Genomic DNA, 44203 nt, shown 5'->3' with positions numbered 1-44203 from the left:
GGTGATAATGCAGACTATCATTTATCTGATGCGATTCTATTAACTCTGGTTGGAATGATAGGTGGAGCAACATCAATGTCAAAAGTGACTACGGTATGGGCGGATCGTGTACTACGGCAAGTAGTAGGCTGGGTCAAGGTTCCTGTTGAAACCACGATTTTACGGATTTTTAAAGAAGTGAGTGATGCGCAGATAAGCCAGTTTGAAGCGCTCACGCATATTTTGCGTGGTCAGCACTGGCGTCGTTTACTTCGCTCCGGAAAATCTAAAGTAGGCGTACAACTCGTTCAATGGGTTGATGTCGATTCAACAGTCGATACAGTTTGTGGTCGTCAAGAAGGAAGTGCTAAAGGCTTCAACCCAAAAAAGAAAGGTGCCCGTTCATACCACCCGCAAATCGCCTTTCTAGCGGAATCAAAAGAAATTTTACAGGCCTGGTTCAGAACAGGCAATGCCTTTACAAGTAATGGTGTTGTTGAATTTACCAAACAGCTACTGGCACATTTACCCAATCGGATGCGCATTATTTTTCGCGGTGACAGTGGTTATTTTGTCGGTGACTTACTTGAATTACTTGATACCAGAGGCCATGGCTATTTGATAAAGGTTAAACTTAAGAATTTGACCGCATTACTGGCCAAACAGAACTGGACAGCCATTAAAGGCCAATCCGGTTGGGAGCAGTGTGCATTTCAATATCGTTGTGGTGGCTGGTCTCGATCTCGTCAGTTTGTCGCAGTCAGGATGAAGCAACCTAAACAAGTGACTGGGCCTCAGTCCGAGCTTTGGGATACGACAGAATATGACTATTTTTGTTATGTAACCACTGAACCTCTAACGCCTTGGAAAGCACATAAGAAATACGGTGAACGAGCTACGTGCGAAACATGGATCGAAGAAGCAAAATCACAAATGGGTTTAGGTAAAATCAGAACGAATCAATTCCTGGCCAATGCGGCATTATTTCATTGCGCCGTTCTCGCCTACAATACGGTGCGGTGGATGGCTCAATTGAGTGGTAACAAAACTTTATGCCAATGGGAGCCGGATACACTTCGTACTTATCTGATTCGGGTAGCCGGAAAATTACTCACAGGCAATAATCAGCTAAGAGTAAGAACGCCAGCGGATCCACTCTACCCACAGGAATGGGATGACTGGGTTAAGGTGGGGTTACTAGCTTAGAGTTAAACCGAAGTTAAATCACTTTGAGTAAAAGGCCGTGGCACGTTGGCAGGGTCCTTATTGCCTTGGGCTCGGAGAATATCCATACTATACAAAAATTTCCTCTATTTATGATTTAAATCTGAATATTTTGATCAGTTGGACATAAGAGGGCTGGCAAAGCGGCAGTAAAAACCTAATAACCATTTGAATAGAGTAAGGTTAATGAGAGTCAAAATAAGGGCTTGCAGGATTTAGGTGTCATTTTAATTCGACCATCTTGCGGTACACGGCGTTCAGCAATATCCATTTTGGACATGACTTTAATGCGTGAAATAATGCGATTGGCAATATTTGACGGTGGGCTCGCTACTTCGGATAGCATGCCATCACTTCTAAAGCGAATACGGAAAGTTTTTTCGTAGGGTTCTAAATGAATATCTGATGCGCCTTTCTTAATGGCATCTAAGAGAATTTTGTTGACAAAGCGCACGATAGGCGCGTCATCAATATCGCTATTAACCTCATCTTTCGCTTCTTCGTCACCACCTGATAATTCAATATTATCTAAGTCCGTATCCAATAAATCTGTCATGGATGTATCAGCGGCTTCTAAGAACGAGTCAATAGCAGCGACTAGCTTATCTTCCTCAACTAAAATAGTTTCGGTGTTTAAGCGAGTATGAAATTTAATATCGTCTAAAGCTTGAAAATTTGTTGGGTCAGATAACGCGATAAAGAGGCGATTACCTCTTTTAAATAGCGGTAAAGCACGGTGTTTACGAATTAATTTTTCGCTAACCAAGCCAGATGGTAAAATTGATTTGTCTACTGCGGATAAGTCAAAAAAAGGCAGGCCAAACTCCGTGGCGGCATGAGTGGCAATCGTTGTAGCACTAATATGTTTATCATTAACTAGGTAACTAATAAGTGGAGTTTTGCTTTTTTTTGCTGCGTCGCTATGGGCTTGCGCATCGGCTTCAGTCAGTAGGCCTTCTTTTATAATGCATTTTAGTAGGCCACTAAATTGCATGTCTGATGAATTTGCTACCATAAATTATTGAGTTTTTATTAGCTATACAAATAAATATAGATGAAACTAGCCTGTTAGCCAAGTAATTCATGCATAATTAATTAAGTAAATTAATGATAAAGTTACGTATCGATGCCGGTTCAAAGGGTTTATCTAAAATAGCCGAAACCCCAGCATGCTGGATAGCCGCTAAACGTTGACTATCCTGCTCACTGGTAATCATAATAATTGGGATGTTTTTTTGTTCACTTTGTTCGCGTATAAACGAAGTTAGCTGTAAACCGTCGATATCAGGCATATTATAGTCGGTAATAATTAAGTCAAAATAACATTCTTGTAATAGAGGTATGGCTTTGCTGCCATCATTTACTTGGGTAATTTTCTCAATGCCGATATCATTAAGAATGTTGCTAATGTATTTTAGAGCAAGAGGGCTATCATCAACGAGTAAAACAGCAATATCTTCAATATCAAAATGATTTAATATTGCTTTTTCTGGGTTGAGGTAATCAACTGTTGCCGATAAGGCGATTTGTAATTCTTCTGCAGTAAAGGGTTTAGGTAAAATTGCAATCGCGCCGGCTTGGCGGATTGGCTCTAAACTGGATAGATTGGTTTCGCTAGATATAAGCATGAAGGCCTTATCATATTCTTCATCTTCACGTAATGTATAAAGGAGTTCACTACCCGTCATATCGGGTAGATACATAGCACTAATAATTAAATCTGGCTGTGTACGGCTAAGGCTTGTAAATAGCTCCGCCCCCGAGTTACAGCAGATAATGTCGTTAATTCCAGCTTGGGTTAGATAGTTCCTAATAATATGCTGTTGAGTTGTTGAGGGTTCGACAAGAATAACGTGCAAATTGGCATATTGTGTCGTCATTTGTTTATACGGTAAAGGTTTAGGCCTAATATGGCTTGTTGGGGAAAGTACTTGGCACTATGGAAATCATCTTGAATCAATGTGTTATAGCTTTGGCTGTGCTCAAAGCTAATGCTACCAATAAGCTTATACTTGTTATACATAAGCAGTAGAAAGCATGCAATATGAACTATTACTTATTTTAACGGTTTAGCAGTCACTACGAACCTTGCATAATAATCAATGCAAGATCCATAGCGCCTTTTCTATTACTTGCCAAAACTGACTAGATTTAACATGAGATATCAGAAAAGACGGGCACAGCTTCCTCGTGCAGTCTTGATACCCAGAGAGCTAGACTTGTAGATTTTAAGCTCATTAATAGGTGCTTAATATAAGATTCATTAAAGCGCGCGAATTTTAACTAATTGCTCATTAAAATTAGTTAATGACGTGTGCAATGCCGCTAATTTTTCTTTTTCTTTATTAATAACTTCATCTGGTGCTTTATCGACAAATTTAGGGTTATTTAATTTCCCCTCTATACGCGGTAGATTTTTTTCAAGCTTTAATATTTCTTTTTCTAAACGTGCAATTTCAGCCTCTTTATCAATCAAACCTGCCATTGGAATTAAAATGCGTAATTCATTAACCAGAGAAATAGCCGATTCAGGTGCTATATCATTTTCTGCTAAGCATTTAATAGATTCAATACGACCTAGTTTTTGTAAATAAGTTGTCGCTTGTGCCAGGTGGTTTTCATCGGTTTCAGTGACATTTTCTAGTAATACCGGCAAAGGCTTGCCCGGAGCAATATTCATTTCACCACGGATGCGACGTACGCCTAAAATAAACTGCTTAGTCCATTCAATGGCATCAACTGCTTGTGCATCAATTTGCGTGTCGTCTGCTACGGGGTACGGCTGCAACATAATAGTTTCCGCTTGAACGCCGGCTAATGGAGCAACGCGTTGCCAAATTTCTTCGGTGATAAACGGCATAATGGGATGGGCAAGACGTAAAATCGTTTCTAAAACAGTTAATAGCGTCTGGCGAGTGCCGCGCTGTAGCGCTTCATTATCTGATTGCAGAGAAATTTTAGATAATTCTAAATACCAATCACAATACTCATTCCATGTAAATTCATAGATTTCTTGTGCGGCGTGATCAAAACGATAGTTATCGATGGCATCTGTGGTATTGGCGATGACTTGGTTTAAGCGCGACACAATCCACTTATCTGCTTCGCTGTATTTAAGTTCACCACCGTTGATACCACAATCCTGTTCTTCAGTGTTCATTAGAACAAAGCGCGCCGCATTCCATAATTTATTACAGAAATTACGGTAACCATATAAGCGATCACTGTCTAAACGAATATCACGGCCTGTTGAGGCTAATGAGGCAAAAGTAAAACGTAGCGCATCTGTTCCATAAGAAGGAATACCTTCTGGAAATTCTTTGCGTGTCGCTTTTTCGATTTTTTCGGCTAAATGTGGCTGCATCATGCCACCTGTGCGTTTAGCGACTAAATCTTCTAGGCTAATACCATCAATCAAATCAATCGGATCTAAGACATTTCCTTTTGATTTAGACATTTTTTGACCTTGAGCATCGCGCACCAGGCCATGAATGTAAACCTTCTTAAACGGTACTTCACCCATGAATTTTTGCCCCATCATAATCATGCGAGCCACCCAAAAGAAAATAATATCAAAACCAGTGACTAAAACGCTAGTTGGATAATGTTGAGCTAATTCAGGTGTTTTTTCTGGCCAGCCTAGAGTAGAGAAAGGCCATAAGGCAGAGGAGAACCAGGTATCTAAAACATCTTCATCTTGGCGCAAAGGATAATCAGCGGCTAGATTATGTTTTTCGCGTACTTCAGCTTCTGAGCGACCGACATAAATATTATCTTGCTCATCATACCAAGCTGGGATTCGATGTCCCCACCAGATTTGACGTGAAATACACCAGTCTTGGATATTATTCATCCAGTCGTAATAGGTGTTTTTCCAGTTATCGGGTACAAATTGAATTTCGCCGCTTTTTACGGCTTCAATTGCAGGTTCAGCTAAAGGTGCAACTTTGACATACCATTGATCAGTTAATAAAGGCTCAATAATGCTACCGGAGCGATCACCACGGGGCACCATTAACTTATGATCTTCAGTTTTTTCTAATAAGCCTAAAACCTCTAAATCAGCAACAATTTGTTTACGTGCAGCAACGCGATCTAAACCGATATAAGCAGCAGGAATTAAATCGCCCTCCTCAGCTTCATTAGCGCGAATAACAGCATCCATAGTAAACAGGTTAATTAAACCACCGTGAGCTTGGTCTTGAATGGCGCTCATTTCTTTGTGCCGCGACCAAACATCGTAATCGTTAAAATCATGTGCAGGCGTAATTTTTACACAACCGGTACCGAATTCTGGATCAACATATTCATCGGCAATAATCGGGATCAAGCGACCAGATAAGGGTAGTTTAATAAACTGACCGAGTAAATGTTGATAACGCTCATCGGCAGGATGAATAGCAACGGCGGCATCACCTAACATGGTTTCTGGACGCGTAGTGGCGACAATCAAATGACCTTCGCCATTCGCCAGCGGATAACGCATATGCCACATAAAGCCATTTTCTTCCTCGGATAGCACTTCTAAATCTGAAACCGCTGTGTGTAAAACAGGGTCCCAGTTAACTAAGCGTTTCCCCCGATAAATCAAACCTTCTTCATGTAGAGTAACAAACACTTCTTTAACAGCATCGGACAGCCCGTCATCCATAGTAAAGCGTTCGCGCTCCCAATCCAAAGACGCACCCATGCGGCGTAATTGTCTGGTAATCGTACCGCCGGATTCTTCTTTCCATTCCCAAATACGCTTAATAAATTCTTCACGGCCATAATCGTGGCGCGTTTTACCTTCTTTATTAATTAAGCGCTCAACGACCATTTGTGTAGCAATACCGGCATGATCCGTGCCGGGTTGCCATAACGTGCTATTCCCCTTCATACGGTGGTAGCGGGTAAGGGCATCCATAATCGTATCTTGAAAAGCATGCCCCATATGTAAACTACCCGTGACATTCGGTGGTGGAATCATAATGCAAAAAGACTCGCCCTCTTGTTTAGCAGAGAAATAACCTTTCTCTTCCCAAGTGTTGTACCAGCGTTGTTCGATGTCAGTGGGAGTATATGTTTTATCCATGAGTGCAATTTTTAAATAGGGTTGTAAGGGGTTATGTAGGTTGGATTAGATTTTTAGTGCGGAGCAATAAAAACGTTATCCGACAATAGCCTATTTGATAAACAGTGTCGGATAACGTTATCTACGCTTCGCTAGGTAATCTAATCCAACCTACGACATTTACGTTACATTTTATGCGTATTCGGTGTTATGCCTTGCTGCTGGTATAAACGATAACGTTTGCGACCGGCTTGTTTGTGTGTTTCATCATTATCTAACAGCTCAAAAATCTGTTCTGATTGATGCACCTGCTCTGGACAATAAGTCGATAAATTAATCAGTGTATGTCGCCAAGCTTCTGGCGCTTGCTGAGTGCCAATTATAACGGCATTCGCACGGCTGGGTAAGTCACTCTGATAAATTTCGTGGGGCACAAAACTGTTGGCACGAAAAGTCCAGAGTAAGGTATCTAGTTGCTGCGCTTGTTGTCGTGTATCAGTCAGAATATAGGCTTTAAAGCCAAGACGAAATGCTTTCTCGGCTAATTTACAAGCAAATAATTGTCGCCCCTGTTCAGATCGGGACAACAAGACATAGAAATTAACCTTAGGCAGCATTTACACGGTTTAATAAATATTGCACTAATAACGGTACAGGACGTCCAGTCGCGCCTTTCGCATCGCCTGATTTCCAAGCCGTACCCGCGATATCTAAATGCGCCCACTGATAGTCTTCAGTAAAACGTGATAAAAAGCACGCCGCGGTAATCGTACCCGCGTCACGCCCGCCAATATTAGCAATATCAGCAAAATTAGACTTCAATTGATCTTGATATTCATCCCAAAGTGGTAAACGCCACACGCTATCGAGTGAAGATTCACTGGCATTAAATAAATCGTTACACAGTTTGTCATCATTGCCTAACAAGCCACTCGGTACACGACCTAATGCAACTAAACAAGCGCCGGTTAAGGTTGCCATATCAATGACAACATCTGGGTTATATTTTTTTGCATAAGTTAGGGCATCACAAAGGAGCAATCGACCTTCTGCATCAGTATTTAGGATTTCGATGGTCAATCCCGCCATGCTAGTAACAATATCACCTGGCTTATTAGCATCGCCATCCGGCATGTTTTCTGAGGAAGGAATAATACCGACGATATTTAACGGTAACTGTAATTCTGCTGCGGCTTGTAATGCACCTAAAACAGCGGCACTACCACACATATCATATTTCATCTCATCCATGCCCGCACCTGGCTTTAATGAAATACCACCAGCATCAAAAGTTAAGCCTTTGCCGACAAAAACAATCGGTTTTACATCTTTTGCAGCACCTTTATATTCTAAGGTAATTAACTTAGCAGGCTGGCGGCTACCACGACTAACTGATAAGAAAGAGCCCATGCCCAGTTCTTGCATATCAGCTTCTTCTAAAATATGCGCGTTTAGTTTTTCATGTTTGTTTGCGATTGCAACAGCTTGTTCAGCAAGATAAGTCGGCGTGCAATAGTTGCCAGGTAAATCAGAGACGTGTTTTGCTAAAGCAACACCTTGGGCAATGGCTTGACCTTGTGCGATACCGATTTGAATTTCAGTCGTTTCAGCAAGGGCATGTAAACTAAATTGTGTTAACGTGTGCTTATCAGCCGGTTTGCTTTTACATGCATTAAACTGATAGAAAACTGCATCAGTCGCTTCAATAATTTGGCGCGCTTTCCATGTACTGTTTTGATCTTGTACATCATTTTGTGCTAAACAACAGACCGCATTGCTGAATTGCGTGGTTTTTAATGTATTTGCAGTGGCCGTTAGGGCTTTGCGGTAATCTTTAGCGGTTAATTTATCTGCTTTGCCTAAGCCAACCAACAAAGCGCGTTTAATATTGGCATGAGGTAAATAATTAATTAACAACGTATCTTCGACTTTCCCTTTAATATCGCCACGGCCTACAACGCTTGTGATTAAGCCATTAGTGAGTTTATCTAATTGATTAGCCGCGCTGCTAAGTTGCTTATCTTCGTATATAGCAATAATAAGGCATTCAGTTGCTAATGATTCTAAAGGGGTATTAGTGAATAAATAATCCATAAAGCTTTAAGGTGTTATCGGGTTAAAATGTGTTTAATTATACCGTAATTATGTTTTTTATTTATATGTGTTTGGCTGTGATAGGGTGTTAAAAATACATATATGACACATTTTAGTGTCTATTATTGATTGGTAGGGTTAGCATTGAAAAAATGTGAGTTTAAGTTATTGATAGGTGAAAAAAACATTGCCGAGGCTGAGTTGCAAGGCGACTGGTTGATAGGTAATGTCGTGCCTGATATTGAGAGCGTAAAACAGCAATTACAACAGCAAAATTGCACACGACTCAATTTAAATAGCAAACAGTTGGGGCGTTGGGATAGTCGTTTGGCTTTATTCTTGTTTGAATTGGAGAAGTATTGTAAGCAGAAGAAAATTGCTTTAGATATACATTCGCTACCGACATCCGTACAAGGACTGTTAAAACAAGCATCCGCATTTCCAGTGCGCGAAAGTGGTAATAAAGACAAACAAGAAAGCTCTTTTATTGCCTCTGTAGGCTTGGTAACTCTGTCTATTTATAACGAAACCCAAAAGATGCTCACCTTTGTCGGTGAAGTATGTTTAAGTGCTTTACGCTTAATGCGCGGCAAAGCGTGCTTTCGACAGCGAGATTTGTGGCTGATTATGCAAGAATGCGGTCCAGGTGCTTTAGCCATTGTGACTTTGATTAGTTTATTGGTGGGATTAATTCTCGCTTTTGTTGGTGCGATGCAATTAAAAATTTTTGGTGCGCAAATTTATGTCGCGAACCTAGTTGGCTTAGGTATGGCGAGAGAAATGGGCGCAATGATGACGGCGATTATAATGGCGGGGCGGACTGGCGCTGCTTTTGCATCACAGCTCGGCTCTATGCAGGTTAATGAAGAGATAGATGCGCTAGAAACCTTAGGTATTTCACCGATAGATTTTCTGGTCTTACCGCGCATGTTAGCACTGATTATTATGTTGCCGCTGTTATGCTTGTATGCCGATTTTATGGGGATTTTAGGTGGCCTAATGGTCAGTGTGAGTCTGCTTGACCTCACTGTCGTTGAATATTTAATACAAACCAAATCTGCCTTAGATTTAAACGATTTTTTAACCGGTTTGATAAAAAGTAGTGTCTTTGGTGTGTTAGTTGCTTTATCTGGTTGCTTGAGCGGCATGCAGTGCGGACGCAGTTCATCTTCTGTTGGTGATGCAGCGACAGCAGCCGTAGTGGCAGGCATTGTTAGCGTGGTTGTCGCTGATGCAATATTAACTGTTATTTATCAAATCATAGACTTTTGATATGAAAGAAGTGCATATTGAAGTAAACAACTTGACTATGGCTTATGATGATTTCGTCATTCAGCAGCAACTTAATTTTAAAATTCACAAGGGTGATATTTTTATTGTGATGGGCGGAAATGGCTGTGGTAAAAGCACTTTACTCAGGCATCTGCTGGGCTTGAAAAAACCCGCCAAAGGTGAGATTTATTATCAAAATAAAAATTTATGGGCTATTTCTGAGGCAGAGCGTAAGAAAATTATGCGCAGCAATGGGGTTATGTATCAAAGCGGTGCATTATGGAGTTCTTTAACCTTGGCTGAAAATATTGCTTTACCCTTAAAAGAATATACTGATTTGAGTGATCATGAAATTCAAGGCTTGGCGTATTTTAAATTAGCCTTAGTAGGTTTAGTGGGCTTTGAAGAATATTACCCCTCAGAAATTAGTGGTGGCATGAAAAAAAGGGCAGGACTGGCACGAGCTTTGGCTTTAGATCCTGATATTTTGTTTTTTGATGAGCCTTCGGCAGGCTTAGACCCCGTTAGTGCCAAATTATTAGATGATTTGATTTTAAGTATACAGGCAAGTTTAGGTGCTACCATTGTAGTAGTTACGCATGATTTACCGAGTCTATTTGCCATTGGTACGGATGCCATCTTTCTTGATACTATGAGTAAAACATTGATTGCTCAAGGTGCGCCCAATGATTTACTGAAAAACTGCCCTAACCCTACTGTGCAACAATTTTTAAGCCGAGGAATGAATGAGTAAACAAGCCAATCCAACTATTATTGGAGTTTTTGTTCTAGGGGCGGTGCTTATTGTGATTTTAGGGATTACCGTATTTACCAGTGGTAAGTGGTTCACTGAAAAATCTGAGTTCGTCATTTATTTTAATGAATCAGTCAACGGCTTAAATGTAGGGGCTTTAGTAAAAATGCAAGGCGTGCCTATCGGTAAAGTGACAGATATCCAAGTGCAACTTGACCCAGAAACTAAACAAATATTAACGCCTGTTTTTATTGAGATAGATCACGCAAAGTGCCAGCAACTTTTACAGATAAAAGAAGTCAATAGCAAGCAAATGTTAATGGAGCAGTTAGTCAAAAATGGATTGCGCATGCAGTTGCAATACACCAGTTTAGTAACAGGACAATTATATGTGCAGTCCTTACTGCAACCAGGTACGCCGGTGGTTTTAACGGGTTTAAATAAAGATTATGCCGAATTGCCAGCGATTGCTTCGAGTAGTGTGCAGGTACAAAAAAGCATTGCTGATATCATGCGAGATATTCAGGCTATTCCTTTTCAGGAGTTGTTTTCAGAGTTATTAATAACGGTTAAAAATATTAAGCAAATAACCGGCTCTGAAGAGACTAAGCAGGCAATTAGAAATTTATCATCCTCATTAGCAGAGCTGCAAGAGATACTTAAGTCTGTTAAACCGCACGCTAAAGCCATTGCACTCAATGCAGAGAAAACATTGCAACGTAGTAGTCAACTTATGCGCAAGCTAGAAGGTGCAGTTGATCCTCTTCTATTGGAAGTAAGAGAATCATTGGCGAATGCGAATCAAACCCTATTGAGTCTTCAAAATAGCGCGCAGAGTGCTGATGGCTTATTGCATGAAGATGGGCCATTACAGCAAAACTTTAATCGTACTCTGGATGAAATTCGTCGCTCGGCAAATTCTTTACGTTTATTAACAGATTATTTAGAACAGCATCCAGAAGCATTACTACAAGGTAAAAAGGATTAAGTTATGCGATTACGAATTATTGAAATAATCAGTGTGTTACTGGCTTTATCCGCCTGTAGTGTCAGCCCAAAGTCTAATATTTATTTACTGCAGGCGGTCGAACCCATTCAGGCTAAGTTCGTTACTCAAAAGCCCATTAGTATTTATTTACAGCCGGTAAATTTTCCAGATTATTTAGAGCGGCCGCAAATGGTGCTACGCAAGAATGCTGTGACCTTAGGTATAGAAGAATTTCAACGCTGGGGAGAGCCGTTAAACGCTTCTTTTGAACGTGTTTTGAGAGAAAACCTAGAAATGCGTTTGTCACTAGCAACCGTGCTTAGCAAAAAAACTTTTAGGACAATGGTGTTTGATTATCAGCTAGCTATTGATGTTAGTCGTTTTGATACTAATGCACAGCAACAAGCTATTTTGCAACTTCATTGGGCTATACTGAATGGAGCTGGGGATAAGCTTTTATTTTTTAGCTCCGAGATAATTACAGTGCCGATAAAGGCAGATAATTTTCAGGCACGAGTCGAAGCGCAAAGCGCGGCTGTTGCAATTTTGACAAATAAAGTGGCTGCTCAACTCAGAAATCGGGGGTTTGATAAAACTCACTAAACAAAGAAACTAGGAAATATTGATGATAAAATGCAAATTATGCGCGTATCATCAAGAATTTTTTGTATTTTAAGTATCAATAGTATGATAGTAACTAAAATTCCAGAGCTCAAAAAAACAAAAAATAACCACAACCCAATGCTAACTAAAAACACCGAAATTACTAGCCTAAAGGCAAGTACCAAGCGACGAGAACAACATTTTAATGGGACAGTAGAATAAACCCTGAAAATTCTTATATTTTGTTGCAAAACTAACTATCATTATACGGTACTAAAAATTAAGCACATAAAACCTTTGTGTGCTTTAGCTTACTCCAGGTTGCATTTAATAGCCTCACCCTTTTACTTATACATTTTCGCCTCTATGTCTCCTTATTCCATTATTTTAGATTCCCCCATTCTCCTCAGCTTACTCGCTGGAGTAGTGGGCTTATTAGTCGGTAGTTTTCTTAATGTTGTTATTTACCGGCTACCGGTAATGATGCAACAAGGCTGGAAACAGGAATGTCAGGAGTTTCTTGAACTACCTATTGATGCCCCTACCGAACCTTTTAATTTATCGCTACCCGCTTCACATTGCCCTAAATGTAAATCAGGTATTAAGGCTTACCAAAACATTCCCGTCCTTAGTTACTTATTTTTGCGTGGTAAATGTGCTAATTGTAGCGTGTCTATTGCTGCACGCTATCCTTTTATTGAAGCACTAACAGGCGTGTTGTCCGCTATCGTTGCTTATCAATTAGGGGGGCAAATCGAAACCTTATTTGCGCTAATCCTAACGTGGACGCTTATTGCGCTTAGTGGTATTGATTTTGATCATCAATTATTACCAGACAATATAACTCTTCCAGTATTATGGTTAGGTCTATTATTAAGTTTATTTAATATCTTCACCGACCCAGTCTCTAGCATTATTGGTGCAATTGCAGGCTATATGGTTTTGTGGACTATTTACCAGCTATTTAAACTACTGACAGGCAAAGAAGGCATGGGGTATGGTGACTTTAAACTACTTGCCTTATTTGGGGCTTGGTTAGGCTGGCAATATCTACCCTTAATTATCCTACTATCATCTTTAGTCGGCGCAATTATCGGCGTGTCTATGATTCTAGTGCTCGGTCGTGATAAAAATATCCCTATTCCTTTTGGTCCTTATCTCGCTATTGCTGGTTGGATAGCATTATTATGGGGTGATCAACTCAATACTCTGTACCTAAACAGTGTAGGCTTATAAGTCAGTATGTATAAAGTAGGACTTACTGGCGGGATAGGCTGTGGCAAAACAACCGTATCCAACTTATTTAAACAGCTTTCCGTACCTGTGCTTGATGCTGATGAAATTGCTCATGCACTTGTCATCCCTGGTGGGGAAGCACTCACTAAAATCAGCCAGCAATTCGGTAAAGCATATATTTTGCCCGATGGCAACTTAGACCGTAATAAACTCAGGGAAACTATTTTCAGTGATAGTGAGAAAAAATCTTTGCTGGAAAAAATCATGCATCCTCTTATTTATGCAGAAATAAATCAGCAACTTAGTAAATTGACTACACCTTATACCATACTATCTATCCCGCTTTTACTAGAAACCAAGATGCAAGCGTTTGTCGATCATATCTTAGTGATTGACTGCCCTATGGAAGTACAGATTAATCGGGTAAAATTACGTGATAAACTCAGTGCGGCACAAATTACCGCGATTATCCACAGCCAAGTAAGTCGAAGCGAACGTCTAGCACAAGCAGACAGTATTATTGACAACAGTCAAGAGCAACTCAAGCTAAGCCAACAAGTCAAACACTTACACGAGCAATTTCTAAAACAAGCACAGTGACTACAGAATATATTAGTTATGAATTCCCTCTTAATGAACGCATCCGTGTCTTCATTCGCCTAGAACAACTGTTTTTACAACTCGACCATTTCTTGGCAGGTACAAGTATTTGGGATAAACGTACGACGGTGAGTACGCTAGTCGATATTTTACAAATTTTCACGCGCCATGATTTAAAAGCCGAAACTCTTAAAGAGCTTGAGCGCCATTCCAATAGATTAAACCAGCTTTCAACTCATGAAGGCGTAGATACCAAAAGGCTACGTCAAATTATCAGTGAATTAAACTCTACCAGCAAAATTCTCTATGCAACCAACGGAAAAATAGACCTTTCCAGCATGGAAAGTGACTTATTCAAAACCATCACTCAGCGCAGTAGCATTCCCGGTGGCACTTGTTCATTTGATCTGCCCTCTTATCATTTTTGGCTAGAGCAGAATACAGAACTGCAAGAACAAGATTTTAATTTGTGGATCAATCAATTTGCAACCATCCGCAGGGCCATTGACCTGATTTTAAATTTTATTCGTTTAAGCGGTGAAACCAGCAACAATACGGCTGAAAAAGGTTTTTATCAATTTAATTTAGAACCCTTACTCCCATACCAGATAATCACCATAAAACTGTTACGATCTGCGCCCTATTTTGTCGAAATCAGTGGTGGAAGGCATCGTTTTACTGCACGCTTTATGCATGCTGCAAGCGGTACAACTCGCCCCAAACAAGTCACTGAAGATGTTGACTTCCAACTTATCCAATGTATTTTTTAGCGACAACTCGCACACAAGCCATGCAATTCTAAAGTTAGACACTGCGGTTTAAACTGCATGGACTCACTTAAAGCAAATAAGCTGTCATACACTGCTGTTGCATCCACCTCATAAGCATTCTTACAGTTATCACAAATCAAGATCACTGACTTATGCTGCTTTTCCGCTTGTAAACAGCCGATAAATGCATTCAGTGATTCTATTTTATGCACCAATCCAGCTGCCATTAAAAAATCCAAAGCACGGTAAATAGTCACCGGTTTTGCTTTGGGGTCTTCCAGCTTAAACAGATCTAATAATTCATACGCACCAATAGCCTTATGGCTAGTACAAATTAACTCCAGAATGCGTTTTCTAATCGCTGTCAAGCGTACGCCTTTTTGGCTACAAATCTGTTCTGCTGCTTGTAGCGCATGCTGCATACAACCCTTATGGTTATGTGGCTGCTGTACCGCTTTGTTATCGATAGTCTCTGACATATTAAAAGCTCACTCTGATACCAACTTCCGCACCTCGACCCGGCTCTGGTGCCACCTCTTTTAAAAACGAAGTAGAATTACGGATGGTCTCATTTAATAAATTATTCGCTTTGACAAAAAATAAAGCATCTACTTTATCCGCAAGGCGCACACTGTAATTGATATTCATACCTAATAATAAATAACCTGGCGTATTAGATTCATTCTCACCTGCATGCGTTTGCGCCTCAGCTCGCGTTAAACGTAAGCCAGCAGCAAAGGCATCATAGCCAGTATAATCTAGCTGAAAACCATAGCGTAGTGGTGGCATACGAGGCACATTGCCACCGCCACTTAATTCACCGCGTACAAAATCACTAAATAAAGTCATATCGAACTGATTATTCTCCCCGTCCCAAACCGGAAAAACCACTTGTGCTTCAAAACCATAAAAACGTGCATCCTTTTGCATTGCTTGATAAACAGGTAAACAAGAAGCTCCATCAGCGCAAACCGTGACAAAAGACTCACTACCCATATCAAACCAATCACCGGTATTATTCTGGATAATATAATTATTACTCCAATTATGGAATAAATTGAGTTCGGTACTCACCCAGTCAAAATCAGTTTTGAAACTAAACTCTAAATTATAAGAGGTCTCTAGCCCCAGATTTTCATCACCTAACTCATAACTTTGCGCGGCAAAATGCACCCCATCAGAAAATAATTCTTGTACATCGGGTGCGCGTTGCGCATGAGTGAATGCTAAACTCATAAACACATCATCAGTCACATGCCACAAAGCTGATAATGAGGCACTTACTGGCGTATGCTGCTTACGGGCAAAACCTTCAGCATCAACTTGTTGATGCTCAACTCGTAAGCCCAGCTCATAAGTCACTGCGCCTGCATGTATATCTTCAACAATAAAACCTGCATAATTTTGTACGGATGAAGGCGGTATAAACGCTTCTTCGCCTATCGCTTCAATGTCTTTACTCTGCGCCTGAAACCCAAAAACCCCATGATCAATAAAACTTAGAGACTTATGCACTAATTCCGCTCGCCCTTCAATGCCCTGATTATCAAATTGCGTTCCAACCGTTATGCCGTCTTCTAACTCCACATGCTGATAATCATTATAGGCAAAACGTAGCTTTATCGCTTCTACCCAAGAAAACGGCTCATACAACTCAGCTTTTAAATCATAGCGATTTTGCTGTAAATCAATACGTACCAGTTCATCAACAGGCGGTACACCGTAATTATTATCCAAATGATTATATGAAAATCCGATCATCCCCCAATCGTCAACCCAAGAAGCCCCTATCGTGCCACTCCAGCTTTGTGCATCCGTATTCGACACATAGCCTAAACCATTCGACTCCGTAGGCACATCATAATTACCGCTATCACGAAAAAAACCATCGACATGCCAAGCGACTTTATCCAAACCACCATCATGCTTTAGGGCACTACTCCACTGATTCGACACTGAGTTATAGCGTTGCTCAAAAGTCGTACTTAGAGCTTCTGGCATATACATAGGGATACGGTTATCGATAACATTCACAATACCACCTATCGCGCCACTGCCATATAACAAACTCGCCGGCCCGCGTAATACTTCAATTCGCTCTGCCAATAAAGCTTCGGTACTGTTCGCATGATCAGGGCTAACCCCTGAAACATCAAGACTACCCAAGCCATTTTGCAGTACCAATACGCGATTACCTACTTGCCCACGAATCACCGGCTGACCTACACTAGAACCAAAAGACATACTGTGTATACCTAATTCTTGTTTTAGAGTCTCGCCAATAGTCGTCGCTTGCTTAAGTGCTAAATCGTCACCTTCTAAAATATTAACGGGGTGTACCGTTTCCGATGCCTTTTTATGCAAAGGCGCTGAAACAATCACAGGCTCTAATTCTTGCACCTCTTCAGCCATCAGGGAACTAGAAACACCGATAAAAAATAATAAGGAAACCTGTCTACGCTCCATTCTGAACTACTCCAAACAAACAAAAAAATGAAATGTTATAATATTACATTAATACTTATCATACAAAATTATATTTTTATCGCTATTTAATTCAGATCGAACAAAACCTCACCTACTCAATAAACATCCGTTTGATCTAGCGATCACCCATAAGGTATGGTTTGCTAAACTAGAATAAACCTCATTACATTTAATCAATATGCTAAGCTTATAGTTTGATATTTAGGTACCTCTGATCAAACTGACTCACCTTACTTAACCTCAATACTAAGCGTTTACTTTGGCATACAGCATGGAACCTTACTTAACGGAAATAACTCAGCAAGCTGCGGCCTTTTGGACATTTATTACTCCAAAGAATTCACCTATGGATGACCCAGAAGTACTCGTGAGAATAGTGGTTCAAGTATTTTTGTTAATCGGTTCGGCATTATTTTCCAGTTCAGAAACTGCATTATTTTCTTTATCCCGAATTGATTTACAAAACCTACTCAAGCAAAAGCACCCCTTAGCAACGACAATTAATAATCTATTAGAGCAACCTAGACGTTTAATTATCTCCATCTTATGCGGCAATGAATTACTCAATATCGCAGCAGCCGCTAATATGACAATTATATTAGTCAAACTCTACGGTCAAGAAGATGCTGGCTGGATTACTCTATTGCTAATGGTGCCGCTACTGCTCGTTTTTGGAGAAGTTACACCCAAAACTATTGCAGTTTCCAACCCTGTTGTGGTTAGTACGCGCATTATTGTGCCCGTTATACGTATATGGATTAAACTCGTCGCGCCTTTACGCTGGGTAGTCTGGAAAATTTCTGATCGGGTGACTACGCTCTTGGTTGGCAAGGAAAAATCCTCAGACAATATTTTACATATTGATGAGTTTAGAACTTTAGTGGACGACGTTGTCAAAAATGGCGAATTAGGCAGCTCAGAAAAACTAATGATTTTTAATTTGCTGGAGGCCGGCGCGACCGAAGTTATAGAGATCATGATTCCGCGCACGCAAATCCCTTTTGTCAATATTACTTGGGATAAGCAGCAATTAAAACAATTTATTTGCCAAAATAAAATGCACCACTTCCCTGTCTACAAGAAAGACCGAGATAATTTTATTGGCTTTATTCATGCTGCCGATGTAGCTGGAATTTTCTTAGATCCAGGATTACAAGCAAATGATTTTAATATCAAAAGCCTATTATATGACCCTATCGTTATTCCACCGACTAAAAAAGTAAATGAAATGTTAGATTTTTTTAAAACGCATGAAATTAAATCTGCCATCGTTTTAAATGAGTTCGGTGGTGTTGAAGGCTTAGTCACTCTGGAACAAGTGCTGCAATTCGTATTTGGTGAAATATGCCCTAAAGATACATTCCCAGATGTCAACCACGATCCCAGAACAAATATTTATGACGTACCAGGAGATATGAAACTAATTCATATAGAAGATTTAACTCACTTTGTGATTAAAGATAATCGCATGACCACTATTGGTGGTGTGGTGTTCCGAAAATTAGATCGATTACCTAAGGTGGGCGATCAAGTGCAATTAGAAGACTTACTTATGACAGTTTTAGCAATGGATGGTCATAGAATATCACGCGTACAGTTGGCTAAAGGCGTAAAAATGAAAGAACCTCCTGCTCCTGCTAAGGGTACTGCTAACTATGAAAGAGAACAAATATGAATGTCCTGAATTCAGGTGTTATCGAAACATTAGTGTTAATGCTTATTTTATTACTGATAAAAGGTTTCTTCTCCGGCTCAGAAATTGCTTTAGTTAGTTCTGATAAAATAAAAATGCGCCATAAAGCACGCATGGGACATAAAGGTGCACAAATCGTTTTAGACTTATTTAAAACACCGGACATTTTATTGGGCACAACCCTGGTGGGCACTAACATTGCTACGGTAGCACTGACTACATTAGGGACTTTATTAATGGTGAAATACTTTGGTGATGACGGTGATTTATATGCTCTATTGATCTATTCACCGATTTTTCTTATCTTTGGTGAAATTGTTCCTAAAAGTATTTACCAGCAAAATGCTAACACCATCGCACCTGCTATTGTGCGTGTGTTACGTCTATTCTCTTTGCTGTTTTACCCCATTATTTTTATTTTTTCACGCATTGCACGCACTGTCGCAAAAATAGTCGGTGCCGGCAATCCTGACTCTAGCCTTTTTATCTCGCGCGAACAAATGCGCTCAATTGTTGAAATGGCAGAAATGGGTAGTAATTTAGATGATTTCGACCGTAACCGTATTAAACGTGCCATTAACTTTGCTGATACCATCGTCGGTCAAGTCATGACCCCAGTCCCAGATATGGTTGCATTAGATCAAAATACCTCGCTAGGAAATGCCGTTAGACTATCCCAAAGTATGCATTTTCATGATATTCCTGTGTACCAAAATAATATCAGCAATATTGTCGGCATATTATCGCTAGAGCCTTGGGAAGTATTGGAACTAGACTTAGAGCAGAAAACGTTACTACAGGTTATTAAACCTGCTTTATACGTTACGGAAAATCAATACTTAGAGGAACTATTTCATTTATTTGACCAACAAAACTGCAATACGGCCATTGTTGTTGATGAGTTCGGCTCTACTACTGGCATTATAGATAAACAGGATTTATATGAAGAAGTGGTCGGTGATCTTGAAAGTAGCCCTGAAGAAAGCTCACGCCGTCGTTATAATCAAAAAATGTTATTTCAAGAACTGGGGCAAGACTGCTATATGATTGATGCTAAGTTACCAATAGCCGAAGTTAATGATATTTTAGGTATTAATATCAATGCCTCTGAATTCTACTCATTAGGTGGTTTTATGCTCTCACATTTGCATCACTTACCCAAAACGGGGGAAAGCATTAATGAATGTGGTTACAACTTTATCATTCATTCCATGACCGCACGAGCGATTAAAACAATTAAAGTTGAGAGGTTGGTTAACTAATAAATAGGCTGTAACGGGAGTCTACTAAAAACCTCCCAATATCAGAGATTAATATTTTTGCATAATCAACCGTTTGTTTATCTTAGATTTCAGAAAAAGAGTTAAAGGTTGGTATCTAATCTACTAGTAGCGAAATATACATATTAGGGCTTATCACAAAAATCCCTCTACCCACCCCGATTCTTTACTACGCGCACGCGCACCCCATTCAATAGCAAAAATAATAACAGCCCCCCCAACAAACTTGGCATTAACCAAAAATTCTGTTGATAATAAGTCGCTTTAGGCTCTTTTAAATACGGCACTTCATAAAGCCCTGACCAAGCTTCTTGCATAGGCGATTGCTGTAATATCTCTCCCGAAGCCAGTACCACTGTAGAAATACCGGTATTGGTCGCGCGCACTAATGGGCGGCGTATTTCTACTGCACGGGCTAAGGTCATTATCATATGCTGATAGGGTTCTTGCCATGTACCATACCAAGAGTCATTAGTGACATTAACAATAAATTGCGCGCCTAAATCTGCTAGAGAGACAGAGAAATCAGGAAACAAGCTTTCATAGCAAATTTGTGGGCCTATTTTATAGTCATTTAACGTCAATAATTTCGTTGGGCCTGTACCTCGACCGAAGTTACCGACCATCGGCAACAACTCTCTTAAGACGGGAAAGTACTCTTCTCCTGGTAGGAATTCACCAAAAGCTAATAAAATCGATTTACTGTAATAAGGCGACTGCACTTCACCTTTTTCATTTAAGGTAAATAAGGAATTAGTGATTAAACCTGTTTGCAAGTCTTTGGCATACGAGCCGGTAATTAATGGGACATGTCGATCATTCACATATTGGATTAATTGCTGTGCGTAATGGCTGCTCTGATAGGGGGCATTTAACAAAACGGGGAATGCTGTTTCAGACCATAGAATAAAATCAATTTTTTTACCAATATGTGCACGCAAACCTGCATCAGTAACATCTTGGTATTGTTGAATGATTTTGCTATAAAAACCACGACCAAATTCTGCCGCAACTTTTTCTGCATTACCAATATTGGCTTGCACCAATAAAGCATGGAAAGAAGCATCTGGCTTAGGTAGGAATGCTTTAGTGCTTAAACCAAACGCATTTAACATCATAAAAACAGTAACAAAACGCAGCAGTATTTTATTTCTTGCAGGTTTATCATGCTTATTTTTCCAAGCAAAATATAAAGGCATATTTGCAAGTATAGTGAGCATACTCAAGCCACTAAAGCCTATATATTCTGCTAATTGATAAATTGGCATTTGCACGCCATACCACGCATAGCCAAAATTCCATTTAAATAACATGGGTAGCGCCCACAGACTTAAAGCTGTGCATAAGCTCATAACTAAAATGGATTGCCAGCCAGTATAGAGTTTTTGTTTATAGCCAATAAACCATAAGATTCCAGCAACAGGGACGAATAAATGTGCAATCAACGCAAACAAGAGCATCCCTAAGACAGCAACAAACCAAGGTAAATGAGCAAACTCATGCAATAGATAAGCAACCCAGTTAAAGCCAATCAAAGTAAATACAAACGTGGCTAAAATACCGCTAAGTATGACATTACGTAGCCGTGTTTGCTGCTCCCAGAAAATCCATAGCGGGATAAATGCAAATAACGAAGCCCAAGGCGGAAAGGGGATATAGCTGGTGCCAATTAAAATGCCAGATAAGATAGGCAGTAACCACGGAGTTTTTAAACTCATTTTTAGTACTCTAAGGTAGGGTGGACTTTAGTCCGCTAGGGTAAACGAATGATGGGTTTAATTTTTAAGCTAGGAGGGTGTGGCTTTAGCATGAAAGGCGGACTAAAGTCCGCCCTACGTTATTTATCCAAGCCTTCTAGCTTTTTCTCAACTTCAGATAAACGCTTTAAAATAGCTTTCACTTGGCCTAATAAGGCGGGTAATTTAGGAATACAGGCCATTTCACGCATGACCTGTTTAATCGGTCGATTGGGTGCGCCCCAGACTACCTGGTTTGGCTGTACATCTTTGGATATGCCCGTTCTTGCGGCAGCTGTTGAGCCATCGCCCATCGTAATATGATCGGCAATGCCCACCTGCCCCGCCAAAGTCACACGTTTACCTAAAGTAACACTACCTGACAAACCCACATGGGAGACGATAATACAATGTTCACCAATATTATTGTTATGGGCGATTTGCACGAGGTTATCGATTTTCGTACCTTTCCCAATACGGGTCATGCCAAAAGTCGCTCTATCGACACAGACATTACAGCCAATCTCGACGTTATCCTCAATTAAGACACCGCCTAATTGCGGCACTTTTTTCTGTTGTTGACCATCCCAGAAATAACCAAAGCCATCACCGCCAATCACAGTGCCTGAATGAATAATGACATGATTACCCAAGGTCACTTTAGACAAAATCGAAACATTCGGGCCAATTCTACAGCTCTCACCAATCACGACATCATGACCAATAAAGGTATTCGCATCAATCGATGTACCTGCACCAATAGTGACATGATCTTGAATACAAACATGTGCCGCAAGCGCGACATTAGCGGCAAGACTCACTTGCTCTTCAGAAATCACCGCTGAGCTATGAATGCCGGAGAACTTAGCTTCAGATTTATCAAACATCATCATAATGCCAATAAAAGTTTCTTTAGGTTTATCGACCTTCAAGATATTTTTACCTGCCAAGTCAGGAAAACTTTTAGGTACAATAAGAAGTGACGCATTACTTTGTTGAGCTGCCGCTAAATACTTATCATTTTCGGCAAATGAAATCTCACCTGAAACAGCCAAATCCAAAGAATTCACCGCAGTGACTTCCGTATTTTTATCCCCAACTAACTCACCACCCACCTGTTGCTGAATATCAGCCAAATGCATTAACATCTTCTATTCCTTATAAAAAAATAGCTAACGCCTGCATCATTTGACGTAAAAAGGGGCATTTTTTGCCTTAGTAAAAAAATGAAGCTTTTTACGGTCAAGTGGATGCAATTGTTAATACTTTTATTTATGCAGATAGCACACTACCTGAGCCACAACATTTCTTATATTTCTTCCCACTTCCACATTGACAGGGTTCATTTCTACCCATCTTTTTCAATGTCACTGGGGCTGGAGGGTCTAACATTTTTTCCAAATCAGAAATATCCTCTGGTTTATCCGTTTCAAAACCGATGATATACTGCCATCCATGTTCTGTGCATTTTTCTGCAACATACCTCGCCTTTTCATCTGAATGAACACGAACAATAATTGGTCTCTTTTCTGTTCCTAGTTTTGCCATACTTCTTTTCCCCCTCAGGATAGACTTGTTAGCACTCTTTCTTCGCGATCTTTTGCACGAGGGAAAGATTTGTCTATATTTACTTCCCTTATGCTAACTCTGTTTTTTGTTACTCTCAAGAAGCTCATTCTAAACGATCTGAAATAAACGTGAATTTTTACAATTTATTCCAATCTTTTGCTCTAACCCTACCTGTTTGATAATAAGTAGAAACAAGTTCTATATAATCTTTGAAATCAGGATTTTCAACTAAAATTCTATTAACCGACAGCCAATCAATTTCTGCTCTTGCTTTTGATGGAAGCATCATTTCACTTTCAGTTGGATTTTCCACATTAAGCAAGATAATACCTACACCATGTAAAGCTGAGAGCATTCTTAGTTCCTGCTCAACATTAGCATCTGATATAGAGGTTGCAACTAAATAGCTTTCATTTGCCCAACTAGAATTACTAACTGTTTGAAAAAAGCTCTTTCTAACATTTGAACTATTTAATTCTTTTTTTACCTCAAATGACCAAAGGCGAACACTTTGCCCTGCACCTTGTTTAATACAATTCCTTATTAATTCATTCCATTCTTTATCAACTGTTTGCATAGCGACAATATCTGGGTGTAGCCATTGATTGCCACCACTGCCCCTAGAGTTTTTTGAACACTTTTCATCTATACGCTGACAGTATAATTTTAATTCAGACTTTAGATAGGTAATTAAAATTGGATATAAATCATGTTCAGAGTATGGGCTATTTGAAATGACAATATCAGTGTCAATATTTCCTGTTTCTTCTTCGGCTAACTCATACTTTTCTTTTACCTCTTGAGTATTTTTCGTGCTATACCAGTAAATACGTGGTCTTGGCTTGTCTTGCCAAAAAATATGATTATCATTTTTTATAATATTTTCTTTTTGTGAACCAATTTCAGCAACGACTTGAGAAATAAATGATTTTTCATTTTCAAAACGAGGATTTAATTTTTTCTCGGCGTAATCTTCAGGGTATGCCTCCACAATTTTCTCTGCTATCTGACGAGCATTAAATTTTTTATCTGGATTGTCTTTCAGAAATTTAACTATTTTTTGTGATTGAGAGAGTTTTTGCACTTTTTACCTTTAAATATACTTCATTTTCTGAAAACTGTTTTTTAAAGCTAACAACCTTAATAAGCGCTGTTAGCTATCATGTTTTAATTTGAAACTAAATTAAGCCAAGCTCTTTTTAAAAGCCGCGACTAAATCTAAAATCTGCTGTTTATAATCCATTTTTTCACTCGCATTTAAGTCCATCCAACGTAGGCGGTTAGCATTTGCAACCACAGTCACAGAAGACATAGCCATCGCTGCCCCAGCAATCATTGGGCTTAATAGGATACCAAACATGGGATACAACAAACCTGCGGCAATAGGGATACTCAGTGAATTATAAATAAATGCACCAAATAGGTTTTGTTGAATATTAGTGACTGTTGCTCTGGAAAGTAACATTGCTTCAGGCACTTTTAATAATGAACCTTGCAAAATCACAATATCAGCACTTTCTATAGCGACATCTGTACCTGTACCAATCGCAATACCCACATCCGCTTGAGCCAAGGCTGGCGCATCATTAATACCATCACCCACCATGCCAACCACTTGACCCGCTTGTTGTAGCTCTTTAACAATAGCCGCTTTATCTTGTGGCAAAACTTGAGCACGTACTTCAGTAATTCCAGCTTGTTTGGCAATGGCTTGTGCAGTCGCGGTATTATCTCCCGTCACCATAAGTACACGCACGCCTTGTTCTTGTAATTTTTTTATAGCGGCGGCCGAATCAGCTTTGATCGGATCTGCAACAGCAATAATGCCCGCAACCTGACCATTAACTGCTAACAGCATTGGCGTTTGTCCTTGCTCAGCTAAATTCAGCATAGTCGCTTTAAATGCCTCACAATCAACATTTTCTTCTTGCATTAAAGCTTCATTGCCAAACAATACAGTTTGTTCTTTAATTAAAGCAGAAACGCCGTGACCGGCAACAGCATGAAACTTTTTTGCACGCACTAATTTTAATTCTTTCGCTTCAGCAGCATTCATAATCGCTGATGCCAAAGGATGCTCAGAACCTTTTTCGATACTCGCTGCTAACTGTAAAACATCATCCTGTGTATAGTTTGCATAGGCTTCGACAGTAGCAACCGTTGGCTTACCTTCTGTCACCGTACCTGTTTTATCCAGTACTAAACTCGTTATTTTGCCAGCAGTTTGTAAAGCATCACCATTACGGATCAAAATACCTGACTGTGCTGAACGACCCACTGCCACCATAACCGATATTGGTGTTGCCAGCCCTAATGCACAAGGGCACGCAATCACTAATACAGTCATAGCCGTAACAAAGGCATAGCCCAAAGAAGGATCAGGCCCCCAAGTATTCCAGATAATAAAGGTAATTACCGAAATGATAACCACGACCGGCACAAAAATACTGGCAATTTTATCAGCTAATTTAGCGAGCTCAGGCTTACTGCCTTGTGCTTGACGCACACTTTTAATAATTTGAGCTAACGCTGTATCTCGGCCAATGCGTGTCGCTTGATACATAAAGCTACCTCGCTGGTTCATTGTTCCAGCCGCCACCTTTGATCCTATTACTTTTTCAACCGGTAAAGACTCGCCCGTCAACATAGACTCATCAACTGTAGAATGACCTTCAACCAACACACCATCGACAGCAATTTTTTCACCTGGGCGCACTCTCAATGTTTCGCCTAAGCCAACCTCTTCAATAGGGATGTCTATTTCTTTCCCATCGCGTACTACACGTGCAGTACGCGGCTGCAAGCCAATTAATGCACGAATAGCACTGGAAGTTTTGCCACGCGCCTTTGTTTCTAATGCACTACCAAAATTAATAAAGGCAAGAATAATAATAGAGGCTTCAAAATAAGCATGTGCCGATAAAGACGGTAAATATTCAGAATAATCAATCACCACACAAGAATACAACCAAGCTGAACCCGTCCCCAATGCAATCAAAGTATCCATATTTGCTTGGCCAGATTTTAAAGCTTTAACAGCGCCAACAAAAAAATGTCCACCTGAGTAAAATAAAATACCTAAGGTAATTAAAGCAACTTCAGGCCAAAACCAATTACCTGTAGGTGAACCTATATCTGGAACACCACCAAAATGACCAACAAGCATTAACGGGATACCAAAAACAGCCGCAACCGTAGCCTTACGAACTAACTGACGATAACGTGCCATTTCTTGTTCTTCTTGCTCTGCTGGGTCTTCAAAACCCTCCATAACCGCGGCATCATAACCAGAATCCTTCAAAGATTTTTTCATCAATTCAGGATCCACTGCACCTTTCACTACGGCGGAATGGTCGGCAAAATTCACCTCAACAGAAGTCACGCCTGCAACGGAATTTAAGGCAGACTCTACTGCGCCCACACACCCAGCGCAACGCATCCCCAGTATGGATAAACGAACTTCAGGTTCTGGGCTATCTTCATTTTGAGTGGCATTTTCTTTACTCATAGCTTACCTCTTGCATTTTATTACATACTTTTTTACTATTTAATCTTCTACCGTAAAACCTGCTTTTTCAATCAACTCAATAACATCATCTGCACTAATAACTGCATCATCAAATACCACATCCACATAGTCGTCAACATGGCTGGCATCAACAGATACAATACCCTCTTTATTACCTAGTTCTGTTTTGATAGTATTTTCACAACCACCACATTTCATGCCTGTTACGGTTAATTTTACTGATGTTTTCATTATGGTCTCCTTAACATTATGGATAAATTAGCGTTACATCATACTCGACTAATAAACAATAATCATGATATAAATTGACAATAAGTTCAGTTTGAATAAATAAATCTCACACACTATATAAGTCATTATTATGTTAATTAAACACGCGCTCATACTTTTCTTTTTATTCTCTACTAAAATCCTGAGTGCAGCGGAACTCATTGATTTGACTGCTAATGATGTAAGTAATGAACTAAATAATAAAGCCTTAGTTATTGATATTCGTACGCCACAAGAATGGCAAAAAACAGGCATTATTCCCGGCAGTCATCCACTGATGTTTTTCGACAAAGAAGGAAAATACAATGCAAAACAATGGCTTACTGAAGTTAAAAAACTACAAACATCACCTAATCAAGAAATTATCTTAGTTTGCCAATCAGGTAGGCGTAGTGGCAAGGTCGGTCATTATTTAACAAACCAGCTCAAGATGTCACATATCGCACATCTTGCTCATGGCATGGCCTCTTGGTTAAAGGAAAAACGCCCTACACAAAAAATGTGTTCACCTACTCAAACTTGCTAATTCATGTCATTTAAAACAACCACTTACCAAACAATTGCTCTTGCAGGCATAGCCCAAGTAGCGCATTTAGTTCAACAATTAGCCACGACAGGCAAAGCCGATAACAAAGCCATTGAAGCCAGCTTAAAGAGCATATTAACCATTGATGTAGACAACCCTGTAGATACTTATGGTGGCTTAGCCGGTATACGCGTCGGTTTAGAGGAGCTGCAAACACAACTAAGTAGCAATAAGATGACTAACCCTGAGCAAGCTCGGTATGCAGCATCTTTAGTCTTTTTAGAGAGTAAATTTTCTGACAACCCAGATATGCAGAGGCAAGTGCAACACAAAATAAAAGTTGCCCAAGCTCAAAATGAACATTTTGGTATTATGCATGAAAATGTCATTGCCAATTTAGCCGATATTTACCACACAACAATCAGTACAATAAACCCACGCATCATGGTCAATGGCGACCAATCTTACTTAGCTTCGACAGGTATTATCAATCAAATACGAGCCTTATTACTCGCAGGAATCCGCTCGACCATGCTCTGGAGACAGTGCGGTGGCAGTCGCTGGCGTTTTATCTTTTTTAGACGAAAGATTCTAGCAGAGGTAGAGTTTTTATTATCTGAAATAGAAAAAACCAAGCTAATCGATTAAATAGCTTATACATTCAGGGCTTACACTTAAGCCGAAACATTAGGAAGGGTACGCAATGCGTACCCTACTACGCCTCATTATTTTAAAATAAAACCTAAGTCGTAAAGTTTTTCTACTCTCTGGGCATGGATTTAAGCTAAGTCACAGTATCTTTCAAGAGACTTTGCATTTTCTCCAAACCTAACTCTCTTGCAAGCTTGATATTAGTTTCTGGAATATTTTCCGGATTTTTATAACTGGCCAAAGCTCGCTCTATACTTGCTTCGCGAATCAAATGCAGCATAGGATAAGGCGAACGATTGGTATAGTTAGCAGGGTCATCCTCATCACTATCAGCAAAGCAATAATCAGGGTGAAAACTGGCTAATTGATAAACGCCTTCATAACCTTTTTCCTCCATAAAATCATTAGCTATATCAACTACATCCAAAAAATTTTCGAAATCTTGTAAGGAATTTTCGTAAATAAGCAGCGTAGTTTCTAGTTCGCTATCTTGCTCTAACCTCAGTGCCTCAGCCGCTAAATCCTCTAAACAGCACTCTAGTGATTGCGCATCACTGACTTGAAAATGAACTTTCCCCTGCTCAAAAACAGGCTTGGCAAAAGGACAAAAATTAAGTCCAATAACAACCTTTTCTAACCAAGCCTTTGTTTGATTAATAACTTTTTCATTTTGAGCTATCATCTATTTACTTTATAGTCCAATTTCCAACATTTCCAACTCCTCTTCCTCCTCATCAAATATCTCTTCCATATCAAGTATTAACAAGTCATCTGAGGCATTTTCACCTTCAGTAATTTGATAATCACGCCACTGTAGATAAGAAGTACGCATAAAGACATAAGGATCAACTGCCACTTCATTAATAAAGTTTAAAGACTGCGTAGCATTAGAACGTGCATTAAAAACACCTAATAATTGTATAGGCCAAATGGCATAATTCGCTGGACTGCAAAAAGCATCAACAATCTCTCCTGGAATTGTGCGATAAGCTGAAGGGCCCAATAAAGGAAGTACTAAATACTCACCTCTAGGCACACCCCAAACCGCTAAGGTTTGGTCAAAGTCTTCTTCATGATATTCAATATCCGCATAGCTAGCGACATTAATCAAGCCGCCAAAACCTAGCAAAGTATTAATAAGAAAGCGTTCAAAATCAACACCTGCCTGCTGCTCTTTGCCTTGCAAGCCATCGTTAAGGATAGTTTTAGGTTCTTTTAAATTATTAAAAAAATTTGTTACTGCGCTTTCTAATAAATCAGGAAGAATCCATTGATATCCCGTAACGAGTGGTGATGCCACATAAGTATCCACACCATCATTAAAAGCATAGATAGTACGATTCAACTCTTCATGCGGATCTTGCGCATTGACTTCCAGCTCTCTCCCTGAACTAGCACAAGCTGTTAATAGCAGAATACCCACAAGACTAATAACCCAAAAAATCAATCGACTATTCACAAATATTCCACTTAACTTTACTGAGAGAATTTTTTAATTTTAGCAGAAATTTCGGTGATTAAAGCATCAAAACCCGATTTCCGAATCACCGAAACATACTCAGAACGCTTTAATGCCAAATCACTCACGCCATTGGTAATGATATTGATAATGCGCCAACCATGCCCAGTTTTTTTCAATAAATAATCCATACTGACATCTTTATCATCCGGCAGTACTAAAAATGTGTGTACGTAAATTTGCCCTGGAGATAGCTGCTTCACTGACTCTATTTTAAAACTTTCCCCCGAAAAGCTCTTAAAATAATGTGCATAAGAAGCAATACTTAAAGTACTAAATTTTTGAATCAGCTCTTGCTTTTGTTCTTTTGTTAATTTTTTCCATTCTTTACTAACTATAATTCGAGTAATTTTAGCTAAATCATGAGTCTTAATAACAACCGGTTTTAACTGTTCAAAACGCTGGTCAAAATTCAATTTCTCGCCTTGCTGCATAACATGTAACAACTCAGATTGAAACCCTTGTACAACTTGACTAGCAATTTCGGTTTCTGCAACCTCCTCCGCAGCTGCTAACTGACTTAAAAAAAGTAAAAAAAACGCAGTTATCATTTTTGTTAATAACATCATAATAATTCAACCTTTCTGGTAAATACGACCTTTCCAGCGCGAACGCTCACCCTGCCAGTAACGGATAGCAGAAGTCCAGGTCATTAATAAATATAATCCAGCAATGGCTGGCATACATAAAGCCCACGCACTATTCAGCGCGTAAAAACGTAAGGTAGGAAGATAAAGTCCTAACATAAGTACGGTAGACAATAACGAAAAAAACCATGCACTACCTGAAAAGCAGACTAAACCAATAAGCGGCAAGACATACATTAAAGTCATCATAAAAGTACAGGCCAACAACAAGCTATTGGAATATAGTAACTGAGTATAAGCCGTACGCGCTACCATATCCCATATTTCAATTAAAGAAACATAAGGCCGCTGACTAATTACACCATGGGTCAAACCTACCCAGGTTTTATAGCCAGCCTGTTTAATTTTCTTAGCGAGTGAGCAATCATCAATTACTGCACCTTTAATTGCCGCCATGCCGCCTATTTTCTGTAAAGCTGCAGTATCAACCAAAATACAACCACCCGCTGCCGCAGCCATCTTGCTTTTTGGATTATTCGCTAAAGCAAAAGGGTAGAGCATTTTAAAAAAATAAATAAAGGCTGGCATTAACATTTTTTCCCAAAAGCTATCTACTTTTAGCATTGCCATCAGTGAAACAAACTGTAGGTTCTCACTATCACGCTTATTAATTAAACTCGCCAAAATACCGGGCATTAAATGAATGTCCGCATCTAACAACAACGTTACTGGCGTTTTAACTGCTTGCAGGCCCTGCTCTTGTGCCCATAACTTTCCAGTCCAGCCTTCAGGTAAAGGTTCGGAGTGGATAATAGTTAAACCCACCACTTTTTGCTTTAATGCAATCTCAGCAGTGCCATCTGTTGACTCATCATCCACTAAAATGATGTGCAACCCCTGCCCTTGCACTTTAAGTGATTGTAAAGTATCCGCGATCACCAGTGCTTCATCTCGTGCGGGGATAATCACAGTTACATCACTTAAATCAACAGTGCCTAACTTATCTACCTCTAAAATCTCTCTGGCTCGCCAAGGTTGCCACGGCAGTAATGCAGTAATTAACCAAATAATGGCTGCTAATGCGCTTAGGTATTCGCTCATACAAAAATTAAGCGCTCCTCGAATCAACTGTAACGGGAATACCACTTAATGACGAACCTTTATAGCTTGGTGCCTCAACCATAGGCCCATCAACCTTAGGACCACGAATTGCAGCTCCTAAAGCTTTTAAAGGATGTGCCAAAGTATCCGACACCGCCGTTGCTTCATAACCACAATGCGCCATACAGCCTTCACACTTAGGATTTTTGCCTGCACCGTATTTATCCCACGGTGTAGAATCCATCATCTCTTGAAAACTATCAACATAGCCTTCATCGGACAGTAAATAGCACGGCTTTTGCCAGCCAAATACATTGCGTGTTGGATTACCCCATGGCGTACAGTCATAATTTTGATTGCCTGCCAAATAATCTAAATACAATGACGAGTGATTTAATTTCCAGCTTTTATTTTTGCCAATAGCAAAAATACCCCGAAATAACTCTTTGGCTGCATGGCTAGAAATAAAAGAATCTTGGTCAGGTGCATGTTCATAACTAAACCCTGGTGCAATGGTAATACCTTCAACACCTAATTCAGTTGCATAATCTAAGAATTCAGCGACTTCTTGCGGTGTTTCACCTTGGAACAAGGTACAGTTAATAGTGACACGAAAACCTTTATCTAAAGCTAATTTAATGGCATCAACAGCAATATCAAAAACACCCTCTTGGCACACAGATGTATCATGTCTCAGCTGATTACCATCTAAATGAATAGAAAAAGTTAAATAAGGTGATGGCGTATAATCATCAATTTTCTTTTTCAATAACAAAGCATTGGTACAAAGATAAATGAATTTTTTACGCTCGATAATCCCAGCAACAATTTCTGGCATTTCTTTATGAATTAAAGGCTCGCCCCCTGGAATAGATACCATAGGAGCGCCACATTCATCAACAGCTTGCAAACACTCTTCAACCGATAAGCGTTTATTTAAAATATCATCTGGATAAGCAATTTTACCACAGCCAGAACATGCTAAATTACAGCGAAATAAAGGCTCAAGCATTAACACTAAAGGGTACTTATCGACCCCTTTGAATTTTTGCTTCATTAAATAAGTACCTACAGCAATTTGCTGTCTTAAAGGAACGCCCATGCAGTTTACTCCAAACTTTATATAGATAAATCAACTAAAGTTGCAAATATGCAACAAAAAAAGCAATTCTTGAAACCAAGCTATGTAATGACTTAAATAACACTTAACTTAAGACACATTATCAATTGCTAATAATTGATAAGCATACTATTTTTAAGCACTGAACACCAGTTAGCAGATTTATTTTTTAGCAAAATAGCCCCCATAAGTCGCCTACAAAAAATGATAAATCATCGTTAACTAACGACTTCAGCACACAAAACAAGCAGTACATTTGCAAAAAAACAACAGACTTTGTATTTAGCCTACATTCAGTCTATAATTTGTCACTAACTTGATTTACTTTGCCGCCAACATCACCTATTATTTTTAAAGAGTATGACTGATACCAACCTATCTATTGATAATCCAGAGTCGCTTTTAGCGGCTTCTGTCGATGAATTTCAAGCCATATTACTTGAAGGTGTTTCACGGACATTTGCACTCACTATCCCACAATTACCTAAAGGCCTATACGAAGCCGTTGCTAATGCATACTTACTGTGCAGAATTGTTGATACCGTTGAAGATGAAGTCTCACTCACAGCTGAACAAAAAGAACAATTTCTTAGTCGCTTTATAGAAGTAGTAAAAACCGGTAAAGACGCTCAAGCCTTTGCTACCGACTTAGCACCACTACTATCTGAACAAACAATTCCAGCAGAACACATTCTGATTAAAGTAACGCCACGCGTTATTGATATCACACATAGCTTTGCACCTAAACAAATTGAAGCCCTGCTTAGCTGTGTTGAAACCATGGCTAAAGGCATGCCAGCGTATCAAAGCATGGATTTACAGGGTGGTTTGGCAACTCTGAAAGACATGGATGAATACTGTTATTATGTTGCTGGCTGCGTTGGTGAAATGTTAGCCAAATTATTTTGCCATTATTCACCTGAAATCAACAAACATCACGACCAACTGCTTAAGCTTTCCACATCGTTTGGTCAAGGCCTGCAAATGACCAATATCTTAAAAGACATCTGGGATGATGCGCAGCGCGGTGTTTGCTGGCTACCGCAAGATATTTTTACAGAAACAGGATTTGATCTAAAAGACCTAAATACTGCAACCAGCACTAAAGAATTTCAGTTAGGCTTAGAGCATTTAATCAGCATTGCTCAAGGCCATTTAAAGAACGCTTTAACTTATACTCTGCTTATTCCTAGTCATGAAACAGGCATGCGTAACTTTTGCCTGTGGGCATTAGGCATGGCGGTGCTTACATTGAATGAAATCAAAGCGCACTTAGACTTTAATGACTCTGATCAGGTCAAAATAACACGAAAAAGCGTTAAAAGAACTATTCTGACAACCAAGCTCATTGGCCGAAGTAATTTTTTACTGACCTACGTGTTTAATGCCAAAAGCAAAGCGCTTATTTGCACAGACTGGCACTATCAAGCAAAAAGCTAATTCATAGAATGTTTACTGAAAATTACAACAACATGATTAACACTCGCACTTTAGAGTGTGCCATACAGGTTGCACAGGACAAACTTTTGTCTTTGCAACACAAGGATGGTTATTGGATTTTTGAACTGGAAGCAGACTGCACAATCCCAGCTGAATACATCATGATGATGCATTACTTGGATGATATAGATGCAAAACTGCAAGCTAAAATCGCGAACTATTTACGTGCCAACCAGGCTAAAGATGGTAGCTATCCTTTATTCCATGGCGGTACTGGAGACATCAGTTGTAGTATCAAAGTTTATTATGCTTTAAAAATGGCTGGCGACCAACCAGAGCAACCGCATATGGCACGCTTACGCGACTATATTCTCAGCCAAGGCGGCGCGGCAAAAGCAAACGTATTTACCCGCATCGCCCTCGCTATTTTTGAACAACTCCCCTGGCGTGGCGTGCCGTTTATTCCTGTGGAAATCATGTTATTACCCAAATGGTTTCCTTTCCATATTGACAAGGTTTCCTACTGGTCAAGAACTGTTATGGTGCCGTTATTTATTCTTTGCACACTTGAAGCAAAGGCTAAAAATCCACTTAATATTGATATTTTAGAGCTATTTATTACCCATCCCGACAAAGAGCAACATTATTTTTCCGAAAGAGGACTACTCAATAAATTCTTTTTATTTTTAGATGCACTAGGGCGTAAATCAAGGGTACTGGTTACCGATAAAATGCATCGCCGCGCAGTTGATAAGGCACTTACTTGGTTTACCGAAAGATTAAATGGTGAAGATGGCCTAGGAGGAATTTTCCCTGCGATGGTCAACGCTTATGAGGCTATGCTATTACTTGGTATCCCAGCAGATGATGAGCGCGTCATTACCGCTCGTAAAGCCATTGATAAACTATTAGTTATCAAAGAAGACGAAGCCTATTGCCAGCCTTGCCTGTCTCCCGTTTGGGACACGGGTTTAACTTTACTAGCCTTACAAGAGGTTAATTTATCCGGTTCAAAAGCCTATAGAGAACGCGCTTATACTTGGCTAAAAACCAAACAATTATCTGACGAACCAGGTGACTGGCGCATACAGCGACCTAATTTAGCAGGTGGCGGCTGGGCTTTTCAATTTGAAAACCCTCACTACCCTGACGTTGATGATACCGCTGTTGTCGCCTTTGGCATGGCCACTTCAGACCTACCCGATATGGATGAGTCTATACACAGAGCGACCCGCTGGATAGCAGGCATGCAAGCGTCCAATGGCGGCTACGGTGCATTTGATGTAGATAATATTTATTACTATCTAAATGAAATCCCTTTTGCAGACCACGGCGCATTACTAGACCCACCAACAGTTGATGTTAGCGCACGCTGCGTTATGCTTATGGCTAAAGTTTCACAAGGCCATGAAGAATATTTACCCGCTTACCAACGTTGCATAAATTATATTCGCAGCGAACAAGAAGCAGACGGCTCATGGTTTGGTCGCTGGGGAACCAATTATATTTATGGTGTATGGTCAGTCCTTATGGCACTAGAACATACTGATATTTCTAAATCAGACCCAATGTACACCAAAGCGACTCACTGGATTAAAAGCGTACAAAATAAAGATGGCGGCTGGGGGGAAGACAATCAAAGCTATGAGGATGAAAGCCTGCGCGGCCAATTCCATACTAGCACCGCCTTCCAAACCGCGTGGGCACTCCTAGCTCTAATGGCAGCGGGCGAAACTGATACGCAAGAAGTAAAAGCAGGCATTAGCTATTTATTAAACAGCCAAACCGAAGAAGGTGTATGGGCAGACGAATGTCATACAGCACCAGGCTTTCCACGCGTTTTTTATTTAAAGTACCACGGCTATGATAAGTTCTTTCCACTATGGGCCTTAGCGCGCTATAGAAACGAGCAAAATAAAACGTGATAACTGGTATTCTCGTTGCTTTACCTGAAGAACTGCATACCCTGACAAAAACAAAAATAAAGCAGGGGGAATGCATAACGATGACTAAAAATATAATCATTATCCTATCGGGGGCTGGCCCTGAAAATGCGCGTATTGCGGCACAAACTTTAATAGACCAAGGTGCAAAGCAGTTAATCAGTTGGGGCTGTGCTGGCGCTATCGCGCCATACCTAAAAGCAGGTGACTTGTTAATCCCAGAGTCAATATACACTCAAAGCCAACGCCTTATTGCTACGCATACGTCATGGTCCAAGAAAATAATAGCAAATTTAGCAAACAGCACAAAATATTACACAGGTACATTATTAGAAAGTGATTCAGTCGTTGCTTTAGCGCAGGCAAAAAACAGACTTCATCAATCAACCCACGCATTAGCTATCGATATGGAGTCAGGCGCAGTTGCACGTATCGCTCAAGAGGCACAAGTACCCTTTATTGCTTTACGTAGCATCGTGGATCCTGCTAATTTAGATTTACCCAACGCAATCCATTATGCTATGACTAAATCAGGGGTAGTCTCCATACCTAAGCTTATGCTTTATTTATGCCATCACCCGCACGAACTACCCCGATTAATTAAATTAGGTTTAAACTTTCATGCCGCGAGCAAAACACTTAAGCACCTTGCTCAACAACTTCCGCAAATAACCCAAGCTCAATGAATCCCAATATGTCACGCTCAGCAAAAATACTCGAATGGCTAGGTCATTTTATTGTCCGCTATGCCTGGCTTCTTGTTATTAGTACTTTATTACTTAGTAGCCTAAGTCTTTATTATGTCAAAGACCATTTAGGGGTAAATAATAATTCAGCAGAAATGCTGTCACCTGATTTACCGTTCCAAAAAGATACCAAGCGCTTTGATACGGCTTTTCCACAAAATGCTGATACCATTATTTTTATCGTTGAGGCAGCAACACCTGAAGAGACAGCTATTGCATCTAAGCAATTATTAAATTCTCTGAAAAATAGTAGTCACTACTTTGAGTCCAGTTATATTCCGGAGGATAATGCCTTTTTCCGTCAACAAGCACTCCTCTATTTGTCACCAGAGGAATTGGAGAATTTAGCCTCTAATTTAACAGACGCACAACCTTTTATTGGCTATCTTACACAAAATTATAGTTTAACTGGCTTATTTACCATTTTAACCCAAGCCCTAGAGCAGCAAGATAGCGTTATCAGCCAAAGCTTACCTGCCTTACTAAACAGTATTAACCAAGCCATTATCAATACGATACGCAATCAAAGCTATCACGTTTCATGGCAAACAATTTTAAACCCTAGCAAATTAGCAAACAAAACACGGCGCATCGTTATAGCTAAACCAAAACGTGATTTTTACTCAATGATGCCAGCTGCAGCGGCAGTCAAAAAAGCACGAGAAATTACCGCACAATTAAGCGCTAATATGGCCAATCTAAAAATTGGCATTACCGGTGATGTAGTCTTACAACACGAAGAGCTAGAAAGTATCGGTGATGGCGCCGTTTTAAGTGGTATAGGCTCCTTTATACTGGTTTTTCTTATTCTTTTTCGCTGCTTCCACTCTTTTAAGCTACTGTTTGCAACAATTATTACCTTATTAATAGGTCTGTCACTTACGGCTGGTTTTGCTGCAATTGCCATTGGCCATCTTAATGTCATCTCTATCTCTTTTGCGGCTCTTTATATCGGTCTAGGCGTTGATTTCGCAATCCATGTTTGCTTACACTACCGTGAAGGAATAGCACAAAAACATAGTCATTTTATCGCCATAAAAAAAGCATTACATAGTGTAGGGTTCTCGTTATTTCTTTGCGCTCTTACCACTTCGATTGCCTTTTTTGCGTTTGTCCCAACTGATTATAAAGGCGTATCAGAGCTTGGTTTAATCTCAGGGGTCAGTATGTTTATTAGCCTAGGCTTATCTTTAGTGTTCTTACCTGCACTATTAAGTCTATTGAATTTAAAAAAAGCCCATGCATTCGAAAATAGCAACCAAACTAGCTGGATTAAAACAGTTCCTTTACGCTATAAAAAAACCATTCGCAGTATCAGCATTCTCCTAGCAATTGCTTGCTTATTTGCTATTCCTTATATTACTTTCGACTCTAACCCCGTCGATATGCGTAATCCAAACTCACCCTCTGTTATTGCTTTTAAGAATTTATTAAAATCAACAACAGACTCCCCCTATGCACTCAACGCTTTGTGCAAAAATATAGAAGAAACACACTCGCTAGTACAGAAACTAAAACAACTCCCCACTGTTAGTAACACAGTAACATTAACAGATTTAGTCCCTAGCGACCAAGAAGACAAACTATTCACCATCGAAGATCTAAATATGATCTTAGGTCCACAGTTAAGTCAATTCGACAGTACCTTAGCACCATCAGATACCCCAAAAGTGCTCAGTGAGTTTCAAAACACCCTAAGTTCAGTACTGAAAAACAACCAATCCGGTATAAGTGCTGAAATTCTACAGGCCCTTAGCCACAGTATCGGGCAGTATCAAGCCGCCTTACAACAATCTACTGACCCAGCACAACTAAACAAAAGACTAGATGACAGCATTTTAGGTCTACTACCGCATACAATCAGTACGTTAAGCCAGAGTTTAACAGCCTATGAATTTAACCTAGACAGCCTGCCTGATTACATACGTAATCAATGGTTAAGTCCTACGGGTATTTATCGCGTCATGATATTACCCAAACAAGACTTAAATATTCCAGCTAATTTAAAACAATTCGCCTTAGATGTACAAAGCGTTGCTCCCGCTGCTGTTGGTTTACCTGTCGGTGATTTAGCATCAGGGCAAGCCGTGGTCAATGCCTTTAAAATGGCTTTTAGCTTCTCATTTGCCTTAATTACAATATTATTATTGTTAATATTAAAAAGCCTTTACAAAACATTACTTGTGCTAGGGCCTTTGATTTTAGCGTCTTTACTTACTTGTAGCGTTAATGTTTTACTTGGCATTCCGTTTAATTTTGCTAATATAATCGCCCTCCCCTTACTTTTAGGCATGGGTGTGGATAGCGGCATCCATATTATGCACTGTCTACACGAGCAGCTTGAGGATAATCAGCATATACTACAGTCCAGCACCGCGCGAGGCGTTATGTTTAGCTCGATTACCACCATGAGCAGCTTTATCAGTTTAGCTTTAATTCCTCATTTTGGCATAGCTAGCATGGGTATCACCTTAGCCGTCGGCATTAGCTTTACCTTAATTTGCACCTTAATCGTACTGCCTGCATTTAGTAACAAAACAATTACTCTTTAACACTGAAATTCGAAGATTACCATGGCCTTTAGTATTACTGAACTTTTTACTCAACATAACCAAGAAAAATTTGAGCTGCATGAAAAACACCTGAACAATCAGATGGTTCGGGTATTGCAGACAATTGGTTATGATCGTACCTACACGAAGGCGACCGGGCAATATTTGTACGATCAAGACAACCAAGAATATTTAGATTGCCTCAGTGGCTTTGGCGTTTTTGCAGTAGGCCGTAATCATCCTACTGTGGTCAGTGCATTACAAGAAACCCTGACATTAGAGCTACCTAATTTGGTACAGATGGATGTTTCTTTGCTAAGTGGTTTATTAGCTAAAAAGATTCTCGAGACCACCCCAGATAATCTAAGCAAGATGTTTTTCTGTAATTCAGGGACAGAATCTGTAGAAGCCGCGATTAAATTTGCACGCTACACCACAAAACGCGAAAAAATCGTTTATTGCGATCATAGCTATCACGGCCTAACAATGGGATCTTTATCCTTGGTAGGCGAAGAGGTCTTCCGTGAAGGTTTTGGTCCTTTTTTACCTGGCTGCAGCTCCGTCCCCTTTAATAACCTTGAAGCATTAGAAAGTGCCCTCAGCAATGAAGATGTCGCCGCGTTTATTGTTGAGCCTATACAAGGCAAAGGCGTTAATATTCCTGACGATAACTACTTACCAGAAGTTGAACGCTTATGTAAAAAATACGGCACTTTATTTGTCGCTGATGAAGTACAGACAGGTATCGGACGTACTGGGAAATTTTGGGCAATCGATCACTGGGGCGTTAAGCCCGATATGATATGCATGGCAAAAGCCTTATCCGGTGGCTTTGTACCTGTTGGCGGCGTTGCCATAACTAGTAAAATTATGGATACTGTATTCAACCGTATGGATAGAGCAGTAGTACATGGTTCTACCTTTTCAAAAAACAATATGGCAATGGCCGCAGGCTTAGCTACACTTCAGGTCATGGAAGAGGAGAGCTTAGTTGAAAATTGCGCGCAAGTCGGCACCGACATCATTAATAGTATCAATGCCATGGCACCTAAATATGAATTCCTAAAAGAAGCCCGCGGCAAAGGCCTAATGATTGCCATTGAATTCCAAGCACCCAAAAGTTTAAAACTAAAAGCAGCATGGGCAGCTCTTGAAGCAGCAAATAAAGGCTTATTCTGCCAGATGGTCACCATTCCTTTATTTAAAGAACATCATTTACTTACACAAGTGGCTGGACACGGCATGAACGTAGTCAAATTATTACCACCACTTAATTTAACGAATAAAGATCGCGACTGGATTGTAAATTCATTCGAACACGCCATTGCTGACACTCACAAAGTCCCTGGCTCAATTTGGACACTAGGTAAAAACCTAGCCAGCCATGCACTTAAAGCAAAAAAAGAGGCATAAGGAACGCACATTATGAATATTAAAGAAAACTACCCACTGTTAAATACCATTAACCTACCGAAAGATGTGCGCCAACTACCTAAAGAACAATTAAAACCTTTAGCTAAAGAGCTACGTGAATTTTTAACTCATTCAGTCAGCTTGTCTGGAGGTCATTTCTCTGCAGGCTTAGGCACCGTTGAATTAACGGTTGCTTTACACTATGTCTACAACACACCTAAAGACCAATTGGTTTGGGATGTAGGTCATCAAGCTTACCCGCATAAAATCTTGACTGGTCGTAAAGAACGCATGACCACTATTCGTACTAAAGACGGTGTATCTGCCTTCCCTAAACGTAAAGAAAGTGAATACGATGCCTTTGGTGTAGGTCATTCCAGTACATCTATCAGTGCTGCCTTAGGCATGGCTATTGCTGCCGAATCCAAAGGTGATGACAGCCGTATGGTTGCCATTATTGGCGATGGGAGTATTACTGGTGGCATGGCTTTTGAAGCGATGAACCATGCAGGCGCTATCGATGCAAATCTATTAGTTATTCTTAACGACAACGATATGGCAATCTCGCCCAATGTCGGTGCCATGAATAACTACTTCACCAAAGTTATCTCTAGCAGACTATATTCCACAGTACGCGAAGAAAGCAAAAGAGTACTCAGCAGCCTACCCGCTGTCTGGGAACTTGCACGTAAAACAGAAGAGCACGTAAAAGGTATGGTTGTCCCAGGCACTTTATTTGAAGAACTTGGGTTTAATTATATTGGCCCAATTGATGGGCACGATTTAGATATGCTAGTCCCCACCTTAGAAAAACTAAAAGAGCTTTCTGGGCCGGTATTTTTACATATCGTTACCAAAAAAGGTAAAGGCTATGCACCAGCAGAAAAAGACCCTTTAGCTTATCACGGTGTCCCCTCCTTTGACCGCACTAAAGACTCACTACCTAAATCTGCTCCCTCACCCCACCCCACTTATACTCAAGTCTTTGGACGCTGGTTATGTGATATGGCAGAAAAAGATAAGCGCCTACTAGCAATCACACCTGCTATGCGTGAAGGTTCAGGCATGGTGGAATACTCGGAACGTTTTCCAAAACGCTATTTCGATGTCGCTATTGCCGAACAACATGCGGTTACTTTAGCAGCCGGTCAAGCTTGTCAAGGAGCAAAACCCGTTGTCGCCATCTATTCTACTTTTTTACAACGCGCTTACGACCAACTGATTCACGATGTTGCCATTCAAAACCTAGACGTACTATTTGCCATTGATCGTGCAGGTTTAGTTGGTCCTGATGGGCCAACGCATGCCGGAAGCTTTGATTACAGCTTCCTACGCTGCATTCCAAATATGCTGATTATGGCACCTGCTGATGAAAATGAATGCCGCCAAATGTTGAGCACGGGCTATCAATATGAAGGCCCTGCATCAGTTCGCTATCCTCGTGGCAAAGGCCCAGGCACAGTTGTTAATACCGATTTAGATACCTTAGAAATTGGTAAAGCTGAGATTCGCCATCAAGGTGGACGCATTGCTATCCTTGCTTGGGGCAGCATGGTAACTCCAGGGCTTGAGGCTGGAAAACAACTGGGGGCAACCGTGATTAATATGCGCTTTATTAAACCTATTGATAAAGACATGATTTTAGCCATGGCTAAAACGCATGATGTCCTTGTTACTATTGAAGAGAATGCACTTGCTGGTGGTGCTGGTAGTGCCGTTAATGAGTTTTTACAGGCACAACGCATTCTTATGCCAGTATTAAATATTGCTCTTCCTGATGCCTATGTCGAGCAAGGTACACGCGAAGAATTATTAACAGAATGCGGTTTAGATACTCAAGGTATTGTGACTAGTATCGAAACATTCTGCGCATAACAACAACCTTACATGGGCTTAGCTTAATGGCTACGCACTTAAGACGGGACAGCTAATAACTCGTAGGGTGGACTTCAGTCCGCCATTGCTAAAAAGTGAACATCCCATTTTAAGTGCGCAGCCAATTTAATAAGCCAAACCCAAGCAACCTTCCACACTTAGATAAAAAACCCCGTGTTATCTATAAAAGTCTTCTTCACTCTCTGTCTTACTCTTTTCCCGCTACTGAGTTTTGCTCACGGCTCAATTGACCCCAGACAGTCTATTTGGTCTGCTTGGCTTTATACACCGGATGTTGCGATTCCTATGCTACTCACTGTGGTTGTTTATTTTCGCGGCCGTGCTAAAAGACGCGAAATAGGCCGCCCAGTAAGCACCGGCCAAACCATTACCTTTTTACTCGGCATGCTCTGCTTTGTCATTGCCTTACAATCTCCGCTAGAACCTCTGTCAGAACATTTTCTATTTTTTCATCAAATTGAACATTTATTGATGCGCGGCCTTGGGCCTTTGCTACTGATTTTAAGCATGCCTCTTGCCCCCTTATTGCAAGGGCTGCCTAAAACAATACGTCACAGCATTCTCACGCCAATTATTAGAAACAAGTTCATACAGCGGCTATATCATTTTTTCGGTCATCCTATTATTGCCTCTGTACTTTTTATAGCGACGTTATTAATCTGGCAAATACCCAGCCTACACAATCAAGCTTTAGCCGATCAATCGTTACACAATACTATGCACGCCACCATGATTATTACCGGCTTCTTTTTCTGGTGGTTGATTTGTGATCCAAGACAAAAATCAGCACGCGTCTCTTTTGGAGTTCGCATCATTATTTTATGGCTAGTGACCATCCCTAATACCATTATTGGTGCCATCATTACCTTAAAAAAAGACCCTATTTATACGGCTTATGATGTACTAAACGGACGTTTAGATATTGCAATGATGCTTGACCAGCAACTAGGCGGCATTATCGTCTGGGGACCTGGCGGCATGATGGGGTTGATTGGTACAGCGGTGGTGTTTTTCTTATGGACACGTAAAGATAAAAAAATTCGTTATACTTCGTAAAATTTTGGGCTATGAAAATCATGTAACCCAACTTATAAGGCTTCTAACGTACTTTTTTCCAATATTATAGGCCCATTAATAAAGGATTGGCATATGAGAGTTAGCTAACTCTGCAATCATGGTTAAGTCATTATTCTTACCGTCCTTCAAGTCCAGATTAAACTTCCTGTCACAGAGAACCAATTTTCTTAACCCAAAGACATTAGATAAATGCAGTCTGTCTGTCAAAAACATGTCATATAACTGACACTAGATAGACATATAACTTTCCTATAATAAAGCCCTCAACTCCCCCGGGAGCTGTGTTATGTCCTTTATTAACTGGAGAAAAAGCATGAAAAAAATACTTATACTGCTAGCATTTAGTTTGTTAGCAGATGTTACTGTGGCACAAGATGAAGCGTAACTTCTCATTATCCACAGGCAAATATTAAAAAATTGCTTTACAATATATTCTATGAACTCGCCTAAACCGAAACTGCCAGAGATAAATGAAGAAGATCGCACGCCGCTAGT

Annotated in this window: 37 protein-coding genes; 19 read left to right on the top strand and 18 right to left on the bottom strand. The window is 40.1% G+C overall.

The window, feature by feature from the left end; all coding sequences use genetic code 11:
- Positions 1–1185: IS1380 family transposase (locus tag BQ7314_RS06950; protein WP_174482975.1), on the top strand; the 1185-nt coding region annotated here is incomplete at its 5' end.
- 211 nt (positions 1186–1396) lie between these two features.
- Here the strand turns inward: BQ7314_RS06950 and BQ7314_RS06945 are convergent.
- The 5 genes from BQ7314_RS06945 to BQ7314_RS06925 all read right to left on the bottom strand — a co-directional run bounded on the left by BQ7314_RS06945 (position 1397) and on the right by BQ7314_RS06925 (position 8350).
- Positions 1397–2218: an ATPase, T2SS/T4P/T4SS family gene (locus tag BQ7314_RS06945; RefSeq protein WP_174482974.1), complete on the bottom strand. Its 822-nt coding sequence runs from the start codon at positions 2216–2218 to the stop codon at positions 1397–1399.
- A gap of 76 nt (positions 2219–2294) precedes the next feature.
- The gene (locus tag BQ7314_RS06940) at positions 2295–3083 is read right to left on the bottom strand and encodes a response regulator (protein WP_174482973.1); all 789 of its coding nucleotides are present in this window, start codon (positions 3081–3083) and stop codon (positions 2295–2297) included.
- A 383-nt stretch (positions 3084–3466) separates the two neighbouring features.
- The gene (locus tag BQ7314_RS06935; RefSeq protein WP_174482972.1) at positions 3467–6277 is read right to left on the bottom strand and encodes a valine--tRNA ligase; all 2811 of its coding nucleotides are present in this window, start codon (positions 6275–6277) and stop codon (positions 3467–3469) included.
- Between the two features lie 164 nt (positions 6278–6441).
- A complete protein-coding gene (locus tag BQ7314_RS06930; protein ID WP_342590398.1) occupies positions 6442–6873 on the bottom strand; it encodes a DNA polymerase III subunit chi in 432 nt (143 codons plus the stop codon).
- Positions 6863–8350, bottom strand: a complete 1488-nt coding sequence (locus BQ7314_RS06925) for a leucyl aminopeptidase (RefSeq protein ID WP_174482971.1) — start codon at positions 8348–8350, stop codon at positions 6863–6865. The genes BQ7314_RS06930 and BQ7314_RS06925 overlap by 11 nt, the downstream gene beginning before the upstream one ends.
- A 144-nt stretch (positions 8351–8494) precedes the next feature.
- Between BQ7314_RS06925 and BQ7314_RS06920 the strand changes: the two genes are divergently transcribed.
- From BQ7314_RS06920 to zapD, 7 genes are all read left to right on the top strand, one after another.
- Positions 8495–9622: an MlaE family ABC transporter permease gene (locus tag BQ7314_RS06920; protein WP_245394937.1), complete on the top strand. Its 1128-nt coding sequence runs from the start codon at positions 8495–8497 to the stop codon at positions 9620–9622.
- A 1-nt stretch (position 9623) separates the two neighbouring features.
- Positions 9624–10376 (top strand): ABC transporter ATP-binding protein, encoded by a 753-nt coding sequence (locus tag BQ7314_RS06915; protein ID WP_174482970.1) that lies wholly within the window; start codon positions 9624–9626, stop codon positions 10374–10376.
- On the top strand, positions 10369–11364 hold the full coding sequence (locus BQ7314_RS06910) for an MlaD family protein (RefSeq protein WP_174482969.1): 996 nt from the start codon (positions 10369–10371) through the stop codon (positions 11362–11364). The genes BQ7314_RS06915 and BQ7314_RS06910 overlap by 8 nt, the downstream gene beginning before the upstream one ends.
- Positions 11365–11367: 3 nt before the next feature.
- A complete protein-coding gene (locus BQ7314_RS06905; protein WP_174482968.1) occupies positions 11368–11967 on the top strand; it encodes a PqiC family protein in 600 nt (199 codons plus the stop codon).
- A 366-nt stretch (positions 11968–12333) separates the two neighbouring features.
- Positions 12334–13203, top strand: a complete 870-nt coding sequence (locus tag BQ7314_RS06900) for a prepilin peptidase (RefSeq protein WP_174482967.1) — start codon at positions 12334–12336, stop codon at positions 13201–13203.
- Positions 13204–13209: 6 nt separating this feature from the next.
- Positions 13210–13803, top strand: coding sequence for a dephospho-CoA kinase (gene coaE / locus BQ7314_RS06895; RefSeq protein WP_174482966.1), 594 nt, complete (start codon positions 13210–13212; stop codon positions 13801–13803).
- The gene (zapD, locus tag BQ7314_RS06890; RefSeq protein ID WP_245394936.1) at positions 13800–14573 is read left to right on the top strand and encodes a cell division protein ZapD; all 774 of its coding nucleotides are present in this window, start codon (positions 13800–13802) and stop codon (positions 14571–14573) included. Before coaE ends, zapD begins: the two co-directional genes overlap by 4 nt.
- Here the strand turns inward: zapD and BQ7314_RS06885 are convergent.
- Together BQ7314_RS06885 and BQ7314_RS06880 are read right to left on the bottom strand one after the other, a co-directional pair.
- The gene (locus BQ7314_RS06885; protein ID WP_174482965.1) at positions 14570–15052 is read right to left on the bottom strand and encodes a transcriptional repressor; all 483 of its coding nucleotides are present in this window, start codon (positions 15050–15052) and stop codon (positions 14570–14572) included. The two genes, zapD and BQ7314_RS06885, sit on opposite strands and share 4 nt — an antisense overlap.
- A 1-nt stretch (position 15053) precedes the next feature.
- Positions 15054–17039, bottom strand: coding sequence for a TonB-dependent receptor (locus BQ7314_RS06880; protein WP_174482964.1), 1986 nt, complete (start codon positions 17037–17039; stop codon positions 15054–15056).
- Between the two features lie 292 nt (positions 17040–17331).
- Here BQ7314_RS06880 and BQ7314_RS06875 point away from each other — a divergent pair, with 292 nt between their 5' ends.
- Together BQ7314_RS06875 and BQ7314_RS06870 are read left to right on the top strand one after the other, a co-directional pair.
- The gene (locus BQ7314_RS06875; protein ID WP_174482963.1) at positions 17332–18735 is read left to right on the top strand and encodes a hemolysin family protein; all 1404 of its coding nucleotides are present in this window, start codon (positions 17332–17334) and stop codon (positions 18733–18735) included.
- Positions 18732–20015 (top strand): hemolysin family protein, encoded by a 1284-nt coding sequence (locus tag BQ7314_RS06870; protein WP_174482962.1) that lies wholly within the window; start codon positions 18732–18734, stop codon positions 20013–20015. Before BQ7314_RS06875 ends, BQ7314_RS06870 begins: the two co-directional genes overlap by 4 nt.
- A 167-nt stretch (positions 20016–20182) precedes the next feature.
- Here the strand turns inward: BQ7314_RS06870 and lnt are convergent, their stop codons facing one another.
- The 6 genes from lnt to BQ7314_RS06840 form a co-directional block, all read right to left on the bottom strand.
- Positions 20183–21751 carry an apolipoprotein N-acyltransferase gene (gene lnt, locus BQ7314_RS06865; RefSeq protein WP_174482961.1) on the bottom strand — a complete coding sequence of 523 codons (1569 nt, stop codon included), beginning with the start codon at positions 21749–21751 and terminating at the stop codon, positions 20183–20185.
- Between the two features lie 119 nt (positions 21752–21870).
- A complete protein-coding gene (lpxD, locus tag BQ7314_RS06860; protein ID WP_174482960.1) occupies positions 21871–22917 on the bottom strand; it encodes a UDP-3-O-(3-hydroxymyristoyl)glucosamine N-acyltransferase in 1047 nt (348 codons plus the stop codon).
- Between the two features lie 124 nt (positions 22918–23041).
- The gene (locus BQ7314_RS06855; RefSeq protein WP_174482977.1) at positions 23042–23386 is read right to left on the bottom strand and encodes a PBPRA1643 family SWIM/SEC-C metal-binding motif protein; all 345 of its coding nucleotides are present in this window, start codon (positions 23384–23386) and stop codon (positions 23042–23044) included.
- Positions 23387–23474: 88 nt separating this feature from the next.
- Positions 23475–24422 carry a COG2958 family protein gene (locus tag BQ7314_RS06850; protein WP_174482959.1) on the bottom strand — a complete coding sequence of 316 codons (948 nt, stop codon included), beginning with the start codon at positions 24420–24422 and terminating at the stop codon, positions 23475–23477.
- A gap of 99 nt (positions 24423–24521) precedes the next feature.
- Positions 24522–26846, bottom strand: a complete 2325-nt coding sequence (locus BQ7314_RS06845; RefSeq protein ID WP_174482958.1) for a heavy metal translocating P-type ATPase — start codon at positions 26844–26846, stop codon at positions 24522–24524.
- Positions 26847–26885: 39 nt separating this feature from the next.
- Positions 26886–27098, bottom strand: a complete 213-nt coding sequence (locus BQ7314_RS06840) for a heavy-metal-associated domain-containing protein (RefSeq protein ID WP_174482957.1) — start codon at positions 27096–27098, stop codon at positions 26886–26888.
- 130 nt (positions 27099–27228) lie between these two features.
- On the opposite strand from BQ7314_RS06840, the gene BQ7314_RS06835 reads away from it, so the two are divergent.
- Both BQ7314_RS06835 and hflD read left to right on the top strand, forming a co-directional pair.
- On the top strand, positions 27229–27663 hold the full coding sequence (locus BQ7314_RS06835) for a rhodanese-like domain-containing protein (RefSeq protein WP_174482956.1): 435 nt from the start codon (positions 27229–27231) through the stop codon (positions 27661–27663).
- Between the two features lie 3 nt (positions 27664–27666).
- Positions 27667–28311 carry a high frequency lysogenization protein HflD gene (gene hflD, locus BQ7314_RS06830; RefSeq protein ID WP_174482955.1) on the top strand — a complete coding sequence of 215 codons (645 nt, stop codon included), beginning with the start codon at positions 27667–27669 and terminating at the stop codon, positions 28309–28311.
- Between the two features lie 136 nt (positions 28312–28447).
- On the opposite strand, the gene BQ7314_RS06825 is transcribed toward hflD, so the two are convergent.
- Genes BQ7314_RS06825 through hpnH form a run of 5 tightly spaced genes read right to left on the bottom strand, consistent with a single transcriptional unit; the run spans position 28448 to position 32623 of the window.
- Positions 28448–28996, bottom strand: a complete 549-nt coding sequence (locus BQ7314_RS06825) for a DUF1415 domain-containing protein (protein ID WP_174482954.1) — start codon at positions 28994–28996, stop codon at positions 28448–28450.
- Positions 28997–29005: 9 nt separating this feature from the next.
- The gene (locus BQ7314_RS06820; RefSeq protein WP_174482953.1) at positions 29006–29773 is read right to left on the bottom strand and encodes an MlaA family lipoprotein; all 768 of its coding nucleotides are present in this window, start codon (positions 29771–29773) and stop codon (positions 29006–29008) included.
- A 17-nt stretch (positions 29774–29790) separates the two neighbouring features.
- Positions 29791–30402, bottom strand: a complete 612-nt coding sequence (locus tag BQ7314_RS06815; RefSeq protein ID WP_245394934.1) for an ABC transporter substrate-binding protein — start codon at positions 30400–30402, stop codon at positions 29791–29793.
- A 6-nt stretch (positions 30403–30408) separates the two neighbouring features.
- Entirely contained in the window at positions 30409–31521 is a 1113-nt protein-coding gene (locus BQ7314_RS06810) for a glycosyltransferase (protein WP_174482952.1), read from the bottom strand.
- 7 nt (positions 31522–31528) lie between these two features.
- Positions 31529–32623 (bottom strand): adenosyl-hopene transferase HpnH, encoded by a 1095-nt coding sequence (gene hpnH / locus BQ7314_RS06805; protein ID WP_174482951.1) that lies wholly within the window; start codon positions 32621–32623, stop codon positions 31529–31531.
- Positions 32624–33001: 378 nt separating this feature from the next.
- Here hpnH and BQ7314_RS06800 point away from each other — a divergent pair, with 378 nt between their 5' ends.
- From BQ7314_RS06800 to BQ7314_RS06770, 7 genes are all read left to right on the top strand, one after another.
- A complete protein-coding gene (locus BQ7314_RS06800; RefSeq protein ID WP_174482950.1) occupies positions 33002–34081 on the top strand; it encodes a phytoene/squalene synthase family protein in 1080 nt (359 codons plus the stop codon).
- 32 nt (positions 34082–34113) lie between these two features.
- A complete protein-coding gene (gene shc / locus BQ7314_RS06795; protein ID WP_245394933.1) occupies positions 34114–36006 on the top strand; it encodes a squalene--hopene cyclase in 1893 nt (630 codons plus the stop codon).
- A complete protein-coding gene (locus BQ7314_RS06790) occupies positions 36003–36710 on the top strand; it encodes a phosphorylase family protein (protein ID WP_245394932.1) in 708 nt (235 codons plus the stop codon). The genes shc and BQ7314_RS06790 overlap by 4 nt, the downstream gene beginning before the upstream one ends.
- A gap of 8 nt (positions 36711–36718) precedes the next feature.
- Positions 36719–39322: an MMPL family transporter gene (locus tag BQ7314_RS06785; protein WP_174482947.1), complete on the top strand. Its 2604-nt coding sequence runs from the start codon at positions 36719–36721 to the stop codon at positions 39320–39322.
- A 21-nt stretch (positions 39323–39343) separates the two neighbouring features.
- Positions 39344–40735 carry an aspartate aminotransferase family protein gene (locus tag BQ7314_RS06780; RefSeq protein WP_174482946.1) on the top strand — a complete coding sequence of 464 codons (1392 nt, stop codon included), beginning with the start codon at positions 39344–39346 and terminating at the stop codon, positions 40733–40735.
- Positions 40736–40747: 12 nt separating this feature from the next.
- Positions 40748–42610 (top strand): 1-deoxy-D-xylulose-5-phosphate synthase, encoded by a 1863-nt coding sequence (gene dxs, locus BQ7314_RS06775; RefSeq protein ID WP_174482945.1) that lies wholly within the window; start codon positions 40748–40750, stop codon positions 42608–42610.
- A 174-nt stretch (positions 42611–42784) separates the two neighbouring features.
- Entirely contained in the window at positions 42785–43687 is a 903-nt protein-coding gene (locus tag BQ7314_RS06770) for a cytochrome c oxidase assembly protein (RefSeq protein ID WP_174482944.1), read from the top strand.
- Positions 43688–44203: the final 516 nt, after the last annotated feature.

The sequence above is a fragment of the methanotrophic endosymbiont of Bathymodiolus puteoserpentis (Logatchev) genome (assembly GCF_900128525.1).
Classification (GTDB): domain Bacteria; phylum Pseudomonadota; class Gammaproteobacteria; order Methylococcales; family Methylomonadaceae; genus Methyloprofundus.
This window is presented reverse-complemented; position numbering and strand designations above follow the sequence as displayed.

Bases quoted from the DNA above. Each gene is read 5' to 3' on its own strand.
- BQ7314_RS06945 (WP_174482974.1), bottom strand. From the start codon at position 2,218: ATGGTAGCAAATTCATCAGACATGCAATTTAGTGGCCTACTAAAATGC.
- BQ7314_RS06815 (WP_245394934.1), bottom strand. From the start codon at position 30,402: ATGATGTTATTAACAAAAATGATAACTGCGTTTTTTTTACTTTTTTTA.
- BQ7314_RS06780 (WP_174482946.1), top strand. From the start codon at position 39,344: ATGGCCTTTAGTATTACTGAACTTTTTACTCAACATAACCAAGAAAAA.
- BQ7314_RS06915 (WP_174482970.1), top strand. From the start codon at position 9,624: ATGAAAGAAGTGCATATTGAAGTAAACAACTTGACTATGGCTTATGAT.
- BQ7314_RS06800 (WP_174482950.1), top strand. From the start codon at position 33,002: ATGACTGATACCAACCTATCTATTGATAATCCAGAGTCGCTTTTAGCG.
- BQ7314_RS06845 (WP_174482958.1), bottom strand. From the start codon at position 26,846: ATGAGTAAAGAAAATGCCACTCAAAATGAAGATAGCCCAGAACCTGAA.
- hpnH (WP_174482951.1), bottom strand. From the start codon at position 32,623: ATGGGCGTTCCTTTAAGACAGCAAATTGCTGTAGGTACTTATTTAATG.
- BQ7314_RS06810 (WP_174482952.1), bottom strand. From the start codon at position 31,521: ATGAGCGAATACCTAAGCGCATTAGCAGCCATTATTTGGTTAATTACT.
- dxs (WP_174482945.1), top strand. From the start codon at position 40,748: ATGAATATTAAAGAAAACTACCCACTGTTAAATACCATTAACCTACCG.
- lpxD (WP_174482960.1), bottom strand. From the start codon at position 22,917: ATGTTAATGCATTTGGCTGATATTCAGCAACAGGTGGGTGGTGAGTTA.
- BQ7314_RS06880 (WP_174482964.1), bottom strand. From the start codon at position 17,039: ATGGAGCGTAGACAGGTTTCCTTATTATTTTTTATCGGTGTTTCTAGT.
- BQ7314_RS06925 (WP_174482971.1), bottom strand. From the start codon at position 8,350: ATGGATTATTTATTCACTAATACCCCTTTAGAATCATTAGCAACTGAA.
- BQ7314_RS06930 (WP_342590398.1), bottom strand. From the start codon at position 6,873: ATGCTGCCTAAGGTTAATTTCTATGTCTTGTTGTCCCGATCTGAACAG.
- BQ7314_RS06825 (WP_174482954.1), bottom strand. From the start codon at position 28,996: ATGATAGCTCAAAATGAAAAAGTTATTAATCAAACAAAGGCTTGGTTA.
- coaE (WP_174482966.1), top strand. From the start codon at position 13,210: ATGTATAAAGTAGGACTTACTGGCGGGATAGGCTGTGGCAAAACAACC.
- BQ7314_RS06870 (WP_174482962.1), top strand. From the start codon at position 18,732: ATGAATGTCCTGAATTCAGGTGTTATCGAAACATTAGTGTTAATGCTT.
- BQ7314_RS06900 (WP_174482967.1), top strand. From the start codon at position 12,334: ATGTCTCCTTATTCCATTATTTTAGATTCCCCCATTCTCCTCAGCTTA.
- BQ7314_RS06910 (WP_174482969.1), top strand. From the start codon at position 10,369: ATGAGTAAACAAGCCAATCCAACTATTATTGGAGTTTTTGTTCTAGGG.
- BQ7314_RS06785 (WP_174482947.1), top strand. From the start codon at position 36,719: ATGTCACGCTCAGCAAAAATACTCGAATGGCTAGGTCATTTTATTGTC.
- BQ7314_RS06885 (WP_174482965.1), bottom strand. From the start codon at position 15,052: ATGTCAGAGACTATCGATAACAAAGCGGTACAGCAGCCACATAACCAT.
- BQ7314_RS06905 (WP_174482968.1), top strand. From the start codon at position 11,368: ATGCGATTACGAATTATTGAAATAATCAGTGTGTTACTGGCTTTATCC.
- hflD (WP_174482955.1), top strand. From the start codon at position 27,667: ATGTCATTTAAAACAACCACTTACCAAACAATTGCTCTTGCAGGCATA.
- BQ7314_RS06935 (WP_174482972.1), bottom strand. From the start codon at position 6,277: ATGGATAAAACATATACTCCCACTGACATCGAACAACGCTGGTACAAC.
- shc (WP_245394933.1), top strand. From the start codon at position 34,114: ATGATTAACACTCGCACTTTAGAGTGTGCCATACAGGTTGCACAGGAC.
- lnt (WP_174482961.1), bottom strand. From the start codon at position 21,751: ATGAGTTTAAAAACTCCGTGGTTACTGCCTATCTTATCTGGCATTTTA.
- BQ7314_RS06940 (WP_174482973.1), bottom strand. From the start codon at position 3,083: ATGACGACACAATATGCCAATTTGCACGTTATTCTTGTCGAACCCTCA.
- BQ7314_RS06840 (WP_174482957.1), bottom strand. From the start codon at position 27,098: ATGAAAACATCAGTAAAATTAACCGTAACAGGCATGAAATGTGGTGGT.
- BQ7314_RS06875 (WP_174482963.1), top strand. From the start codon at position 17,332: ATGGAACCTTACTTAACGGAAATAACTCAGCAAGCTGCGGCCTTTTGG.
- BQ7314_RS06835 (WP_174482956.1), top strand. From the start codon at position 27,229: ATGTTAATTAAACACGCGCTCATACTTTTCTTTTTATTCTCTACTAAA.